Genomic DNA, 57,671 nt, shown 5'->3' with positions numbered 1-57,671 from the left:
AGCGCGATGCGCTGGCGCTGGCCACCGGAGAACATGTGCGGGTAGCGCTGATAATGCTCAGGGCGCAGGCCCACTTGCTTCATCATCGCCTGCACTTTCTCGCGGCGCTCAGCGGCCGACAGGTTGGTGTTGATCAGCAACGGCTCGGCCAGTTGATCGCCGACTTTCTGGCGGGGATTCAACGAGGCATAGGGGCTCTGGAACACCATCTGCACGTCTTTGCGCAACTGCTTGCGCTGGGCCTTGTCGGCGCCGGCCACTTCTTGCCCGGCGATTTTCAACGAGCCCGACGAGGGCTCTTCAATCAGCGTCAGGGCGCGGGCCAGGGTGGACTTGCCACAGCCCGACTCGCCCACCACGGCGAGGGTCTTGCCGGCTTCCAGCTCAAAAGACACGCCATTAAGGGCACGCACGGTGGCATGGCCTTTGAACAGGCCACGGGACACTTCGTAGTGACGGGTGAGGTCGCGGGCGGTAAGTACGACGGCCATTACGCCACCTCCTGGTTCAGCGGGTAGAAGCAGCGGGCAAGGCTGTGGCTTTTCGGATCAAGGCCCGGGCGCTGGGCGCGGCAGGAGTCCTGCACGTACGGGCAGCGCGGCGACAGCAGGCAACCCTGTGGGCGGTCATAGCGACCCGGCACGATGCCCGGCAGGGTGGCCAGGCGCGTAGCACCCAGGCTGTGCTCGGGAATCGCCTTGAGCAGCGCTTCGCTATACGGGTGTGCCGGAATGTCGAACAACTGCGGCACCTGGCCGACTTCCACGGCTTGGCCGGCGTACATCACGCACACGCGCTGGGCGGTCTCAGCCACTACCGCGAGGTCGTGGGTGATCAGCACCAGGCCCATGTTCTGCTCTTTTTGCAGGGCCAGCAGCAGTTCCATGATCTGCGCCTGGATGGTCACGTCCAGTGCAGTGGTCGGTTCATCGGCGATCAGCAGTTTGGGCTCGCCGGCAATTGCCATGGCGATGGCCACACGCTGGCTCATACCGCCGGACAGTTGATGCGGGTAGGCGTCCATACGGCTTGCGGCGCCTGGGATCTCGACCTTTTCCAGCAGCTCGATGGCGCGTTTGCGTGCTTGTTTGCCGGACATTTTCAAATGCAGGCGCAGCACTTCTTCGATCTGGAAACCCACGGTGTAGCTGGGGTTCAACGCGGTCATCGGGTCCTGGAACACCATCGCCAGGTCTTTGCCGACGATCTGGCGGCGCTGGCGGTTGCTCAACTTGAGCATGTCCTTGCCGTCGAAGTTCAGGGCGTCGGCGGTGACGATGCCAGGGTGCTCGATCAGGCCCATCAGCGCCATCATGGTCACGGATTTACCCGAACCCGACTCGCCAACGATCGCCAGTACTTCGCCTTTGTCGACCGAAATGTCGAGGCCATCGACTACCGGCACGGCGGTCTTGTCGCCGAAGCGTACGTTGAGATTCTTGATTTCTAACAGTGACATGGGAATCTCCTCAGGCGGCGTTCTTGAGTTTCGGGTCCAGCGCGTCGCGCAGGCCGTCACCCATCAAGTTGATTGCCAGCACGCTGAGCAAAATGGTCAAGCCAGGCAGGCTCACCACCCACCAGGCGCGTTCGATGTAGTCACGGGCCGAGGCCAGCATGGTGCCCCACTCAGGGGTTGGCGGTTGTACGCCAAGGCCAAGGAAGCCCAGGGCCGCGGCATCGAGAATCGCCGAGGAAAAGCTCAAGGTCGCTTGTACGATCAGCGGTGCCATGCAGTTAGGCAGCACGGTGATGAACATCAGGCGTGGCAGGCCGGCGCCAGCGAGGCGGGCGGCAGTCACGTAGTCGCGGTTCAGTTCGCCCATTACGGCCGCGCGGGTCAGACGCACGTAGGACGGCAGCGACACGATGGCGATGGCGATCACGGTGTTGATCAGGCCAGGGCCGAGGATGGCGACAATCGCCACGGCCAGCAGCAGCGACGGCAGGGCCAGCATGATATCCATCAAGCGCATGATGGTCGGGCCGAGCAAGCGCGGGAAGAACCCGGCGAACAGGCCCAGCAGGATGCCCGGGATCAGCGACATCACCACCGACGACAAGCCGATCAGCAACGACAGGCGCGAACCCTGGATCAGGCGCGAGAGCAAGTCACGGCCCAGTTCGTCGGTGCCCAGCAGGAACTGCATCTGCCCACCTTCCAGCCACGCCGGCGGGGTCAGCAGGAAGTCGCGGTATTGCTCGCTGGGGTTATGCGGGGCAACCCACGGAGCGAAGATCGCGCAGAACACGATCAGCAACATGAACAGCAGGCCGGCAACCGCGCCTTTGTTCTTGGAGAAGGCTTGCCAGAATTCTTTGTACGGGGACGGGTACAGCAGGCTCTGATCGACTGCTGACACTTGAGTAGGTGTGGTCATGGTCATGATCTCAGCGCTGGTGACGGATGCGTGGGTTGGCGAAGCCGTAGAGGATATCCACCACGAAGTTCACCAGGATCACCAGGCAGGCGATCAGCAGAATGCCGTTTTGCACCACTGGGTAGTCCCGCGCGCCAATGGCTTCGATCAGCCATTTGCCGATGCCGGGCCACGAGAAGATGGTTTCGGTCAGTACCGCACCGGCCAGCAGTGTGCCGACTTGCAAGCCGACCACGGTGAGTACCGGGATCAGCGCGTTGCGCAGGCCGTGCACGAACACCACGCGAGCCGGCGATAGGCCCTTCGCCTTGGCGGTACGGATGTAGTCCTCACGCAGCACTTCGAGCATCGACGAACGGGTCATGCGCGCGATCACTGCCAGCGGGATGGTGCCGAGCACGATGGCCGGCAGGATCAGGTGGTGCAACGCATCCCAGAACGCGTCCGGCTCGTCGGCCAGCAGGGTGTCGATCAGCATGAAGCCGGTGCGCGGCTCGATGTCGTAGAGCAGGTCGATACGCCCGGAAACCGGGGTCCAGCCCAGGCTCACCGAGAAGAACATGATCAGGATCAGGCCCCACCAGAAGATCGGCATCGAATACCCCGCCAGGGAGATGCCCATCACCCCATGGTCGAACAGGGACCCTCGCTTGAGTGCCGCGATCACCCCGGCCAACAGGCCCAGGATACCGGCGAACAACAGCGCGGCCATGGACAGTTCCAGGGTCGCGGGGAAGAGGGCGGTGAACTCGGTCCACACGCTGGTGCGGGTGCGCAGCGATTCGCCAAGGTCGCCCTGGGCGAGCTTGCCGACATAGTCCAGGTATTGCGCATACAGCGGCTTGTTAAGGCCAAGGCGCTCCATTGCCTGTGCGTGCATTTCGGGGTCAACCCGTCGCTCGCCCATCATGACTTCTACGGGGTCGCCTGGAATCATGCGAATCAACGCAAAGGTCAGCAACGTGATGCCGAAGAACGTGGGGATCAATAACCCCAGTCGGCGGGCAATAAAACTAAACATCTTGGTGTGTACCTCAATCAGCCGGTTAGGCAGGTCCGGCACCGTCAGTGTCGACGGTGCCGAGCGTTTTTCTTATTTACTTCACCTGGGTGGTGGCGAAGTTATTTGTACCCAGAGGGCTTTGGGTGAAGCCTTCTACGTTCTTGCGCATGGCGGTGAACAGTTTCGGGTAAGCCATTGGAAGCCATGGCTGGTCCTTCTCGAAGACATCTTGTGCTTGTTCATAGAGCGCAGCCCGTAAGGCCGGTTCCTTTTCCGCACGAGCCTTGTCGATCAAGTCCTGAAACTCTTTGTTACACCAGCGTGCGTAGTTTTCGCCGTTTTTCGCCGCATCGCAACTCAGGTTCGGAGTGAGGAAGTTATCCGGGTCGCCGTTGTCACCGACCCAGCCCGCCGAAACCATGTCGTGCTCGCCGTTTTTAGCGCGTTTGAGCATTTCGCCCCATTCCATGACTTTGATATTGACCTTCAGGCCAACCTGCGCCAGATCCGCCTGCATACGCTGGGCGCCGAGCATTGGATTGGGGTTGGTTGGGCCGCCGCCGTTGCGGGTGAACAGGGTGAATTCTGTGCCTTCCGGTACGCCGGCTTCCTTGAGCAGGGCGCGGGCCTTGTCCAGGTCACGGGGTGGGTTCTTCAGTTTTTCGCTGAAACCCAGCAAGGTCGGTGGGTAGGGGCCGGTGCCGACTACCGCGTTGCCTTTGCCGAACAGGGCTTCGGTGTAACCTGCCTTGTCGAACGCGATGTTAATCGCATGGCGTACCCGGGCATCGCTCATGTATTTGCGCGTGGTGTTCAATGCGGTGTAGCTGGTGGTCATCGCAGCCAGTTCATCGACTTTCAGGTTCGGATCTTTCTTGATGCTTGGGATGTCATCCGGCTTGGGGAACAACGCGATCTGACATTCGTTGGCCTTGAGCTTTTGCAGGCGCACGTTGTTATCGGTGGTGATCGCCAGAATCAGCGGGTCGACCGCCGGTTTGCCGCGGAAGTAGTCCGGGTTGGCCTTGAAGCGCGCCTGGGCATCTTTCTGGTAGCGATTGAAGACGAATGGGCCAGTGCCGATAGGCTTGGCGTTGAGGTCTTCAGTTTTACCGGACTTGAGCAACTGGTCGGCGTATTCCTTCGAGTGGATTGAAGAGAATGCCATGCCCAGATCGGCCAGGAACGGAGCTTCTGGGCGGGTCAGGGTAAAGACGACGGTGTGATCATCGGTCTTCTCTACGCTCTTGAGCAGTTCCTTGAAACCCATGCTTTCGAAATACGGGTAACCCACGAGAGATTTGTTATGCCACGGGTGATTCGGGTCCAGCTGGCGCTGGAAGCTCCAAAGCACATCATCGGCGTTCAGGTTGCGCGTGGGTTTGAAATAGTCGGTGGTGTGAAACTTGATGTCGTCACGCAGGTGGAACGTATAGGTCAGGCCATCGGCGCTGATTTCCGGCAGGTCTTTGGCCAGGGCAGGCACCACTTCTGTGGTGCCGGGCTTGAAGTCCACCAGGCGGTTGAACATGGTTTCAGCGGCGGCGTCAGCGGTCACGGCAGTGGTGTACAGGACCGGGTCGAAACCTTCCGGGCTGGCTTCGGTGCAGACCACCAGCGGTTTGGCCGAAACGCCGATCGCCACGCTCAACAGCGCAGCGGCCATGGCGGCTTGGAGTGGGAGCATTTTCATTCAGAGCCCTCTGCAATCGATGGAACCAGAAAAGCGTAGGCGGCGGGCTCGTCCTGAGCTCGCCGCCTGCCTGGCACTAATTAAAGGATGTTGAACGGGATGGTGGTAACCAGACGGAACTCTTTGATGCTGCCGTCGGACTGGAACTCGCTGCCACGGTGCTCAACATAGGTTGCACGCACGGTGGTGGCTTTGAGTGGGCCGCTCTGCAGCGCGTAAGAGGCGCCTACACCGTATTCCTGGTGCTTCTCGCCGTCCTGGGACTGGATGCCGTCATAGGCAAACTTGGCCCGGCCATTGTTGCCGGTGTAGTGGGTACCGTCGATGCCCCAGCCGCGTGCCGAGTAGGCGTTGAACTTAAGGCCAGGTACGCCGTATTCAGCCATGTTGATGGCATAGGCGATCTGGAAGGATTTCTCGTTCGGGCCGTTGAAGTCAGACGTCAGGGAGTTGGCCAGGTAGATACCGTTGGTTTCGTGCAGGTAGTCGAAGTACTCGTTACCGTTCACTTGCTGGTAGCCGAAGGTCAGGCTGTGTGCCTGGTGAGTCAGGCCCAGGGAGAGGGAGAAGGTATCGTTGTCGATTTCCCCCATCTCTTTTTTGCCTTCATCGACAGTCTTGTAGTAGTTGAAACCGGTAGTGAGGCCCAACTGCTGAGCGTCGCCCAGCTCGTGGGTAGCGCCGAAGTAGTACTGGTTCCAGAAGTCCTTCACGTTGGCGGCGAAGAAGCTGGTCTTCAGGCTTTTCAGCGGCTGGTAGTTCACACCCAGGGTCGACACTTTGTCGGTTTCTGCGCCGTTGCCGTATTCGCTGCGGAATTTCGACAGGCTCTGCTCGCTACGTGGCGAAACGCGGTCGAACACGCCACCCTGGAACGACAGGTTGCTGAACTCTTCGCTGTTAAAGCTCACACCCTGGAAGCTGGAAGGCAGGGCACGGTTGCCGATGGTGTCGACGATGCCGCTGCTGAAGTTCTGGCGACCGGCGGTCAGTGTGGTGTTGGACACACGGAATTGCACGTTGGCCAGGCCCAGTTTGCTCCACTGGTCGACGGCGTCACCGTTGGAGTCGGCCAGGGTACGGTTGGAGCCGCCTTTGATATCACGCTTGCTGCGGTCCAGTACCAGGGCGTTGTACACCGCCACTTCAGTCTTGACCCCAACGGTGCCCTGGGTGAAGCCCGAGCTGGCGTTGAGGATGGTGCCTTGCACCCAGTTGGTACGGTTGCGGTCGGTCAGGGTCTGGCCGTGTTTCTGGTACGAGAAGGTGCCCCCACGGTATTTGCTTTCATGGGAGTACCAGTTACGCGTGGTGCCGCCCAGGCTGAAATCTTCGATAAAGCCTTTGGCCTCGCTTTGGGCGCTGGTGCCGGCCAGGGTGGTAGGAACGAAGTCCTGGCTTTGCGTTTCAGCGTAGGCGGTGGCCGTGATGCTGCTGATGGCCAAGGCCAGAAGCGCTTTGCTGCTCAGTTTCATGGGTGAAGCTCCTTTGGTTCTCTTTTTTAATGCCGGTCTTTTTGGGTGATCCGGCTATTGGGTGTGGAACTCGTTCAAGCTATTGCAAACGTTTGGCGTAGGAAATTTCCCAACAAAAGTCGCACGTTTGCCGGGGAGCCGATTTCGCTCCCCGCCATCCGGTTATTGTCTTATGGGTTGATGCTGACGCCCGAGAACACGTTGCGGCCGAAGGGGCTTACCTTGAAGCCTTCGACTTTGGCGCTTAACGGCTGGTTGACCGTCGAGTGGGCGATAGGCGTGATCGGCACCTGCTGCTTAAGCAGTTGCTGCGCCTGTTTGTACAGAACAGTCCTTTGTTCGCGGTCGGTCACGACCTTGGCTTGCTTGATCAGCTTGTCGTACGCCGGGTCGCACCACATGGAGTAGTTGTTCCCGCCGATGGCGTCGCAGCTGTAGAGGGTGCCGAGCCAGTTGTCCGGGTCACCATTGTCGCCGGTCCAGCCGATCAGGCTGACATCGTGCTCACCGTTTTTGGTGCGCTTGATGTACTCGCCCCACTCATAGCTGACGATCTTGACCTTGAGGCCGATCTTGGCCCAGTCGTTTTGCAGCATCTCGGCCATCAGCTTGGCGTTGGGGTTGTACGGGCGCTGTACCGGCATGGCCCACAGAGTGATCTCGGTGCCTTCCTTGACACCGGCGGCCTTGAGCAACTCCTTGGCTTTTTCCGGGTTGTAGGCGGCATCCTTGATGCTGTCGTCGTAAGACCACTGCGTCGGCGGCATGGCGTTGACCGCCAGTTGCCCGGCGCCCTGGTACACGGCGTTGAGAATGCTCTGCTTGTTCACCGCCATGTCCAGCGCCTGGCGTACTTCAAGCTGATCGAACGGCTTGTGGCGCACGTTGTAGGAGATATAGCCGAGGTTGAAGCCCGGCTTGGTCAGCAGCTGCAGGTTCGGGTCGGCCTTGAGGGCTTCGACATCGGCGGGGCGTGGATGCAGGGTCACCTGGCATTCGCCGGCCTTGAGTTTTTGCACGCGTACCGAGGCGTCGGTGTTGATGGCGAAGATCAGTTGGTCCAGCTTGACGCGGCTCGGGTCCCAGTACTGTTTGTTGCCCACGTAGCGGATCTGCGAATCTTTCTGGTAACGCTGGAACACGAACGGGCCAGTGCCGATCGGCTTCTGGTTGATGTCGCTGGGCCGGCCTTGCTTGAGCAACTGCTCGGCGTATTCGGCCGAAAGGATCGCGGCAAAGCTCATGGCGATGTTCTGCACGAACGCAGCGTCCACCGTGTTCAGGGTCATCACCACGGTGTAGGGGCCTGTTTTCTCGACCTTGGCGATGTTCTTGTTCAGGCTCATCCCGTTGAAGTACGGAAACTCGGTAGGGTAGGCCTTGCGAAACGGGTGGTCGGGGTCAAGCATGCGGTTGAAGGTGAACAGCACGTCGTCGGCGTTGAAGTCCCGCGTCGGCTTGAATTCCTTGTTGCTGTGGAATTTCACCCCTTCACGCAGGTGGAAGGTGTAGGTCAGGCCATCCGGGGAGATATCCCACTTGGTTGCCAGCCCAGGGACGACGTCGGTGGCGCCTTTTTCGAACTCCACCAAACGGTTATACAAAGGCTCCGCCGCATCGTTGTCGGTGGCGGTGGTGTATTGCGCAGTGTCAAACCCTGCCGGGCTGCCTTCGGAGCAGAACACCAGGCTCTTCTTTTCGGCGGCTTGGCCCATCGTGGCCACGGCCAGCAGGCTGGTGGCAAACAGAGCGGATACAACGGTTGTATGGCGCATGACGTTCCCGGTCCTTGTTTGTAGTTATCAACAGCGAGCCTTCCTGCTGGCGTGCAGCCAGGCAGACCTCACTGATCCCACACACAGCAAGTGCCCTTCACCAGAATGATGCCGCTGCTGTCCTACGACCTTATGGGGCGCTGACCTTGCAGTAAATGCGTCAATTCTGACTGACCTTGTAGGCAACGGAGGCACGGGTCGCAGTTCATTGCTGTAGGACGGCAACGCTTGCAAACGTAGTCTGTTTCCTAAGGTCCAGGCGGATGGAATAACGGCGACGTTATGAAACGTCGCCGTTATTGATCCTTACTTGCCGCTGACGCTAACGCCGTAGAAGGAGTTCAAGCCAAACGGGCTGATCTTGAAGTCCTGTACGGTATTACGCATGGGTTGATACACCGTCGAGTGCGCGATAGGTGTCATCGGGACTGCATCTTTGAGGATATGTTGCGCCTGCTTATACAGCTCGGTGCGTTTGGCGACATCCGATGTGGCCTTGGCTTCTTTCACGATGCCGTCGAATTTCTTGTCGCACCACTTGGAGAAGTTGTTGCCCGACAGCGAGTCGCAGCCGAACAGCACGTTCAGCCAGTTGTCCGGGTCACCATTGTCGCCGCTCCAGCCAATGATCATGGCCTGGTTCTCGCCGCCCTTGGAGCGCTTGATGTACTCGCCCCACTCGTAGCTGACGATGTTGACCTTCAGGCCGATCTGTTTCCAGTCGTTCTGCAGCATCTCGGCCATCAACTTGGCGTTGGGGTTGTAGGGGCGCTGAACCGGCATGGCCCACAGGGTGATCTCGGTGCCTTCCTTGACGCCAGCGGCCTTGAGCAGCTCTTTGGCTTTGGCAGGATCGTACTTGGCATCCTTGATGGTGGTGTCATAGGACCACTGGGTCGGCGGCATGGCGTTGACTGCCAGCTGGCCGGCACCCTGGTACACGGAGTCGATGATCTGCTGCTTGTTCACCGACATGTCCAGGGCTTCACGGACGCGCAGGTCAGCCAGCGGGTTCGCGGCGGTCTGGCCCTTGAGTACTGGCATGACGTTATAGGCGATGTAGCCCAGGTTGAAACCGGCCTGGTGCGGCAGTTTCAGGTCCTTGTCCTCACCCAGCGCCTTGAGGTCGGCCGGACGTGGGAACAGGGTGATCTGGCATTCGTTTTTCTTGAGCTTCTGGATACGCACCGACGGGTCAGTGGTGATAGCGAAGATCAGGTTGTCGATCTTCACGTCTTCAGGTTTCCAGTAGTCCTTGTTGCCGGTGTAGCGAATGTTCGAATCTTTCTGGTAGCTCTTGAACACGAACGGGCCAGTGCCGACCGGCTTCTGGTTGATGTCGGCAGGCTTGCCTTCCTTCAACAGCTGCGCAGCGTATTCGGCGGACTGGATCGAGGCGAAGCTCATGGCCAGGTTCTGGATGAACGCGGCGTCCACGGTGCCAAGGGTGAACTTGACAGTGTGGTCATCGACTTTTTCGATGTTCTTGATGTTGGTGTCCATCCCCATGTCCGTGAAGTACGGGAACTCGGTGGGGTAGGCCTTACGGAATGGATCGTCTTTATTGATCATCCGGTTGAAGGTGAACAGTACGTCGTCAGCCGAGAATTCACGAGTAGGCTTGAAGTACGGGGTGGTGTGGAACTTGACGCCTTCGCGAAGGTGGAAGGTGTACGTCAGGCCATCCGGGGAAACGTCCCAGCTGGTGGCAAGGCCAGGAACGACGGCAGTGCCGCCACGTTCGAACTGGCTCAGGCGGTTGAACATGGTTTCGGCCGAGGCATCGAAGTCTGTTCCGGTGGTGTACTGGCCTGGATCAAAACCGGCCGGGCTCCCTTCGGAGCAGAACACCAGGTTAGTTGCCGCAAGGGCTACGGGGGCTGCGGCCATAAGGCCAGCGCTCACTAATAACGGAAGGACTGCGTGTTTAAGCATGTTGGCCTCATGATTTGTTGTCATTTTTGGTGGTGAGGGCGACCTCGTGAGTCGGCCTGCGGATACTTATGCAGGCGCCATACCCAATGCAAGATGCAGAGCGGTTGCAAAGGGAAAACTGTGGTACGAACGTACAGGAATGTCGCAATTATGAAAGTTTCGACACAAAAGTGCTTGTTTGGAGGGTTTTTTCGGTGCAAATGGCGCACCAAAAAAGCCCAGCCGAGGCGTCTAGCGCACTCGGTTGGGGCGCGGCTGTTACTTATCTAGACCCACACCGTAGAACGGCGTTAGCCCAAACGGGCTGATCTTGAAGTCCTGCACTTGCTTGCGCATAGGCTGGAAAACCGTCGAGTTCGCAATAGGCGTTATAGGTACTTGTTCCTTAAGGATTTTCTGTGCCTGTTGATACCACTTGATGCGCTGCTCACGGTCACTGCTGACCTTGGCCTGCTGCACCAGCTTGTCGTAGGCCGGGTTACACCATTTGGCGTAGTTGCTGCCCTTGACCGCGGCACAACTGTAGAGCACGCCCAGCCAGTTATCGGGGTCGCCGTTGTCGCCGGTCCAGCCATAAATCATTGCATCGTGCTCGCCATTTTTGGCGCGCTTGATGTATTCGCCCCACTCATAGCTGACGATGTTGGCCTTGATGCCGACCTTGGCCCAATCCTGTTGAATCATTTGTGCGGACATCCGCGCATTCGGGTTCGAGGCGCGTTGTACGGTCATTGCCCACAGGTTGATGGTGGTACCTGGTGCAACCCCTGCTTCTTTTAGTAGCAACCGTGCCTTGGTCGGGTCGTAGGGGGCGTCCTGGATGTTCGGGTCATAAGACCACTGCGCGGGAGGCAGTGCGTTCTGCGCCAATTGCCCGGCGCCCTGGTACACGGCCTTGATGATCGCGGGCTTGTCGATGGCCATGTCCAGGGCCTGGCGCACCTTGAGCTGGTCCAGCGGCGGGTGAGTCACGTTATAGGCCAAAAAGCCCAGGTTGAAGCCTGCTTGTTGCAACACGCGCAGGTTGGGGTCTTGCTTCATCACCTCGATATCGGCGGGGCGCGGGTAACCGCTGACCTGGCATTCGCCGGCCTTGAGTTTTTGCAGGCGTGCGGCGGCGTCCGGGGTGATGGCGAACACCAGGTTGTCGAGCTTCACGTCCTCGGGTTTCCAATACTGTTTATTGGCCACGTAGCGGATCTGCGAGTCCTTCTGATAGCGCTTGAACACAAACGGCCCGGTACCGACCGGTTGTTGGTTGATCTGTTCGGCCTTGCCCTCTTTCAGCAGTTGGGCGGCGTATTCGGCCGATTGCACCGAGGCGAAACTCATGGCCAGGTTTTGCACGAACGAAGCATCGACCGTGTTCAGGTTGAACCGCACGCTGTGCTCGTCGAGTTTTTCGACGCTCTTGATCGTGGTGTTCAAGCCCATGTCGGTGAAGTAGGGCGACTCGGATGGGTAGGCCTTGCGAAACGGGCTCTGGGCATCGAGCAGGCGATTAAAAGTGAACAGCACGTCATCGGCGTTGAAATCGCGGGTCGGGGTGAAGAAGTCGGTGGTGTGGAACTTGACGCCTTCACGCAGGTGAAAGGTGTACGTCAGGCCATCCTTCGAAACATCCCAGCTCGTCGCCAGACCAGGCTCCACCTCGGTGCCACCGCGCTTGAACTGGGTCAGGCGGTTGAACACGGTTTCGGCGGAGGCATCGAAATCGGTGCCACTGGTGTACTGGCTGGGGTCGAAGCCGGCGGGGCTGGCTTCGGAGCAGTAGACCAGGGTCGTGGCGGCCTGGGCCATCGGCATAAAGGCCACAAGGCTTGCGGCGAGGAGTAGTGGCTTGACGGCGATTCTTTGCATAAAGACCCCTGAAATGGCGGGCATATTAAAGCTGCCCAAACGAAAACGGCGGTCACCGAGGTTACCGCCGTTCAGCTGGCTTAGGTAGGAGATACGTTTATGCGGGGGGAGACTTCTATCCGGATGGGAGCCGATTTGTCGATTGTAACGGGCTGGCCATCTATTTCATTACTTTCACGAAGGGTGAACGTTCGAGTGGCTGTTATGTTCACGTCATCGGCGAGGGTGGACTCACCTCTAACCGCATATTTCAGGTGCCATTGGGTGGTTATGGTGACCTCTGTTTCATTTTTTAAAGGGTTGTAGTCGATGACGTACCGCCTTTTGCCAACGTTGCTGCTAAAGCCGGGCTTCACTCGGGGAGGCTGCAATTCAAACCACACAGGAGCGGACGAGCCTTGATGAGCAACCTCTGAAATTGCCGCTCGCATGTCAGGATCGGGCACGATGTGCTCAAATTTATCGATCCCGTCCCTTATAAGCCCCTCACGAATCGGCTCTTCTAAGTTATTGGGGATAGTCATTCCTGCTATCTGCCGAGATATGTCGATTTCAACGTTCTCCAGGCCAGGGCGCCTTATTGTGTAAGGGTCTCGGTTGATGTCTTTGATAAATTGTTCGGAGTAATTGCTGGTACCGAACGGGGATGAGGAGGCTCTTTCCGATGCGGATACCGTGAAATCCCCGCTGTCGGCTGTCCAAGAAAAGACAGGGCGATTCTTTAAAACACCGTTCTCCTCCTCGACGCTGATGCCATATTTATAGTTCGCTTGCTCTTCAACGTTGAAATACTTGTCGAATATGTCAGCGCCTTTCATTTTGGTACCGTCTAACTCAATAAAATTATCCGATACCTGTGCAGGGGTTTTTATATCGTTACTGAGTGTCGGGGACTCAGTTCGCGGCCACGGCCACTGCCACTTCACCCCGCCATCGCCCGGCGCACGGGCCCACTCTCCATCACGCCCGGGTGTGATGATCATCAGTCCCGCGCCGTTATCAGGGTTGATGACTCTGGCAAACACATCGCCGGTGCGGTAACGCCCCGATATCTCAAATACCTTGCTCGCCCCCGTCTCATCGGTAAGGCGCACGAATTGGCGCAGTGCTCCCTGGCTGTCGGATATTCGGTAGACACCCAGCGCGTCGCGGGGCGCGTCCTTTATCAACTGTTCACCCTCGGGGACAGCATAGGGCGCCATCGGCAGTAGGGGGCGGGATTTTGGCGCCGGAGCCCCCGCGTCGTTGACCACCTGAGTACCATTGGATGGCCCGGGTTTCGGTTCTTCAATTTCGGTGACTTGTGGTTGAACAAGCGGGTTTCTCACCGGCAGTTCTTTCTTCGGCGGCAGTGCAAAAGGATCTTCAGGGACGGTACTCGCCCCGATGGAAAATAATGTGTTCAGCACACCATCGAGTGCTCGGGAGGCCCCGTTGTCGCGTTCCGCCTCGGTGTCTCCGGACGCGGATTGTTCGAACCCCAGCCCCAGTTCGGTCAGCCCGGCAATTACTGCGGCACCGGTGACCGGTGCTGCGATGGGAGCAAGCTTGGCCAGTAACCCCGCGGCCACGGTAATGTCATTGAGCCATGTGTCCCGCGTCACTTCGCTGTTGGATTTGACGACAACGTCGGTATCACTCGTCATGCGTTGTTTGGCAGCGGTTGCCAGGGTGGAAAACACGTCCCCCTCGATCTTTGACTGACTGCTTTTATTCAGCGGTGTTTTCAGAGCGTCGGCGGCCATTTTCTTGAAGAGGGCGTCCAGGCCATCTCGCGTGTCGCCAATACCTGTAAAGCTCCCGCCCGGTACGAACCCGCTTGCCAGTTGTATGAGAACGCCAGGCTTACGGTTCTGACGATCAGCCAACGAGAAGTGCGCGAGCAGCGACTGGCTTTTTTTCGGGTCCTTGGTCTGGTCAATCACCCATTGATTGAGCTTGTCCAAGGAGTCGAAGCGCAGAAATGCCGGTTTGGCTCCAGGTAGGTAAAGCACTTGCCGGCCAGCGTCGTCGTTGCTGAATCGAAGAATGTCGCTGGATATAAAACCGTGGATATCAAGGGCATGCACTTGGGGGGTGCTGTTTACTGGCGCTTTAGCCTGCAGCTGTTCAAGGCTCAGGGGGGTGTTTTCGTCGAGTGGAATATTGTTTGCCGCCGCCATTACCAGGCTGTAGTCGCCACGGGTGAACTGATGTTCGGGGGCTTGTAACGCTCGCTCAGCAGATGACCCGGCTTCGGCGCTCTTCAGTTGTTCTCGGGCCTGGGAAACAAACTCGCCCTTGATTACCGTCTGGTAGTCATCGGTATGCGCGCTCCAGAACGCGTCGAATTTCTGGGTCATCTGGGTCTGAAAGTCGGTTTTCCAGCTTTCATGCATCACTTGGGACGGCTTGAGGTCGATTTGATTGTGTTTTCCGTAGCCGCCGTTTTCGCTTTGCCCGGCAGGCTGGGTATACAAACCCGCGTCGAGGTCGAGGTTGCCAGGCACCCAGTCGTGCTCGGAGAAGTTTTTCAGCAGGGCGTCGGGCAAGCGCAGCGAAGACCAGGGCTCCTGGAATGTGTGTTCCCAGCCGGTCGCCGTGTCCGCGCTTTCGCCGCCTTTGAAGCGATTCAAGTAGACGGTGTCGGAGTCGATAGGTTTGCCCGTGAGTTTGAGCAGCAGGTCATCCGCCCACTTCTTGGCTTCTGCCCGCGTATTGGGCAGGTTGTTGGCGACCTCAACCGCCAGGCGCTTGTAAGCCAAGGCCTGTGGTGCGGTGCTGTAGTACCTGGCGGCGTTGTGTTGTTGCACTAGCAGCGCCTGTGCCGAGCGGCTGCTGGCAGGGCGCAGGTGGTCATCGGCGGGGATAGGGTCGAAGGTGTCTTTATGTTCCAGGTGCCTGATTTGCGCACGGGCCTGTGTCAGTGTTTGCGGCAGGGAAACGCCTTCAAAGTTGGCCACCACTTTTGCGCTGACCTGTATGGAGTCCTCGCTCAGCCTCACACGCAAATCACCGTTATTGCCAGGGGCGATAACTTTTGCGGCGTCCAGCAATGGCCCTGAAATTTGCCCCCAGCCTGAGGTATCCGACAGTTGAAAGGTTTTGGTTTTACCCTCGACCTCGGCCGACAAGGTACCGGTAGAGGGGTTGATTGAAAGCAGGGTGTCTGGAGCGAAGTGTCGTTCGCGCAGCCAGCTCTGGACAACGGTGTTTTCCAAAAGCCTGCGATACAGCCCAAGCCATTGACCCAGGGTACTTTGGGGCGGGACGGTTATAAGCCCGGCATTGCCGTGTAACACCTTGCGCTGTGCGGCCTCGAGGTAGGCCTTGAGCAGTGCTGTTTCGTCGGGTTGGACGGGATTGGCTGTTGGCGGGACTGCGGGTGGCGTCTGCGCTTGAGTGCTCGGTGTCGGATGCAGTGATGCAGAGGGTATTGGATTGATTGATAGGGACATGAATTCGGCTCTCATTGTGTGAATAAATGCCAGCACAGCCCTCCCTGGTAGCTATGGCAGTAATGAGTCGTGAAAGCCGGGCACTTGATTCCTGCCAGATATGCTGCTGGATATGACGTGGCGCCAACGCAAAAAAAAGGCGCACGCCCCGTGGGGCTGCGCCTCTGTCCTGTCTAAAAAAGTTACTGTAAAACTTCGATCACGCCGTCGGCACTCATAGTGACCTGGCTGGTGCCGGCTTCCACTTCAGGCGTCGGCGCTGAATCGGCCATGGCGGCTTTCATCATCATGCCGCCATTGCGGGCGTAGGGCATCGGGTAGCCATTGGTGTTGAAGTTCAGGTTGACGATCTTGTAGCCCTTGCCGCCGAGTGCATCGGTAGCCAGTTGCGCGCGCGCCTTGAACGCCGCCACCGCGTCTTTGAGCAGCGCATCTTCGCTGGCCTTGCGGGTGGCGTCGGCGATGGCGAAGTCCATGCTGTCCATTTTCAAGGTGTTCAACAACTCGCCGGTGAGTTTGGACAGCGCCGGGAAGTCCGCGCTTTCCAGGCGCAGCTCGGCGCGTTCACGCCAGCCGGTGATCTTCTGGTTCTTGCTGTCGTAGATCGGGTAGCTGTTGCGGCTGCCCTGGCGCAAGGTCACGCCTTTGACTTCGCGCGCCTGGCCCAGGGCCTGGTTCAGGGTGGTGGTAATTTCGGCGGCGAGCTTGGCCGGGTCGGCGTTTTGCGATTCGGTGTAAAGGGTGACGATCATCTTGTCGCGGGCCACTTCCTGGCTGGCTTCGGCGCGCAGGGAGATCTGGTTGTAATGCAATGCATCGGCGGCCATGGCCGGCAAGCTGGCCAGGGCGCTGGCGCTGAGGGTAATGATGGCTGCACTGCGAATGAAACGAGACATGGAAGCTCCTTGAGATAGTCGTGCTCGGTAAGACTGTAGACGTTGGCACTGGGTTCTTCGGGTTTACACATTACCTACAAGTTATGCGGGCGCCGACGAACGGTCATTTGCCCGGCCTGCGTCAAAGAGCCACACGCGCCGTGCCAGCCGGTCTGCTTCGTTTATACTCGTGCCGATCCGCCTGCAGCGCTCAACGGGAGAGCTCATGCTCGCCGCCGTAAAACTGACTTCCGCCACTCGCCAGAACCTCTGGCGCCTGACGTTCATTCGCACCCTGGTATTGGCCGCACAGGCCGGTTCCGTCGGGCTTGCCTATTGGTTCGACCTGCTGCCGCTGCCCTGGCTGCAACTGGCTGTGACCCTGGGGTTTTCCACCGTATTGTGTGTGTTCACCGCCATTCGATTGCGTACCACCTGGCCTGTGACCGAGCTGGAGTACGCCCTGCAACTGGCCTGTGACCTGTTTATCCACAGCGTGTTGCTGTACTTCTCCGGTGGTTCTACCAACCCCTTCGTCTCGTATTACCTGGTGCCTTTGACCATCGCCGCCGTGACCCTGCCGTGGCGCTATTCGGTGGTGCTGTCGGGCATCGCGCTGACGCTGTACACCTTGCTGTTGGCGCAGTTCTACCCCTTGCAGACATTCCCCATCGCCCGGGAAAACCTGCAGATCTACGGGATGTGGTTGAGCTTCGCCCTGTCGGCGGCAGTCATTACCTTCTTTGCCGCGCGCATGGCCGAAGAACTGCGCCGCCAGGAAGAACTGCGCGCCATTCGCCGGGAAGAGGGCCTGCGTGACCAGCAGTTGCTGGCCGTTGCCACCCAGGCTGCCGGCGCCGCCCATGAGTTGGGCACGCCGCTGGCGACCATGAGCGTGCTGCTCAAGGAAATGACCCAGGACCATCACGACCCGGCCCTGCAGGACGATTTGAGCGTGCTGCAGGAGCAGGTCAAACAGTGCAAGCTGACGCTCCAGCAACTGGTGCGCGCCGCCGAAGCCAATCGCCGTCTGGCGGTCGAAATGCAAGACGTCACCCAGTGGCTCGATGAGGCGCTCAACCGCTGGCACCTGATGCGTCCCGAAGCCAGTTACCGTTTCAACCTGCTGGGCCAAGGCAGCGTACCGCGCATGGCGCCACCGCCAGACCTGACCCAGGCGCTGCTCAACTTGTTGAACAATGCAGCCGACGCCTGCCCTGAAGGCCTCGGTGTGCAGTTGGACTGGGACGCCGAAAACGTCACCATCAGCATTCGTGACCATGGCGCGGGCGTGCCGTTGGCCATTGCCGAGCAGATCGGCAAACCCTTCTTTACCACCAAGGGCAAAGGCTTCGGTCTGGGCCTGTTTTTGAGCAAGGCCAGCGTGACCCGCGCGGGCGGCTCAGTGAAGCTCTATAGTCATGAGGAAGGTGGCACGCTCACCGAGCTGCGCCTGCCCCGTGTCGCACGAGGAGATATCGATGAGTGACGAGATCCAAGTCGAAGGCGAAGAACTGCCGCACCTGTTGCTGGTAGATGACGACGCGACCTTTACCCGCGTGATGGCACGCGCCATGAGCCGGCGCGGTTTTCGCGTCAGCACCGCAGGCTCTGCCGAAGAGGGCCTGACCATCGCCCAGGCCGACCTGCCGGACTACGCCGCCCTGGACCTGAAAATGGACGGCGACTCGGGCCTGGTGCTGCTGCCCAAGCTGCTGGAACTTGACCCGGAAATGCGCGTGGTGATCCTCACCGGTTACTCCAGCATCGCCACCGCCGTCGAGGCGATCAAACGCGGCGCCTGCAATTACCTGTGCAAGCCGGCGGATGCCGACGACGTGCTGGCTGCCTTGCTGTCCGAGCATGCCGACCTCGACACCCTGGTGCCGGAAAACCCGATGTCGGTAGACCGCCTGCAGTGGGAACACATCCAGCGTGTGTTGACCGAACACGAAGGCAATATCTCCGCCACCGCCCGCGCCCTGGGCATGCACCGCCGCACGCTGCAACGCAAGCTGCAGAAGCGCCCGGTACGACGCTGAACGGCGACTGAACAACCCGCTTCAGGCTGCACGGACGCACGAACCGATCACCTATGATCGGTTCAAACGCCTGTCATTCTTTTCCTACCGAGCCTGAACGATGAATCAGAACGCTGAATACCGCGCGGTCAACGACGCGGTGCGTGGGCAATTCTTCCGCCGAACCTGGGCGATGATCACACCCTATTGGCGCAGTGAAGAGAAGGGCAGGGCCTGGCTGCTTCTAGCCGCAGTGATTGGCCTGTCGCTGTTCAGCGTGGCGATCTCCGTGTGGATCAACCACTGGTACAAGGACTTCTACAACGCCCTGGAGAAGAAGGACACCGCGGCCTTCTGGCAACTGATCGGCTATTTCGGCGGGATCGCGGCGGTGGCGATACTCGGTGCGGTGTACCGCCTTTACCTGACCCAGATGCTGACGATCCGCTGGCGCGCCTGGCTCACCGAAAAACACTTCAGCCGGTGGCTCGCCCACAAGAATTACTACCAGCTGGAGCAGGGCGGCTACACCGACAACCCGGACCAGCGGATCTCCGAAGACCTCAACAACTTCACCTCCGGCACCTTGAGCCTGGGCCTCGGCTTGCTGCGTAACGTGGTCAGCCTGGTGTCATTCTCGATCATCCTGTGGGGCGTCTCGGGCAGCATCGAGGTGTTCGGCGTCACCATCCCCGGCTATATGTTCTGGTGTGCGTTGCTGTACGCCGCCGTGGGCAGTTGGCTGACGCACCTGATCGGCCGGCGCTTGATTGGCCTGAGCAACCAGCAACAACGCTTTGAGGCGGACCTGCGTTTTTCCATGGTGCGGGTGCGTGAGAATGCCGAAAGTATCGCCTTGTACAACGGCGAGCCGAATGAAAGGCAACGCCTGAGTTCGCGCTTCGGCAAGGTCTGGCAGAACTTCTGGGACATCATGAAAGTGTCCAAGCGCCTGACCTTTTTCACCGCCGGCTACAGCCAGATCGCAATCATCTTCCCGTTTATCGTCGCCGCGCCGCGCTACTTCACCGGCAAGATCGAGCTGGGCGAGCTGATGCAAATCAACTCGGCGTTCGGCAACGTACAAGAGAACTTCAGCTGGTTTATCAACGCCTATTCGGAGCTGGCGACCTGGCGCGCCACCAGCGACCGTCTGCTGAGTTTCCAGCAAGCCATGAGCGACAACGAGCAGCGCACGCCGGCGATCGACGTGCGCCCTGAAGGCGAGCGCCTGGTGATCCAAGACCTGGGCATGGACCTGGCCGACGGCCGCCATTTGCTCACCGACGCCGACATGACCGTGGAGCCTGGCCAGCGCGTCATGCTCAGCGGGCGTTCCGGCAGCGGCAAGAGCACGTTGCTGCGGGCGATGGGGCATCTGTGGCCCGCCGGGCATGGCAGCATCCGGCTGCCGGCGACGCGCTACCTGTTCCTGCCGCAAAAGCCTTACTTGCCGATTGGTACGCTCAAGGCTGTGTTGAGTTATCCACAGGACGACAGCGTCTATGCGTCAGAACGTTATGCACAGGTGCTGGAAACCTGTCGCCTGCCCCATCTGGTCAGCCGTTTGGATGAAGCCAACCACTGGCAACGCATGCTCTCGCCCGGCGAGCAACAGCGCCTGGCCTTTGCCCGTGCGTTGTTGTTTGCGCCGCAATGGCTGTACATGGATGAAGCCACTTCGGCGATGGATGAAGAAGACGAGGCAACCCTGTACCAGGCGTTGATTGATGAACTGCCGGGACTGAGCATCGTCAGCGTTGGCCACCGCAGCAGCCTCAAGCGTTTCCACGGGCGGCATGTGCGCATTGACGGTGGGCGGTTGCAGGAACAACAACCCACTTGAGTGCCTGCTCGCTCAATGTGGGAGCCGGGCTTGCCCGCGATGGCGGAGTGTCTGAGGCAGGTGTGTCAACGGGCACACCGCTATCGCAGCATAGGTATCTACACAACTTTGGTGAGACGCTGGACCTGTGGCGAGGGAGCTTGCTCCCGTGACGACTGGATAGCCGACCCTGTTCTAACTGACGCACCGAGAGTTAAATGTGGGAGCTGGGTTGCCTGCGATGGCGGCCTGGCAGTCAACACAGTTGGACCGGGTACATATCCGTTATTTAGGTAACGGCCACCTAGGGTTCCGCCCTGACGGCGGCTCACTTTCGAAAAGCGCGAAAGTAAGCAAAGCGCTCTTGCCCCACCACTCGGCACCTCGCCTAGGCTCGGTGTGCCCGTAATCCGCCAGTGATTTGGGGGGCCGCCGCCACGCGCCATCCATGGCGCGGGGCGGCTAAACCGGCATCCCTGCCGGTTTACCCCCCAAATCCCTGTCGAATTCCGGCCAGCGTGGTTTGACGGGGCGCCTAAGATCAAAAGCAGATCAAGATCAAGAGCGGCTCGCTTCGCATCGTGGTTACCGTCGGCTGCTACAGGCTACAAAGTTGTGTAGATACCTATGGCCATCGCAGGCAAGCCAGCTCCACAGGGGGCGGGGTTGTCTGGTGGTTCAGGCACCCAACAAAAAAGCCCGGCTGATCATCGATCAGCCGGGCTTTTTTATTGCTCGAAGAAGACTTACTTCTTCAAGCCGTAATGCTCATCCAACATGCCTGGGGCGTTCGGCGTTTTTGGCGCGTAGTCCCGTGGTGGCTCCTGGTTTTCCCGTGGCGGGGTCAGGCGTTCCCGTGGGGGTTGCGGTGCATCGGAATGCAGCGCGGCCAGCAGGCGCTGGCGGGTGATGTCGTCGAGGGCCAGGCGGTTAGCGCCATCGGCGAGATGATCCTGTACTTCCTGGTAGCTCTGGGTGAGCTTCTTGACCAGGGTCGCGGTGCTGTTGAAGTGGGTAACAACCTCGTTCTGATAACTGTCAAAACGTTCCTGAATGTCATCCAACTGACGCTGCGTGCGGTTAGGCGCGGCATTCGGCAGCAGGCGGGCAACCAGGAAACCAATGGCGACACCGGCAACCAGGGCAAGAGTCGGCAACAACCAAACTAAGAGCGAGTGTTCCACGAGTCCTTCCTCTATAAACGGCTTTGCTTTACGTTAACGGCTCAAACCTGCGCTGTATACCGCGATTAAGCTCGCAATGATGCCATGCACAGACTTTTAGCTAGACGAGTCGACCCCTTGAGAGGTCACGGAGTTCATCCTTGCTCATGCGTGAAACCCCCGTTTTGATCGATGGCCCGGTGGGCCAATTGGAAGCCTTGTACCTGGATCACCCCGAACCACGTGGCCTGGCGCTGGTTTGCCACCCTAACCCGGTGCAGGGCGGGACCATGCTCAATAAAGTCGTCTCGACCTTGCAACGCACCGCCCGCGACGCGGGTTTGATTACTTTGCGTTTCAATTACCGGGGCGTCGGTGCCAGTGCCGGTACTCACGATATGGCCAGCGGTGAAGTCGACGATGCTGAAGCGGCCGCCACCTGGCTGCGGGAAAAACACCCGGACCTGCCGATCACCTTGCTGGGTTTTTCCTTCGGCGGTTACGTGGCTGCCAGTCTCGGCGGGCGTTTGGAAGCCAAGGGCGAGAAGCTCGCACACCTGTTCATGGTGGCTGCGGCGGTGATGCGCCTGGGCGAGTCGGACGTGCTGCCCCAAGGCTGCCCGTTGACCCTGATCCAACCGGAAAGCGACGAAGTGGTCGATCCGCAAGTGGTCTACGCCTGGTCCGCCGCCCTGAAACGCCCCCATGAGTTGCTGAAAGTGGCAGAATGCGGACACTTTTTTCACGGCAAGCTGACCGATCTCAAGGATCTGGTGCTGCCACGCCTTTCGAATTGATGACAAGCGATCACCCATGACGACCCGTACCCGTATCCTCACCGGCATCACCACCACCGGCACGCCGCACCTGGGCAACTACGCCGGTGCGATTCGCCCGGCGATCCTCGCCAGCGAAGACGCGAATGCCGACTCCTTCTACTTCCTGGCCGACTACCACGCCCTGATCAAATGCGATGACCCGCAGCGCATCCAGCGCTCGCGTATGGAAATCGCCGCGACCTGGCTGGCCGGTGGCCTGGATGTGAACCGGGTAACGTTCTACCGCCAGTCGGACATCCCGGAAATCCCGGAGCTGACCTGGCTGCTCACCTGTGTTGCCGCCAAGGGCCTGCTCAACCGCGCCCATGCCTACAAGGCCTCGGTGGACAAGAACGTCGAAAACGGTGAAGACCCGGATGCGGGCATCAGCATGGGCCTGTACAGCTACCCGGTGCTGATGGCGGCGGACATCCTGATGTTCAACGCGCACAAGGTGCCGGTGGGCCGCGACCAGATCCAGCACGTGGAAATGGCCCGCGACATCGGCCAGCGCTTCAACCACCTGTTCGGCAACGGTAAAGAATTCTTCACCATGCCCGAGGCGCTGATCGAAGAAAGCGTGGCTACTTTGCCAGGCCTGGATGGTCGCAAGATGTCCAAGAGCTACGACAACACCATCCCGTTGTTCACCAGCGCCAAGGACATGAAGGACGCGATCTCGCGGATCGTCACCGACTCCCGTGCCCCAGGCGAAGCCAAGGACCCGGACAATTCGCACCTGTTCACCCTGTACCAGGCGTTCGCGACCAAGGCCCAGGACGCCGAATTCCGTGGCCAGTTGTTAGAAGGCCTGGGCTGGGGCGAGGCGAAGAACCGTCTGTTCCAACTGCTCGACGGCCAGCTCGGCGAAGCGCGCGAGCGTTACCACCAACTGATGTCGCGCCCATCGGACATGGAAGACCTGCTGCAGGTCGGCGCCAAGAAGGCCCGCGCTGTGGCGGCACCGTTCTTGGCCGAGCTGCGTGAAGCGGTGGGCCTGCGTTCGTTCGTCAACCAGGCGGCGGCGCCGGTCGCCACCAAGAAGAAAGCGGCAAAGGCTGCGCGGTTTGTGAGCTTCCGTGAAGCTGACGGCAGCTTCCGCTTCCGCCTGCTGGCCGCTGATGGTGAGCAACTGCTGCTGTCGCGCAACTTTGCCGATGGCAAAGCAGCCGGCGCGGTGACCAAGCAACTGCAAAGTGGTGATGCGCTGGACGTGCGCGCCGAGGCTTTGAGCTTCAGCGTGTGGCTGGACGGCGCCGCAGTCGCTGACAGCGCCGAGTACGCCGACCAAGCTTCGCGTGACGCGGCCATCGAAGCCTTGCGCGCTGCGTTAGCCCCAATCGAGGATTAACCCGACCAAGGGTTGATTGCCATTATCCAGGGCCGTCGTTACAGTGTCGGCCCGTTTTTGTTGCCTTGCTAACGAAATTATGACGCCCCTAGAACGATATCAAGCTGATCTGAAACGCCCCGAGTTCTTCCACGACGCGGCCCAGGAAAATGCCGTGCGTCATTTGCAGCGCCTGTACGAGGACCTCGTGGCGGCGTCGCAAAGCAAGCCAGGGATGTTCAGCAAGCTGTTTGGCAAGAAAGACCACACGCCGGTCAAGGGCCTGTATTTCTGGGGCGGCGTGGGCCGGGGCAAGACTTACCTGGTAGACACCTTCTTTGAAGCGCTGCCGTTCAAGGAAAAGGTACGTACGCACTTCCACCGCTTCATGAAGCGTGTGCACGAAGAGATGAAGACCCTGCCGGGCGAGAAAAACCCGCTGACCATCATTGCCAAGCGTTTCTCCCAAGAGGCCCGGGTAATCTGCTTCGATGAATTCTTCGTTTCCGACATCACCGACGCCATGATCCTCGGCACGCTGATGGAAGAGCTGTTCAAGAACGGTGTGACCCTGGTGGCCACGTCGAACATCGTGCCCGATGGCCTGTACAAAGACGGCCTGCAACGTGCGCGCTTCCTGCCGGCCATTGCGCTGATCAAGCAGAACACCGATATCGTCAACGTCGACAGCGGCGTCGACTACCGCCTGCGTCACCTGGAGCAAGCCGAGCTGTTCCACTTCCCGCTCAACGAAGCTGCGCACGAAAGCCTGAAGAAAAGCTTCCGTGCGCTGACACCGGAATGCACCCAGGCGGTGGAAAACGACAAGCTGATGATCGAGAACCGCGAGATCATCGCGCTGCGCACCTGCGATGACGTGGCCTGGTTCGATTTTCGCCAACTGTGCGATGGGCCGCGTAGCCAGAACGACTACATCGAGCTGGGCAAGATCTTCCACGCCGTGATCTTGAGTGGTGTGGAACAGATGGGCGTGACCACCGACGATATCGCGCGGCGGTTTATCAATATGGTCGATGAGTTCTACGACCGTAACGTCAAGCTGATCATCTCGGCGGAAGTCGAACTCAAGGACCTCTATACGGGTGGTCGCTTGAACTTCGAATTCCAGCGCACCCTGAGTCGCCTGCTGGAAATGCAGTCCCACGAGTTCTTGTCGCGCGGGCACAAGCCTTAAGCACGCTATAAATCAAATGTGGGAGCGGGCTTGCTCGCGAATGAGATCTGTCAGTTGATGAATAAGTCGACTGACAGTCCGCATTCGCGAGCAAGCCCGCTCCCACATTTTTTTCCGCGTTCAACCAGGGTCAGGCGGCTTGCTGGAATTGCTGCCTGTACTGGTTGGGCGACAACTCCGTGTGCTGCCTGAACAACCGCGCAAAGAAACTCGCATCGTCGTAACCCACCTCATAACTGATGGTCTTGATGCTCTTGCGGCTGCCCGAGAGCAGGCCCTTGGCGGTCTCGATACGCAGGCGTTGCAGGTAATGCAGCGGCTTGTCACCGGTGGCGGTCTGGAAGCGGCGCATGAAGTTGCGGATGCTCATGCCGTGTTCCCGGGCGACGTCTTCAAAGCGGAACTTGTCGGCAAAGTGCTCTTCAAGCCAATGCTGGATCTGCAGGATGATCACGTCCTGATGCAGCTTCTGCCCGCCAAAGCCGATACGCCCCGGTGAATAGTTGCGCTGCACCTCATAAAGAATGTCGCGGGCCACCGCCTGGGCGATGTTGGCGCCGCAGAAGCGTTCGATCAGGTAGATATAAAGGTCGCAGGCCGAGGTGGTGCCGCCGGCGCAGTACAGGTTGTCGGCGTCCGTGAGGTGCTTGTCCTGATTGAGCTGCACCTTGGGGAAGCGCTCGCTGAAGGCATTGAAGAAGCGCCAGTAGGTGGTCGCCTCCTTGCCATCGAGCAGCCCGGCTTCGGCCAGCCAGAACACCCCGGTGGCCTCGCCGCACAGCACAGCCCCTCGGGCGTGTTGTTCGCGCAGCCACGGCAGCACCTGGGGGTAGCGGGTGCACAACACATCGAAGTCGTCCCAGAAGGCCGGCAGCACGATGATGTCGGCGTCTTCGAGGCCGCCGTCCACCGGCATGATCACATCGCTGAAGCTGCGCACGGACTGGCCGTCGGGGCTGACCAGGCGCGTTTCGAACCCTGGGGTCAGGCCCAGGCCTTGCTGTTTGCCATGGCGCAGGCTGGCGAGATGGAAGAAATCCTTGGCTTGCATGAGGGTGGAAGCGAATACCCGATCAATGGCCAAAATGCTGACGCGCCGCAACGGCGTGGAGATTTGGTTAGACATAATTTCATTTATTCTTATAGGGGAAAGTGGTCACCAGACGGCTGGATCGTCTTATTTTTTGTCGCATGTGTCCAGTGTCCCGTGACGCCTTCGGGGCATAGGCTCTGTGGGCTCGTCTTTGTCCGACAATCCACACAGGTGACCCATGATCCCCAGAACCTTGTTCAGCTCGGAGCACGAACTCTTCCGTGAGAGCGTGCGCACCTTCCTCGAAAAACACGCCGTGCCCTTTCATGGGCAGTGGGAAAAGCAGGGCTATATCGACCGTAACCTGTGGAACCAGGCGGGGGAGGCGGGCATGTTGTGTTCCCACCTGCCAGAGGAATACGGCGGCCTGGGCGCGGATTTTCTCTACAGCGCTGTGGTGATCGAAGAGGTCAGCCGCCTGGGTTTGACCGGCATCGGCTTTTCCCTGCATTCGGATATCGTCGCGCCGTACATCCTGCATTACGGCAGTGAAGCGCTGAAGCACAAGTACCTGCCCAAGTTGATCTCCGGGGAGATGGTCACGGCCATTGCCATGACCGAGCCGGGCGCTGGTTCCGACCTGCAGGGCGTCAAGACCACAGCGGTTTTGGACGGTGATGAGTACGTGATCAACGGCTCCAAGACCTTTATCACCAACGGCTACCTGGCCGATCTGGTGATCGTCGTCGCCAAGACCGACCCCAAGGCCGGTGCCAAGGGTACCAGCCTGTTCCTGGTGGAAGCCGATACGCCGGGCTTCGACAAGGGTAAGCGCCTGGAGAAAGTCGGCATGAAGGCCCAGGACACCTCGGAGCTGTTCTTCCAGGACGTGCGCGTGCCCAAGCAAAACCTGCTGGGCCAGGCGGGCATGGGCTTTGCCTATCTGATGCAGGAGCTGCCACAAGAACGCCTGACCGTGGCGATTGGTGCGCTGTCCTCAGCCGAAGCGGCGTTGCAGTGGACCCTTGAGTACACCCGTGAGCGCAAGGCGTTCGGCAAGGCGATTGCCGATTTCCAGAACACCCGCTTCAAGCTGGCGGAGATGGCCACCGAGATTCAGATCGGTCGTGTTTTTGTGGACAAGTGCATGGCTATGCACTTGGAAGGCAAGCTGGACGTGCCTACCGCAGCGATGGCCAAGTATTGGGCCACCGACCTGCAATGCAAGGTGCTCGATGAGTGCGTGCAGTTGCATGGCGGTTACGGCTTCATGTGGGAATACCCGATTGCCCGGGCCTGGGCGGATGCGCGGGTGCAGCGCATTTATGCGGGGACCAATGAGATCATGAAGGAGATCATTGCGCGCGCGCTTTGATGGATCGTTCCCACGCTCCGCGTGGGAACGCCTCATGTGACGCTCCGCGTCACGACTCTGAGAGCGGACGCAGAGCGTCCAAGGCGGCATTCCCACGCAGAGCGTGGGAACGATCAGTGCGCGACAATCAAGGCGCCGGATTCGGATGATCCTTCTGAATCGCCTCAATCCCTTCCAACACTTCTTTGGACAATTTCAGGTCGGCACTGGCGATGTTGCTGTCCAGTTGTTCCAGTGAAGTGGCCCCAATAATATTGCTGGTCACAAACGGCTGCTGCGTCACAAACGCCAGCGCCATCTGCGCCGGGTCCAGGCCATGTTCCCGCGCCAGTGCCACATAGCGGCTGCACGCGGCTTCCGACTGCGGGTTGAAGTAACGGCTGAAGCGGCTGTATTCAGTCAGGCGCGCCTTGGCCGGGCGAGCGCCATTCTCGTACTTGCCACTGAGCATGCCGAACGCCAAAGGCGAATAGGCCAGCAAGCCGCACTGTTCACGTATGGCAACCTCCGCCAGGCCTACTTCAAAGCTGCGGTTGAGCAGGTTGTAGGGGTTCTGGATCGACACTGCACGGGGCCACCCGCGGGCTTCGGCCAGGGCGAGGAATTTCATGGCGCCCCACGGCGTTTCGTTGGACAGGCCAATGTGGCGGATCTTGCCGGCCTTCACCTGTTCATCCAGGGCTTCGAGCGTTTCCTCAAGTGGGGTGAGGTCGTCTTCGTCCTTGTGCTTGTAGCTCAACTGGCCGAAGAAGTTGGTGCTGCGCTCCGGCCAATGCAGTTGGTAGAGGTCGATCCAGTCGGTCTGCAGGCGCTGGAGGCTGGCGTCGAGGGCTGCGCCGATGTGCTTGCGGTTGTGGCGCAGGTGGCCGTCACGGATATAGTCGATGGTGTTGCCGGGGCCGGCGATCTTGCTGGCAAGCACCCAGTCGGCGCGGTCGCCACGGCTTTTGAAGTAGTTGCCGATGTAGCGTTCGGTGGTGGCGTAGGTGTCGGCCTTGGGCGGCACCGGGTACATTTCTGCGGTGTCGAGGAAGTTGATCCCTGCGGCCTTGGCCCGTTCGATCTGCGCGAAGGCCTCTGCCTCGCTGTTCTGCTCGCCCCAGGTCATGGTGCCCAACGCGATCGCGCTGACATTCAGATCGGTGCGGCCCAGCTGTCGGTAATCCATCGGGTACTCCTTCGGGGAAAACAATCATAAAAGCAGGTTGAATTTTTTTTCGCAATCTGCATAATTGCCCACCTCTTTCTGCAGTGGAAGTGATGCGCCGCCTGCCGAAGAATCTTGCCGTTGAACGGACGCGCCGACCCGAGCCCCCGATAGCGTCTGTATCCGGCTGCCTTTGACCTTGTCAAAGTACGCACTATTCAGTAAGATCCGCCGTCTAAATTTACAGGCGGCCCCTGAGGCTATTAAAGAATGACAACTTTTACTGCAAAACCGGAAACAGTTCAGCGCGACTGGTTTGTCGTCGACGCCGCTGGTCAGACCCTGGGTCGTCTGGCCACTGAAGTCGCCAGCCGTCTGCGTGGCAAGCACAAGCCTGAATACACCCCGCACGTTGATACCGGCGACTACATCGTCATCATCAACGCTGAGCAGGTTCGTGTAACCGGCAACAAAGCAAGCGACAAAATGTACTACCGTCACTCCGGTTTCCCAGGCGGTATCAAGTCTTCCAACTTCGAAGGCCTGATTGCCAAGAAGCCTGAAGCCCCGATCGAAATCGCGGTCAAAGGCATGCTGCCTAAGGGCCCACTGGGTCGCGATATGTTTCGCAAGCTGAAAGTCTATGCGGGCGCTGTACACCCTCATGCTGCTCAGCAGCCCCAAGAACTGAAGTTTTAACGGAATAGTTCATTATGTCGGCGACTCAAAATTACGGCACTGGCCGTCGCAAAACCGCAACCGCACGCGTTTTCCTGCGTCCGGGCACTGGTAACATCTCGATCAACAACCGCTCCCTGGACAACTTCTTCGGTCGCGAAACTGCCCGCATGGTAGTTCGTCAGCCGCTGGAATTGACCGAGACCGTTGAAAAGTTCGACATCTACGTCACCGTTATCGGTGGCGGTGTAAGTGGTCAAGCTGGCGCAATCCGCCACGGTATCACTCGCGCTCTGATGCAGTACGACGAAACCCTGCGTGGCGCTCTGCGCAAAGCTGGCTTCGTGACTCGCGATGCTCGTGAAGTTGAACGTAAGAAAGTCGGTCTGCGTAAAGCGCGTAAGCGTCCGCAGTACTCGAAGCGTTAATTCGCTTTACGTTCCACAAAAACGCCCAGCCTCCTTACGGAGCTGGGCGTTTTTTATTGCCTGCGATTTATGCACATTTTTCGCCGTGACAACTTGCCACATCCGTAGACCCCCTATACTACAAGGCCTGGAGGCGGAGCTCCGGGCAATTCCCTTGTCATACGTGGGGCTTTTCATTACCATCCGTCAAAATTTTTATAAGTAAAGATTCAACACTTAGTAGACGCCTGATTTAACAGGCCAAAAAGCTGATGGGAGAGGACTGAATGAGCAATGACGGCGTGAATGCAGGCCGGCGTCGCTTCTTGGTAGCAGCCACATCCGTGGTGGGTGCTGCAGGAGCGGTGGGGGCTGCGGTCCCGTTCGTGGGGTCATGGTTTCCCAGTGCCAAGGCGAAAGCCGCAGGTGCACCGGTGAAGGTGAATGTCAGCAAGATCGAGCCAGGCCAGCAGATGATTGCTGAGTGGCGCGGCCAGCCGGTTTTCATTGTTCGTCGTACCGAGGAAATCCTGGGGAATCTGAAGAAGATCGAAGGCCAGTTATCTGACCCGACATCCGAAAAGTCCGACCAGCCCGCCTACGCCAAGAACGAAGCGCGTTCGATCAAGCCAGAGATTCTGCTGCTGGTTGGTCTGTGTACCCACCTGGGTTGCTCACCTACCTTCCGCCCGGAAGTGGCGCCTGTCGACTTGGGCAAAGACTGGGTCGGCGGTTATTTCTGCCCGTGCCACGGTTCCCACTATGACCTCGCTGGCCGCGTCTACAAGTCCCAGCCCGCGCCCTTGAACCTGCCGGTTCCTCCTCACAATTACGAATCTGACGACATCATTGTCATTGGCCTCGACAAGGAGAACGCGTGATGAGCAAGTTCATGGATTGGGTGGATGCGCGCTTCCCCGCCACTAAAATGTGGGAAGACCATCTCAGCAAATATTACGCGCCGAAAAACTTCAACTTCTTCTACTTCTTCGGCTCCCTGGCCCTGTTGGTGCTGGTCAACCAGATCGTCACTGGCGTGTGGTTGACGATGAGCTACACGCCGTCGGCGGAAGAAGCGTTTGCTTCTGTCGAATACATCATGCGTGACGTCGAGTACGGCTCGATCCTGCGCCTGCTGCACTCCACCGGCGCATCCGCGTTCTTTATCGTCGTATACCTGCACATGTTCCGCGGCCTGCTCTACGGCTCGTACCAGAAGCCCCGTGAGCTGGTGTGGGTCTTCGGCATGTTGATCTACCTGGCACTGATGGCTGAAGCCTTCATGGGCTACCTGCTGCCTTGGGGCCAGATGTCGTACTGGGGCGCCCAGGTGATCATCTCGCTGTTCGGCGCGATCCCGGTGATCGGCAACGACCTCACCCAGTGGATTCGTGGTGACTACCTGATCTCCGGTATCACCCTGAACCGCTTCTTCGCCTTGCACGTGGTGGCCTTGCCGATCGTGATCCTGGGCCTGGTGGTACTGCACATCCTGGCGCTGCACGAAGTGGGTTCCAACAACCCGGATGGCGTGGACATCAAGAAGCACAAGGACGAGAACGGCATCCCGCTGGATGGCATTCCGTTCCACCCGTACTACACCGTGAAAGACATTGTCGGCGTGGTCGTGTTCCTGTTCGTGTTCTGCTCGATCGTGTTCTTTTTCCCGGAGATGGGCGGTTATTTCCTGGAGAAGCCTAACTTCGAACAGGCCAACGCCTTCAAGACACCTGAGCACATTGCCCCGGTCTGGTACTTCACGCCGTTCTACGCGATTTTGCGCGCAATTCCCGACAAACTCATGGGCGTGATCGCCATGGGCGCGGCCATCGCGGTGTTGTTCGTGCTGCCGTGGCTCGACCGTAGCCCGGTCAAGTCGATGCGCTACAAAGGCTGGCTGAGCAAGATCTGGCTGTGGGTGTTCTGCATTTCGTTCGTGATCCTGGGTGTACTGGGTGTATTGGCACCTACCCCTGAGCGGACGTTGCTGTCGCAGGTCTGCACCTTCCTGTACTTCGCCTACTTTATTCTGATGCCGTTCTATACCCGGCTCGAGAAGACCAAACCGGTTCCGGAAAGGGTGACTGGCTGATGAAAAAATTAATCGTTGCATTCGTGCTTGCGGCGCTGCCGCTACTGTCCTTCGCTGCCGAGCATGGCGCGGAGCTGGAAAAAGTCGATATCGATGTGTCTGACAAAGCCGCCATGCAGGATGGGCTGCGTACATTCACCAACTACTGCATGGGGTGCCACAGCGCCAAGTTCCAACGCTACGAGCGCGTTGCCGATGACCTGGGCATTCCCCATGAAGTGATGCTCAGCCACGCGGTGTTCACCGGCGCCAAGATCGGCGACCACATGAACATCGGCATGCAGCCGGCCGACGCCAAGACCTGGTTCGGCGCCGCACCGCCCGACCTCACCCTGGTGGCCCGTGTACGCGGTACCGACTGGCTCTACGGTTACCTCAAGTCCTTCTACGAAGACCCTGCGCGCCCCTATGGCGTGAACAACAAAGTCTTCCCGAACGTCGGCATGCCAAACGTTCTGGTCGGCCTGCAGGGGCGCCAGGTGGTAGGATGCAAGCAGGTTCAGGTCGTTGAAAACGGCAAGAAGCAATATGATCCGCTGACCGGCACGCCGCTGACTCATGAAGCGTGCGATCAACTGACCATCGTGCCCAAGACCGGTACGCTGAACGAAGAGCAGTTCGACGAGAAGGTCAAGAACCTGGTGACCTTCCTGGCCTACTCGGCCAACCCGGTCAAACTGCAGCATCAGCGCATCGGTACCTACGTCTTGCTGTACCTGGCTTTCTTCTTCGTATTCGCTTATTTGCTCAAGCGTGAATACTGGAAGGATGTGCATTGATCCAACCGTAAGCAATTGCTGTTAATCTTGCGCGCCCAGCGGCATCTCTGAACACGTAGCGCCGGTTTGAACCGGTCGTTACAGGGATGCTTTCTGGGCGCGCTCGTTTTTGAGCTTTCGATAATTTCAACAAGCGAGGAGGACCGCCATGGGCGTGACCAATCGGTTGGCCTGTTACTCCGACCCCGCCGACCACTATTCCCACCGAGTACGCATCGTGCTCGCAGAGAAGGGTGTCAGCGCCGAGATCATCAGTGTGGAGGCGGGCCGTCAGCCGCCGAAGCTGATCGAAGTGAACCCTTACGGCAGCTTGCCCACCCTGGTCGATCGTGACCTGGCGTTGTGGGAGTCGACCGTGGTGATGGAATACTTGGATGAGCGTTACCCTCATCCGCCTTTGCTGCCGGTGTACCCGGTGGCGCGTGCCAACAGCCGCCTGCTGATCCATCGGATCCAGCGTGACTGGTGCGGGTTGGTGGATGTGATCCTGGATTCGCGTTCCAAAGAAGCCGCTCGTGTGCAGGCGCGCAAGGAATTGCGCGAGAGCCTGACCGGCGTTTCGCCGTTGTTCGCCGATAAACCTTTTTTCCTCAGTGAGGAACAAAGCTTGGTGGATTGCTGCCTATTACCCATACTCTGGCGCTTGCCGATTCTGGGCATTGAACTGCCACGGCCGGCCAAGCCGTTGCTTGATTACATGGAGCGCCAGTTTGCGCGTGAGGCTTTCCAGGCAAGTCTGTCTGGTGCCGAACGCGATATGCGCTAAGGCTTAAGGAGCCGTTGATGAACTCCAGTCGACCTTACCTGGTCCGCGCGCTCTATGAGTGGATTGTGGACAACGATTGCACCCCGCACATGCTGGTCAATTCCGAATTTCCTGCGGTTCAGGTACCCCAGGGTTTTGCCAGTGACGGGCAAATTGTGCTGAACGTATCGCCCAGTGCCGTGCGCCACCTGCACATGGACAACGAAGCGGTGAGCTTCGAAGGGCGTTTCGGCGGTGTGCCCCATACGCTGTTCGTGCCCATCGGTGCCATCCTCGGGATCTACGCCCGGGAAAATGGCCAGGGCATGGTGTTCGATCTGGAGTCGCCTTTAGAGGATGACGAAACGATCGAAGGCGAAGACGGTGATGATGTACCGCCACCGGATGCCGAGCCGCCGCGCCCTAGCGGTCGGCCAAGCTTGAAAGTGGTGAAGTAAGCGGATTTCGCTTACAGACCCATCTAGAAAATGCCTCGACATCTGTCGGGGCATTTTTTTTGCGTGAAGGATATGGATGAAAGTCGCGCCAGAACGGTGATCGTACAACCACCATGGGCTATGATGCGGTCTTTAGTTCGTCGAGAAAGATGGTTCATCATGGAAAACGCCAGCGCCGCCCCACGTCTTCCCCGCAAGCGCCGCAGCCTTGCCCAGGAATTGGTCACGGTGTTGTCCGAGCAGATCCGCGATGGCCAGCTCAAACGCGGCGACAAGTTGCCCACCGAGTCGGCGATCATGGACGCCCATGGCGTCAGCCGTACCGTGGTGCGTGAAGCCATCTCGCGGTTGCAGGCGGCAGGGCAGGTCGAGACTCGCCACGGTATCGGCACCTTCGTGCTGGACACGCCAAGCCCCAGCGGTTTTCGCATAGACCCGGCCACCGTGGTGACCTTGCGTGATGTGCTGGCGATTCTGGAGCTGCGTATCAGCCTGGAAGTGGAGTCTGCGGGCCTTGCGGCCTTGCGTCGCAGCGATGAGCAGTTGGCGGCCATGCGTGCGGCCCTCGATGCCTTGAATGAAAGTGCGGCCCACGCTGGCGATGCGGTGGCGTCGGATTTTGCCTTTCATCTGGAAATTGCACTGTCTACCGGTAACCGCTACTTCACCGACATCATGACCCACCTGGGCACCAGTATCATTCCGCGTACTCGCCTGAATTCGGCCCGTTTGGCCCATGATGATCAACAGCATTACATGAGCCGCTTGAGCCGCGAACACGAAGAAATCTATGAGGCGATTGCCCGCCAGGATTCGGATGCGGCACGCGCGGCCATGCGCCTGCATTTGACCAACAGCCGTGAGCGGCTGCGCCATGCCCATGAAGAGGCAGAGGCACAGCGCGGCTGATCGTTCCCACGCTCCGCGTGGTAACGCCTCTATGGACGCTCCGCGTCCCGATGCGCGTGGATTTTCAAGCCCTACGCAGGGTGACGCGGAGCGTCACAGGCTGTATTCCCACGCAGAGCGTGGGAACGATCATGCCAGCCGTTAGTTGGCGGGTTGATTGGGCTTGTAGTCCTTAAGCAGCAAGTACGTACTCCACCCCCACCAATCATTGGTCCAGTGCTTGTCGTTCAAATCGTTGACGTCCTTGCGCCGCAGTACCTTGTCCCCCTCCATCTTGAACAGCGGCGAGAAGTTATTTGCCGGGTTTTGCGCGGCGTTCAGGTCGGGCACATACAGCGGTGCCTTGAACTCGGCCGGGGAGGGTGCGATGCCGCTGATGAAGGTTTCGAAGATCTCATCGGCCGAGGCCTGTACGGCCCCTTTGACCTGCACGCGATTGTCGGCGTCGATGTTGTCGAAGTAGCGTTTGTCGCCGTAGGCATGCCACTGAGCGCCCATGGCATTGCGCACCTTGAGCCCGAATTTACTGTCTTCATCGTGCATGAAGCGGCTGATCAGCGAGCCGAGTTCTCCTGGCGTCACCACTGCCGCCAGTTGTTTGCGCGGTACCCGCAGGTGGCCGGCGGAAAACAGGTCGGTCAAAAAGTGATCGGCAAAGCTGTTCATGGCGTAGGCCAATTCCAGGGCCTGGTCGGTGCCGGTCTGGTGGGCCACCACTGCTTGTTGCAGTGCTGCCGTATGGCCGGCCATGTAGGCGGACAAGGCCCACTCACCGAAGTGGTCGGCGTTGTCCGCTGCCAGCTTCAGGTAGCGGCCCAGCGGCACGAGTGCCGAAACAGCGCTGCCGCCGCCGGTGATGCGGTTCCACTCCTCGGACAACGTATCACCCAGGGCGTCGTAGGCTTCGTGCGGCTGTTTGCCTTTCTTGATCGCCTGGTTGACGGCGTTGATCTCCTTTTGCATCACCGCCAGGATCTTCTGCGCTTCTTGCCGTGAAGCGGGCAACACGGCCAGGGAGTTGAAGGCCGCGGTGAAGCGTTGCACGCGCTCGGCCGGGGAGCTGCCATCGCTGATCGGTTGGCCGGGGATGCCATAGAAGTCGCCGCCCAGGGCGATCACCTGGCCATAGGTCAGCGCGAGCCCGTTGGGCAGGTGCAGTTCGACTTGGCGCGCAGGGATGGCCGGGGCGTCCTTGCTGAAGCGAAGCAGGGTGTCATCGCCGATGGCGGTGTGTTCACCGCCTTCGAAGCGCAGGGTTGGCGGAGTTTTTTCGGGTGCTGCGAGTTCAAGACCTGACATGTTAGCTCCTTGCTATGTCGTGGGAGTCTTCCTTAATAACTGTATGTATATACAGTTATCTGGATCATAGGTGAGAAATTTCCTACGTCAAGAGCCGCGTCTTAAGCCTTCGCCGGATTACACCGGATGAATTGCAGTTGACGAATTTATTTATAGTTGTACGATGACGTACGACATCATCAAAACCAACAACAACCTTTCGTAAGAAAGTCTTCGCCCAGGGTGTTCGAATAATGAATCCACAAGAACTGAAGTCCATCCTCTCCCACGGTCTGCTGTCTTTCCCGGTGACCGATTTCAACGCCCAGGGTGATTTCCACCAGGCGGGTTACATCAAGCGCCTGGAATGGCTGGCCCCTTATGGCGCCAGCGCCTTGTTCGCCGCGGGTGGCACAGGTGAGTTTTTCTCCCTGGCGGCCAGCGAATATTCCCAGGTGGTGAAAACCGCTGTGGATACCTGCGCGTCCAGCGTGCCGATCCTGGCCGGTGTGGGCGGTGCCACCCGCCAAGCCATCGAGTACGCTCAAGAGGCCGAACGCCTCGGCGCCAAAGGGTTGCTGCTGCTGCCGCACTACCTCACCGAAGCCAGCCAGGACGGGGTTGCCGCCCACGTTGAAGCGGTGTGCAAGTCGGTCAAGATCGGCGTGGTGGTGTACAACCGCAATGTCTGCCGCCTGACCGCACCATTGCTGGAGCAACTGGCCGAGCGCTGCCCTAACCTGATCGGCTACAAGGATGGCCTGGGCGATATCGAGTTGATGGTGTCGATCCGCCGTCGCCTGGGCGACCGTTTCAGCTACCTGGGTGGTTTGCCGACTGCTGAGGTTTACGCCGCGGCCTACAAGGCCCTGGGCGTGCCGGTGTACTCCTCGGCGGTGTTCAACTTCATCCCCAAGACGGCGATGGATTTCTACCACGCCATTGCCCGCGAAGATCACGCCACCGTCGGCAAGATCATCGACGACTTCTTCCTGCCGTACCTGGATATCCGTAACCGCAAGGCCGGTTACGCGGTGAGCATCGTCAAGGCCGGTGCGAAAATCGTCGGTTATGACGCCGGCCCTGTGCGTACGCCACTGACCGACCTGCTGCCGGAAGAGTACGAAGCCCTCGCTGCGCTGATCGACAAGCAAGGCGCGCAATAAATTATCCACAAGGCCGCTGAGCAATCAGCGGCCTTTTGCGTCAGGAGAAGATTCGTGTCCCAAGCAAAGCGTTTTGAGAACTACATCAATGGCGAATGGGTAACCGGCGCCGACTACTGCACCAACATCAACCCGTCGGATGTGTCCGACGCCATTGGCGAATATGCCAAAGCGGACGTGGCCCAAGTCAACGCGGCCATCGACGCTGCCCGCGCCGCGTTCCCGGCGTGGTCCACCTCCGGTATCCAGGCGCGTCACGATGCGCTGGATAAAGTCGGCAGCGAGATTCTCGCCCGTCGCGAAGAACTCGGCACCCTGTTGGCCCGCGAAGAGGGCAAGACCCTGCCCGAAGCCATTGGCGAAGTGACCCGCGCCGGCAATATCTTCAAATTCTTCGCCGGTGAGTGCCTGCGCCTGTCGGGCGATTACGTGCCTTCTGTGCGCCCGGGCGTCAACGTTGAAGTAACCCGCGAAGCCCTCGGTGTGGTGGGCCTGATTACCCCGTGGAACTTCCCGATTGCCATCCCCGCGTGGAAAATCGCCCCGGCGCTGGCCTACGGCAACTGCGTGGTGATCAAGCCTGCCGAACTGGTGCCGGGCTGTGCCTGGGCCTTGGCGGAAATCATCTCCCGCGCCGGCTTCCCCGCCGGTGTGTTCAACCTGGTGATGGGCAGTGGCCGTGTGGTCGGCGACGTGCTGGTCAACAGCCCGAAAGTCGATGGCATCAGTTTCACCGGGTCTGTGGGCGTTGGGCGTCAGATTGCCGTCAGCTGTGTCTCGCGCCAGGCCAAGGTGCAGTTGGAAATGGGTGGCAAGAACCCGCAGATCATTCTCGACGATGCCGACCTCAAACAGGCTGTCGAGCTGTCGGTACAGAGTGCGTTTTACTCCACCGGCCAGCGTTGCACCGCGTCGAGCCGCTTGATTGTCACTGCGGGAATTCACGACCAGTTTGTCGCGGCCATGGCCGAGCGCATGAAGTCGATCAAGGTCGGCCACGCGTTGAATAGCGGCACCGACATTGGCCCGGTGGTGTCCCAGGCCCAGTTGGATCAGGACATGAAATACATCGACATCGGCCAGAGCGAAGGCGCCCGGCTGGTGAGCGGCGGCGGCCTGGTCACCTGCGACACCGAAGGCTATTACCTGGCGCCCACACTGTTTGCCGACAGTGAAGCGGCGATGCGCATCAGCCGTGAAGAGATCTTCGGCCCGGTGGCCAACGTGGTGCGCGTGGCGGACTACGAGGCGGCGCTGGCCATGGCCAACGACACCGAGTTCGGCTTGTCGGCGGGCATCGCCACCACCTCGCTCAAGTATGCCAACCACTTCAAGCGCCACTCCCAGGCTGGGATGGTGATGGTCAACCTGCCGACGGCGGGGGTGGATTACCACGTTCCATTTGGTGGCCGTAAGGGTTCATCCTACGGTTCGCGTGAGCAAGGTCGCTATGCGCAAGAGTTCTACACCGTGGTGAAAACCAGCTACATCGGTTCGTAACACGCAGCACCCTGTGGCACCGGCTTTATGTGGGAGCTGGCTTGCCTGCGATAGCATCACCTCGGTCTCGCTGACACACCGAGGTGCCTGCATCGCGGGCAAGCCCGGCTCCCACAGGAAAACAAAAAATCATTACCCGCAAAAAAAATAATTAGTGGGAGTACTTCTACATGCAAGCGACCAAGCCGACCCACGTCCGCTATTTGATCCTGCTCATGCTGTTCCTGGTGACCACGATCAACTACGCCGACCGGGCCACCATCGCTATCGCCGGCTCCAGCCTGCAAAAAGACCTCGGCATCGACGCGGTCACCCTCGGTTATATCTTCTCTGCATTCGGTTGGGCCTACGTGGCCGGGCAAATTCCCGGTGGCTGGCTGCTCGATCGTTTCGGCTCGAAAAAAGTCTATGCCTTGAGCATCTTCACCTGGTCGCTGTTCACCGTGCTGCAAGGCTATGTCGGTGAGTTTGGCGTCTCCACTGCAGTAGTCGCGCTGTTTATGCTGCGCTTCATGGTGGGCTTGGCCGAGGCGCCGTCGTTTCCGGGAAATGCCCGTATTGTTGCGGCGTGGTTTCCTACGGCTGAACGCGGCACTGCGTCGGCGATCTTCAACTCGGCCCAGTACTTCGCCACCGTGCTGTTCGCGCCGTTGATGGGCTGGATCGTCTATCGCTTCGGCTGGCAGCACGTGTTTATCGTGATGGGCGTGATCGGCATTGTGTTCTCGCTGATCTGGCTGAAAGTTATCCACAGCCCGCGCCAGCATCCGATGATCAACGAGGCCGAGTTCAATCACATCGCCGCCAATGGCGCGATGGTCGATATGGACCAGGACAAGGGCAAGGGTAAGAAAACCGACGGGCCGAAGTGGGATTACATCCGCCAGCTTCTGACCAACCGCATGATGCTCGGCGTCTACCTGGGCCAGTACTGCATCAATGGCATCACCTACTTCTTCCTGACCTGGTTTCCGGTGTACCTGGTGCAGGAGCGGGGCATGACCATCCTCAAGGCTGGTTTCATTGCTTCGTTACCGGCGATCTGCGGCTTTATCGGCGGGGTGCTGGGCGGGGTGATTTCCGACTACCTGCTGCGCAAAGGCCATTCGCTGACCTTCGCGCGCAAGGCGCCGATCATCGGTGGCCTGCTGATTTCCAGCAGCATCGTGGCCTGCAATTACGTGGATATCGAATGGATGGTGGTGGGCTTCATGGCCTTGGCCTTCTTCGGCAAAGGCGTTGGCGCACTGGGTTGGGCGGTGGTGTCCGACACCTCGCCAAAACAAATCGCCGGGCTCAGTGGCGGCTTGTTCAACACCTTCGGTAACCTGGCGTCGATCACCACGCCGATTGTGATTGGCTACATCATCAGCACCACCGGCTCGTTCAAATGGGCGCTGGTGTTTGTTGGCGCCAACGCGCTGGTGGCGGTGTTCAGTTACCTGGTGATTGTCGGCCCGATCAAGCGCGTGGTGCTCAAGGAGCCGCCTACCCAGGGCCCTGAGTTGACCAACCTTTCTCAAGCGCATTCCTGAGGTTCGTGTGATGCAGTTGATTGAACATGCCGACTCGCCGCGCTCGATCCGTTTGCACGAGCGCGACAATGTGGTGATCGTGGTGAACGATCAAGGGGTACCCGCCGGTACCGAGTTTCCCGACGGCCTGGTCACCGTGGATTTCATCCCGCAGAGCCACAAGGTGACGCTGGAAGACATCCCCGAGGGCGGCCAGATTATTCGCTACGGCCAGACCATCGGTTATGCCCTGGCACCGATTCCGCGCGGCAGTTGGGTGCAGGAGGACCAGTTGCGCATGCCCACCGCACCACCGCTGGACAGCTTGCCGCTGTCCACCGAGGTGCCTGAAACCCAGGCACCCCTGGAGGGGTTTACCTTCGAGGGCTATCGCAACGCGGACGGCACCGTGGGCACGCGCAATATCCTCGGCATTACCACCACCGTGCAATGCGTTACCGGCGTGCTGGACCATGCGGTCAAGCGCATCAAGGACGAGTTGCTGCCCAACTACCCGCATGTCGATGACGTGGTGGCGCTGACCCACAGCTACGGCTGCGGCGTGGCGATTACGGCGACGGATGCCTACATCCCCATCCGCACGGTGCGCAACCTGGCGCGTAACCCCAACCTGGGCGGCGAAGCCTTGGTGATCAGCCTGGGCTGCGAAAAGCTCCAGGCCGGCCAGGTGATGCACGACAACGACAGCTCCGTGGACCTGAGCGAGCCATGGTTGTATCGCCTGCAGGATTCCAGCCACGGCTTTACCGAAATGATCGAGCAGATCATGGCCCTGGCCGAGGTGCGCTTGAAGAAACTCGACCAGCGCCGCCGCGAAACCGTGCCGGCCTCCGAGCTGATCCTGGGCATGCAGTGCGGCGGCAGCGATGCGTTTTCCGGCATCACCGCCAACCCGGCGCTGGGCTATGCCTCGGACCTGTTGCTGCGCGCCGGCGCGACGGTGATGTTTTCCGAAGTGACGGAAGTGCGCGATGCGATTTACCTGCTGACTTCACGCGCGCAAAACGAAGACGTTGCCCGTGAGTTGGTCAGGGAAATGGACTGGTACGACCGTTACCTGGCCAAGGGCGAGGCGGACCGAAGCGCCAATACCACGCCGGGTAACAAGAAGGGCGGGCTGTCGAACATTGTCGAAAAATCCTTGGGCTCCATCGTCAAATCCGGCAGCAGTGCGATCAATGGAGTACTTGGCCCTGGCGAGCGCTTCAAGGAAAAGGGCCTGATCTTCTGCGCCACACCGGCCAGTGATTTTGTCTGCGGCACCTTGCAACTGGCGGCGGGGATGAACCTGCACGTGTTCACCACCGGGCGCGGCACGCCTTACGGGCTGGCGATGGCGCCGGTGGTGAAGGTTTCGACCCGCACCGAGCTGGCCCAGCGTTGGCCGGACCTGATCGATATCGACGCCGGGCGCATTGCCACGGGGCGCGCGAGTATCGAGGAGCTGGGCTGGGAGCTGTTCCACTTCTATCTGGATGTGGCCAGCGGCAAGAAGCAGACCTGGGCGGAGCGGCACAAGCTGCATAACGACATCACGCTGTTCAACCCGGCGCCCATTACCTGAGACTCGGCGCTAACCCTGTAGGAGCGAGCTTGCTCGCGAAAAACGCCAACGATAACGCGTGTTAACTGAATGAACGCGGCGCCTGGGAGTTTCTCGCGAGCAAGCTCGCTCCTACATTTGAAGTGCGTTGCCCACACGAACCCGCTCGTACTGGCTTATCATTAGCCAACTAACGACGCCCACCAAGGTTCTCCCCGGCATGCTGGCAATCTTCCTCACCACCCTCACCATCACCGCGCCGGTGTTCGCCATGCTGTTCCTGGGCGTGTTTCTAAAGCGCATCAACTGGATCAACGACAATTTTATCCACACCGCATCGTCCCTGGTGTTCAACGTGGCCATGCCGGCGCTGCTGTTCCTGGGCATTCTGCATGCCGACCTGCACTCGGCGCTCAAGCCGGGGCTACTCATCTACTTTTGCGTCGCCACCCTGGTGAGCTTTGCCATGGCCTGGGGCTGGGCGATCTTTCGTTGCAAACGCGAAGACCGAGGCATCTACGCCCAGGGCGCGTTTCGTGGCAACAACGGGGTCATCGGCCTGGCGCTGGCAGCCAGTATGTACGGCGACTACGGCATCTCCCTGGGCGCGATCCTCGCCGCGCTGGTGATCCTCTTTTACAACACGCTGTCGACCATCGTGCTGGCGGTGTATAGCCCGGTGATCAAGTCCGACCCGTGGAGCATCTTCAAAAGCGTAATGGCCAACCCGCTGATTATCAGCGTGATCGTCGCCACGCCGTTCGCGTACTTCCAGATCGGCGTGCCCGGTTGGCTTGAGAAATCCTTGCAGTACCTGTCCGACACCACGCTGCCGTTGGCATTGATTTGCATCGGTGGCACCTTGTCCATGGCCGCGCTGCGCAAGAGCGGCAACATGGCCTTGAGCGCAAGCCTGATGAAGATGATCTGGCTGCCGGTGATTGCCACCCTGGGCGCGTGGTTGCTGGGGTTCCGAGGGCCGGAGTTGGGGATTCTGTTCTTGTATTTCGGCGCACCGACTGCGGCCGCGAGCTTTGTGATGGCTCGGGCGGCGGAAGGGAATCATGAGTTGGCGGCGGCGATTATCGTGATCACCACGCTGATGGCGGCTGTGACCACGAATATCGGGATTTTTGTGTTGCAAGCGGGTGGCTGGATCTAAGTTTTGCGCGGTCTTCAGGGCCATTCGCGAGCAAGCCCGCTCCCACATTCGACCGCATTCTCATGCTGAAACTCGGACAAATGTGGGAGCGGGCTTGCTCGCGAAGGCGATCGGGCAGTCACTGCTGATCGGCTTGATACGCCTCAATCACTTCCTGCGCCGCCCGAAACGCATCAATCGCCGCCGGCACCCCGGCATACACCGCGCAATGCAGCAGCGCTTCGCGAATCTCCTCGACCGTACAGCCATTATTCAGCGCACCGCGCACATGGCCCTTGAGTTCCTGCGGGCACTTGAGAGCGGTGAGGGCGGCGAGGGTGATCAGGCTGCGGGTCTTGAGTGGCAAACCTTCGCGGTTCCAGACGCTGCCCCACGCGTGCTCATTGACGAAGTCCTGCAGCGGTTGGGTGAACGCTGTGGCATTGCCCAGGGCGCGGTCGACGAATACATCGCCCATGACCTGGCGACGCACTTCAATCCCGGGCTTTTTCTGATCGGTCATTGCGATTCCCTCTTGTGTTGGCGGTGCCAGGCGCGCAGTGAGGTGAACAACAGCAGAGCGCCTAACGCCGGCAGGACGTAATACAGCATCAATTGTTCAAGCTTGTTGGCCAGCGGCATGCCAGTGGTGAAGGCCATGACATGCAGGCCGTAGGCCAGGTACAGCCCCAGCAACACCAGCCCTTCGATGCGCGTTACCCGGTAACCGGTATAAAACACCGGCAGGCACAGGATGATGGCGCCGAGCATCACCGGTAAATCGAAGTCCAGGGCATTGGGCGAGACCGACAGCGGCGTCGGCGCCACCAGGGCGGTAAAGCCCAGCACGCCGAGCAGGTTGAACAGGTTGCTGCCGATCACGTTGCCCACGGCAATCTCCCGTTCGCCACGCAAGGCGGCGATCAGCGACGTGGCCAGGCACGGCAGCGAGGTGCCGACGCCGATCAACGTGAGGCCGATGACGCGCTCCGACAGGCCCAGGTCGCCCGCCACGTCCACCGCTGCGCCGAGCAACAAATGCCCGGCCAGCACCAGCACCAGCAAGCCGCCGAGCATCAGCAGCACACTGCTCAGCCATGGCGCTTTGGCAACGGTGTCGAGGGTGCGCGGGCGGCGGGAGTGGCGTGTCTGGTAATGCAATACGCCCAGGTAGGCCACCAGTGCCACCAGCAGCACGGCGCCATCGAAGGGCGTCAGCATTTCATTGGCGGCCAGGATAAACACCAGCAGGCCGGCGACGATCATCACCGGGATATCCACGCGCACCAGCTGCCGCGAGACCCGCAGCGGAATGATCAGTGCGGACAAGCCCAGGGTCACGAGGATATTGAAGATGCTGCTGCCAATGACGCTGCCTACGGCAATGTCCGTGTTGCCAGCCAGCGTGGCCTGCAGGCTCACGGTCATCTGTGGCGCACTGCTGCCGAAGGCGACGATACTCAAGCCGATGATCAGTGGCCGCACCTTGAGGCTCGCCGCCAGGCGCACCGCGGCGCGTACCAGGATTTCAGCGCCGACGATCAGCAAGATCAGGCCGCCCACCAGTTCGAGCAGGCTCCAGGGCGATAGGGCGTTCAATCCGAAAATGCTCAAGGCTGCCTCGATCAGTTGTTCAGGGCTTGCACGCGAACCCGCGCGGTGCCGCTGCTCAGCATGCGCAGTTGCTCGGCAGCCTTGCGTGAAAGGTCGATCAGGCGCCCACGGGTATGCGGGCCGCGATCATTGATACGCACCACGACAGAACGGTTGTTGTCGAGGTTGGTCACCTTGACCTGGGTGCCGAAGGGCAGGCGCCGATGGGCGGCGGTCAAGGCGTTCTGGTTGAAAGGTTCACCGCTGGCAGTTCTCTTGCCATGGTGCTTGGCGCCGTAATAGGACGCGGTGCCGGTTTCGTCGTAGCCGTTGGGGTCGATGAGGCCGCTGGCGCAACCGGCCAGCAGGGAGGACAGGGCCAGGAGGCCGAGTAGACGCTTCATTTCAGATATGCCCCGGTAGCAAATGTGGGAGCGGGCTTGCTCGCGAATGCGGTAGAACATTCAACATATATGTTGGCTGTCAGTCCGCTTTCGCGAGCAAGCCCGCTCCCACAGGAGTTAGAGCCAGAATTTGGATTCTGCTCCAACCATTTCACTGCAATCAGCCTTCGAGCTTGCTTTTGAGCAGTTCGTTCACCTGTTGCGGGTTGGCTTTGCCCTTGGAGGCTTTCATCGCCTGGCCGACAAAGAAGCCGAACATCTTGCCGCGCTTGGCTTCGTCTGCCGCGCGGTATTGCTCGACCTGCTCGGCATTGGCCGCGAGCATTTCATCGAGTACGGCCGAGATGGCGCCGCTGTCGGTGACTTGCTTGAGGCCACGCTTTTCGATGATCTCGTCGGCATTGCCTTCACCGGCGGCCATCGCTTCGAACACGGTCTTGGCAATTTTGCCGGAGATGGTGTTGTCCTTGATGCGCAGCAGCATGCCACCCAGCTGCTCGGCGGTGACCGGCGCTTCGTCGATTTCCAGGCCCTGTTTGTTCAACAGGCTGCCCAGCTCGACCATCACCCAGTTAGCCGCCAGCTTGGCGTCGCCGGCAATGCTCACGACTTTTTCGAAGTAGTTGGCTTGTTCACGGCTGGAGGCCAGAACGCTGGCATCGTAGACGGAAAGGCCGAACTGCTCCTGGAAGCGCTCGCGTTTTTGCTGCGGCAATTCCGGCAGGGTTGCGCGGATATCAGTGAGGAATGAATCCTCCAGCACCACCGGCAACAGGTCCGGGTCGGGGAAGTAACGGTAGTCGTTGGCTTCCTCTTTACTGCGCATGGCGCGGGTTTCGTCTTTGTTCGGGTCGTACAGGCGCGTTTGCTGGATCACCTTGCCGCCGTCTTCGATCAGCTCGATCTGGCGACGCACTTCGCTGTTGATCGCCTTCTCGATGAAGCGGAACGAGTTGACGTTCTTGATCTCGCAGCGGGTGCCGAACTCGACCTGGCCCTTGGGGCGGATCGACACGTTGCAGTCGCAACGCAGCGAGCCTTCGGCCATGTTGCCGTCGCAGATGCCCAGGTAGCGCACCAGCGCGTGGATGGTCTTGACGTAGGCCACGGCTTCCTTGGCACTGCGCATGTCCGGCTCGGACACGATTTCCAGCAGCGGCGTGCCGGCACGGTTCAGGTCGATACCGGTGGCGCCCGGGAATTCTTCGTGCAGGCTTTTGCCGGCGTCTTCTTCCAAGTGCGCGCGGGTCACGCCGACGCGCTTGATGGTGCCGTCTTCCAGGGGAATGTCCAGGTGGCCCTTGCCGACAATCGGCAGTTCCATCTGGCTGATCTGGTAGCCCTTGGGCAGGTCCGGGTAGAAGTAGTTCTTGCGCGCAAACACGTTGTGCTGGCCGATCTCGGCGTCAATCGCCAGGCCGAACATCACCGCCATGCGCACCGCTTCCTGGTTCAGCACCGGCAGCACGCCGGGCATGCCCAGGTCTACCAGGCTGGCCTGGGTATTGGGCTCAGAGCCGAACGTGGTGGCGCTACCGGAGAAAATCTTCGATTGGGTGGCGAGCTGGGTATGAATCTCCAGCCCGATCACAACTTCCCATTGCATAGTGTTCTCCTCAGAAGCCGGTAGGGGTGCGGGTGTGCCAGTCGGTGTTCAACTGGTACTGGTGCGCCACATTGAGCAGGCGGCCTTCCTGGAAATACGGGGCGAGCAATTGCACGCCCACCGGCAGGCCATCGACGAAACCTGCGGGCATGGACAACCCCGGCAAGCCCGCGAGGTTGGCGGTGATGGTGTAGAGGTCTTCCAGGTACTCGGCGATCGGGTCGCCGGTCTTGGCGCCGATCTTCCAGGCCAGGTTCGGCGCGGTCGGGCCGAGGATCACATCGACTTCTTCAAAGGCGGCCATGAAGTCGTTCTTGATCAGGCGACGGATTTTCTGCGCCTTGAGGTAGTACGCGTCGTAGTAGCCGGCCGACAGGGCGTAGGCGCCGACCATGATACGGCGCTGCACTTCACTGCCGAAGCCTTCGCCACGGGAGCGTTTGTACAGGTCGGTGAGGTCTTTCGGGTTTTCGCAGCGATAGCCGAAGCGCACGCCGTCGAAACGCGACAGGTTGGAAGACGCCTCTGCTGGCGCGATCACGTAGTAGGCGGGAATCGCGTGCTGGTTGTTCGGCAGGCTGATTTCCTTGATCACGGCACCGAGCTTTTCCAGCTCTTTGATGCTGTTTTGCACCAGCTCGGCGATACGCGGGTCGAGGCCGGCGCTGAAATATTCCTTCGGCACGCCGATGCGCAGGCCCTTGATCGAGGTATTCAGGCTGGCGCTATAGTCCGGCACGGGCTCGTCGATGCTGGTGGAGTCCTGTTTATCAAAACCTGCCATGCCTTGTAACAATATTGCGCAGTCTTCAGCGGTGCGTGCCAACGGGCCGCCCTGATCCAGGCTGGACGCATAGGCGATCATGCCCCAGCGGGAAACGCGACCGTAGGTCGGCTTCAGGCCGGTGAGGTTGGTGAAGGCCGCTGGCTGGCGGATCGAACCGCCGGTGTCGGTGGCGGTAGCGGCGGGCAGGAAGCGCGCGGCCACGGCCGCAGCCGAACCACCGGAGGAACCACCCGGTACGTGTTCCAGGTTCCACGGGTTTTTCACCGCGCCGTAGTAGCTCGACTCGTTGGCCGACCCCATGGCGAATTCGTCCATGTTGGTCTTGCCCAGGGTCACGGCCCCGGCAGCGGCCAGCTTGGCGACCACAGTGGCGTCGTAGGGCGCCTTGAAGTTGTCGAGCATCTTCGAGCCGCAGCTGGTGCGAATGCCCTGGGTGCAGAACAGGTCCTTGTGGGCGATCGGTGCGCCGAGCAGCGCGCCGTTCTCACCGTTTGCGCGACGGGCGTCGGCGGCCTTGGCCTGGCTCAGGGCCAGCTCCTCGGTGAGGCTGATGAAGCTGTTGACCTTCGGATCGAGCGCGGCGATACGCGCCAGCAAGGTCTGGGTCAGCTCTTCGCTGGAAAACGATTTGTCGGCGAGACCGCGGGCGATCTCGGCCAGAGTCATGTGATGCATGAAAGGCTCTTTCCCTTTAGTCGATGACTTTCGGAACCAGGTACAGGCCGTTTTCGACCGCTGGCGCGATGGACTGGTAGGCCTCGCGATTATTGCGTTCGGTCACGACGTCTGCGCGCAGGCGCTGGCTGGCTTCCAGTGGGTGAGCCAGGGGCTCGATGCCGTCGGTATTCACGGCTTGCATTTGGTCGACCAGCCCGAGAATGCTGTTCAGGGCTGCGGTGGTCTGTGGAAGATCGGCATCATTAAGGCCAAGCGAGGCCAAATGTGCGATTTTTTCCACGTCGGAGCGTTCAAGCGCCATGGGATTCTCCAGTGGAAAACAGAACGGAGGGCGTCCGTGTGTTAGATTGTCGGAACACTACCGCATTTCTACGGTCATAAGGCCGCGATTGTGGGGGTTGGTGCACAGAAAGTCGGCCAATTTAGCACATTGGCGCCTTGCCCAAAATCCCTGTCGTTGTTAGAGTTTGCCGCACTTTTTTACCCACGCGTTGCCTAGGGTCCTTTCCCCATGTTCAAGAAACTGCGTGGCATGTTTTCCAGCGATCTCTCCATTGACCTGGGCACTGCCAACACCCTTATTTACGTGCGCGAGCGCGGTATCGTTCTGAATGAGCCATCAGTTGTGGCCATTCGGACCCATGGTAATCAGAAAAGTGTCGTTGCCGTTGGCACCGAGGCCAAGCGCATGCTCGGCCGTACACCAGGCAATATTGCTGCCATTCGTCCGATGAAGGATGGCGTGATCGCCGATTTCAGCGTCTGCGAAAAGATGCTGCAGTACTTCATCAACAAAGTTCACGAAAACAGTTTCCTGCAGCCCAGCCCTCGCGTGCTGATCTGCGTTCCGTGCAAGTCCACCCAGGTTGAGCGTCGTGCCATCCGTGAATCGGCCCTTGGCGCCGGTGCCCGTGAAGTCTTCCTGATCGAAGAGCCGATGGCCGCTGCGATCGGTGCCGGCCTGCCGGTTGAAGAAGCACGCGGTTCGATGGTGGTGGATATCGGTGGTGGTACGACCGAAATCGCCCTGATTTCCCTGAACGGTGTGGTGTATGCCGAATCCGTACGCGTGGGTGGCGACCGCTTCGACGAAGCGATCATTACGTATGTGCGTCGTAACTACGGCAGCCTGATTGGCGAATCCACCGCCGAGCGCATCAAGCAGGAAATCGGCACCGCTTACCCAGGCGGCGAAGTGCGCGAAGTCGATGTGCGCGGTCGCAACCTGGCCGAAGGCGTTCCACGTGCCTTCACCCTGAACTCCAATGAAGTGCTGGAGGCTCTGCAAGAGTCCCTGGCCACCATCGTTCAGGCCGTGAAAAGCGCCCTGGAGCAATCGCCGCCGGAGCTGGCTTCCGATATCGCCGAGCGTGGCCTGGTACTGACCGGTGGTGGCGCCTTGCTGCGCGACCTCGACAAGTTGCTGGCCCAGGAAACCGGCCTGCCGGTGATCGTCGCCGAAGACCCGCTGACCTGTGTTGCCCGTGGCGGTGGTCGTGCGCTGGAAATGATGGATAAACACACCATGGACCTGCTCTCCAGCGAATAAGATTGCCTGGATGGTTCATGCTTGGTCGGCAGGCAGCACTTTGCAGTGCTGCCTGTTGGCGTTTATCTTCTTCAATCTGCATCCAGGCCGGTTTGATGCCGTATGAATAAAGAGAACATTTGCCTGGGAGGAGCGGCTTATTAAACCGCTTTTCGCCAAAGGCCCCTCATTGGGTGTGCGCTTATTGGTGCTGACCGTGCTTTCGGTCGCGCTGATGGTGGTCGATGCCCGCTTTGCACTGCTCAAGCCGGTGCGTAGCCAGATGTCGCTGGTGTTGATGCAGACCTACTGGATCACCGACCTGCCGCAACGTCTATTCCAGGGTGTGTCCAGCCAATTTGGCAGCCGCACCGAACTGGTCGCCGAGAACGAAAAACTCAAGACTGAAAACCTGCTGTTGCAGGGGCGCATGCAAAAGCTGGCGGCCCTCACCGAGCAGAACGTTCGGCTGCGCGAGTTGCTCAATTCTTCCGCACTGGTCAACGAAAAGGTCGAAGTGGCCGAGCTTATCGGCATGGACCCCAACCCCTTTACCCACCGCATCATCATCAACAAGGGTGAGCGCGACGGTGTGGTGCTTGGCCAGCCGGTGCTCGATGCCCGTGGCCTGATGGGCCAGGTGGTGGAGTTGATGCCCTACACCTCGCGGGTGCTGTTGCTGACGGATACAACCCATAGCATTCCGGTACAGGTCAACCGTAACGGCCTGCGCGCCATTGCCAGCGGCACCGGCAACCCGGAACGCCTGGAGCTGCGCCATGTGGCCGACACCGCCGACATCAAGGAAGGCGACCTGTTGGTCAGCTCTGGCTTGGGCCAGCGCTTCCCGGCGGGTTATCCGGTGGCGACGGTCAAAGAGGTGATCCACGATTCCGGCCAGCCGTTCGCTATCGTTCGGGCGGTACCGACTGCCGCGCTGAACCGCAGCCGTTACCTGCTGCTGGTGTTCAGCGACAACCGTACCCCGGAAGAGCGCGCCAACGACGCCGCCCAGGCTCAGGAAGCGGAAGACCAGCAGAATGGCACCGCGCCCATCGTGCCGGCCACGGTGCCAAAACCGGCTTTCGTCGGTCCGCCTGCACCCGCGGCGACACCTGCACCAGCACCGGTGGCAACGCCCGCTCAACCGGCAGCGCACACGGCGCGCCCGGCTAAGCCGGCTGTAGCTAAACCGCCGACCGCGACCCCTGCCGCCGCTCCGACCACCACACGGCAGAGGGAGCAATAATGGCCGGTACTCATTCACGCAATGGCTGGATCGTCTGGCTGACCTTCGCCATCGGCTTGCTGCTCAGTGTTTCGCCGCTGCCGCAGTTCATGGAAATCCTGCGCCCGCTCTGGCTGGCCTTGTTGCTGGCGTTCTGGTCATTGAACCTGCCGCACAAGGTGGGCATGGTCACAGCGATGTGCCTGGGGTTGGCCGAAGATGTGCTGTATGGCACCTTGCTGGGCCAGAACGCGTTGATCCTCACCCTGATAACCTTCCTGGTGCTGTCGCTGCAGCAGCGCTTGCGCATGTTCCCGATGTGGCAGCAGTGCCTGGTGATCCTGGTGATCTTCGGCCTGGCGCAGTTGGTGCAACTGTGGCTCAGCGCGTTGACTGGCAACCGCCAGCCGACCCTGGCGCTGGTCTTGCCGGCGCTGGTCAGTGCCTTGTTATGGCCCTGGATCAGCTTTGGCCTGCGTGGGCTGCGTCGTCGCTATAAAATCAATTGAATGGATTGCGAGGCTCTGCCTGGTTATCGAACCCCACAGGGAGAGGCTGCAATGAATTCGCTTTATCTGGCCTCGGGCTCCCCGCGGCGACGTGAACTGCTGGCCCAGATCGGTGTGCCCTTCACCCTGGTCAGCGCCGCTATTGATGAAACGCCTCTTAACAACGAACCTGCCGTTGCCTATGTCGAGCGCCTTGCGCGGGGCAAGGCGACGGCAGGTTTTGTTGCGCTTGGCCACACCTCAAACACCTGCGTACTAGGGGCTGACACGGCGGTGATCGTGGATGGGCGGATCCTGGGCAAACCGGTGGATCAGGCCGATGCGCTGGCCATGCTGATGGCCCTTTCCGGCCGCGAGCATGAAGTGCTTACCGCCATTGCCCTGACCGACGGCCAGCAATGTGAAACCCGATGTGTCAGCAGCCGTGTACGTTTCCGCGAGGTTTCTGTGCAGGAGGCTACCACCTACTGGCACAGTGGCGAACCGCAGGACAAGGCTGGCGGCTATGCTATCCAAGGGCTGGGTTCGGTGTTTGTGGCCGGGCTTAATGGCAGTTATTCCGCCGTGGTGGGCCTGCCAGTCTGCGAAACCGCGCAACTGCTCGCCCAATTCGGCATACCCTGTTGGCAAAACCTTAACGTGTGCTGAACGCCGTATTCCAGCGCCAAGCCTTAAGCGACCGGTCACTATTGTGAAAACGCCTGAACGAGACCCAGCCATGAGTGAAGAGATTCTGATCAATATCACGCCGATGGAATCGCGCGTGGCGGTGGTAGAGAACGGTGTTCTGCAAGAAGTGCATGTCGAGCGCACCCAAAAACGCGGGATCGTCGGCAATATCTACAAAGGCAAAGTGGTGCGCGTATTGCCGGGCATGCAGGCGGCCTTCGTCGACATCGGCCTGGACCGTGCAGCGTTTATCCATGCCTCGGAAATTTCCCTGCGCGAAGGCCCTGCGGTAGAAAGCATCAGCGCTCTGGTGCACGAGGGCCAGAGCCTGGTGGTGCAAGTCACCAAGGACCCTATCGGTTCCAAGGGCGCCCGCTTGACCACCCAGCTGTCGATTCCCTCGCGTTACCTGGTGTACATGCCGCGCACCGCCCATGTGGGCATTTCCCTGAAGATCGAAGACGAAGCCGAGCGTGAGCGCCTGAAGAAGGTGGTCAGCGACTGTGTCGCCGCCGAGGGCATCAAGGAGGCGGGCGGGTTTATCCTGCGCACCGCCGCAGAGGGCGCTGGCGCGGATGAAATTCTCATGGATATTCGCTACCTGCGGCGCCTGTGGGACCAGATCGATGCACAGATCAAAACCATCGGCGCGCCCAGCGTCATCTATGAAGACCTCGGCCTGGCGCTGCGCACGCTACGCGACCTGGTCAGCCCGAAGATCGAGAAAATTCGCATCGACTCGCGGGAAACATTCCAGCGCACCACGCAATTTGTCGCCGAGTTGATGCCAGAAATCGCTGATCGCCTGGAACACTACCCTGGCGAGCGGCCGATCTTCGACCTGTATGGCGTCGAAGACGAAATCCAGAAAGCCCTGGAACGTAAGGTGCCACTCAAGTCCGGCGGCTATCTGGTGGTGGACCCGGCAGAAGCCATGACCACCATCGACGTCAACACCGGTGCATTCGTGGGCCATCGCAACCTTGAAGAGACCATCTTCAAGACCAATCTCGAAGCGGCCACGGCCATCGCCCGTCAACTGCGCCTGCGCAACCTGGGCGGCATCATCATCATCGACTTCATCGACATGGAAGATGAAGAGCACCAGCGCCAGGTGCTGCGCACGCTTGAGAAGCAACTGGAGCGCGATCACGCCAAGACCAACATCATCGGCATCACCGAGTTGGGCCTGGTGCAGATGACCCGCAAGCGCACGCGCGAAAGCCTCGAGCAGGTGCTGTGCGAGCCGTGCAGCAGCTGCCAGGGCCGCGGCAAACTGAAGACTCCGGAAACGGTTTGCTACGAGATTTTCCGCGAGATCCTGCGCGAGGCGCGCGCCTACCAGGCCGAAGGTTATAGAGTACTTGCCAATCAGAAGGTGGTGGATCGCCTGCTGGACGAAGAGTCCGGTAACGTCGCCGAACTGGAGAGTTTTATCGGTCGCACCATTCGCTTCCAGGTCGAAACCATGTATTCACAGGAACAATACGACGTGGTGTTGCTCTGATCCCCAGCTGTGCACTTTCTTCGAGACCGGCAGACCTTGATCTGCCGTCCGCTAACTGTTTTTTGAGGGTCGCCTGACATGGAGCGTCTGATACGCTTTTTTGCCGCTTTGACCCGTTGGGGCCTGGGCCTGTGCGCGTTGCTGCTGGTATTGGCAGCGGTGTACGTGAGCCTGGGGCGCGAACTCACCCCGCTGGTGGCCGAATACCGCGCCGAAGTCGAAGCCAAGGCCCAGGCTGCGCTGGAGACGCCGCTGCATATCGGTAGCCTTGAGGGCCGCTGGAGCGGGTTTGCCCCGGTATTGCTGGCCCACGACGTCATGGTCGGCGAGGGTAGCAGTGCCTTGCGCCTGGACCAGGTGGAAGTGGTGCCGGACATTTGGGCTAGCCTGTTGGCCCGCGAAGTGCGCATCGCTCATCTGCAGGTGAGTGGCCTGCAACTGAGTGTCAAGGAAGACCAGGACGGCCGCTGGACGCTGCAAGGCTTGCCGGTGCAGGACGACCAGCCGTTGGACCCGCAACAACTGCTGACGCGCATGCAGATGGTCAAGCGCGTGTCGGTGCTGGACAGCCAGGTGACCCTGCAACCCTTCGACCAGGCGCCGGTGACCGTGACCTATGTGGGCCTGAGCCTGCATACCGGCATGAGCCAGCAGCGCCTGGACGCTCGCTTGACATTGCCCGACGGCCAACCGTTGGCGGTCAGCCTGCGTAGCCGCATTCGCGCCAGCCAGTGGCAAGACGCTGAGGTCGATGCCTACCTGAGCCTGCCGCAAAGCGACTGGGCCAAATGGATTCCCGCCAGGCTGACCCAGCAATGGAAGCTGACGCAATTGAAGGCCGGCGGCGAGTTTTGGCTCAGTTGGGCCAAAGGCACGGTGCAAAGCGCGGCGGTACGCCTCAATTCGCCCCAAGTGAAGGGCAGCTACGCCGACCGTAAGCCGGTACACCTCGAAAACCTGGCCCTGACCGCCTACCTGCAGCGCAGTGACACTGGTCTCAAGGTACTGTTTGATTCCCTGGCGATGAACATCGGCGAAACCCGCTGGGAATCGCGCCTGCAATTGCAGCAAAGCCTGGCCACCGACAAGGAACAGGAAGTGTGGAAGTTGCAGGCCGACCGTCTCGACCTGACTCCCATTACGCCGCTGCTCAACGCCTTGGCACCGCTGCCGGACGGTTTCGCCAAGGCCGTCGAACACCTCAAAGCCACCGGGCTGTTACGCAATGTGCTGGTGGACTTCCGGCCGCAAGACACCACCGACCGCAAACTCAGTTTTGCCGCCAACCTGGAGCGTGTCGGCTTCGATGCGTACTTCGGCGCGCCGGCCGCACGCAATGTGTCCGGCAGTATCAGTGGCGACCTGGGCCAGGGCGAGTTGCGCATGGACAGCAAGGACTTCTCCTTGCATCTGTATCCGATCTTCGCCAAGCCGTGGCAATACATCCAGGCCAATGCGCGCCTGACCTGGAAGCTGGACAAGCAAGGCTTCACCTTGATCGCCCCGTATATCAAGGTACTGGGCGAGGAAGGCAAGGTGGCGGCGGACTTCCTGATTCGCCTGCATTTCGACCACAGCCAGGAAGACTACATGGACCTGCGGGTCGGCATGGTCGATGGTGATGGCCGTTTCACCCCCAAGTATCTACCGGCCGTGTTGAGCCCGGCGCTGGATGAATGGCTGCGCACGGCGATCCTCAAGGGCGCGGTGGACGAAGGCTTTTTCCAGTACCAGGGTTCGCTCAGCCACAATGCGCTGCCGGCGTCGCGCAATATCAGCCTGTTCTTCAAGGTGCATGATGCCGAACTGGCCTTCCAGCCCGGCTGGCCTCATGTGAACAAGGTCAATGGGGAAGTGTTCGTCGAGGAGAGCGGTGTACGCATTCTGGCGAGCAAGGGCCAGTTGCTCGACACCCAGGTCAAGGATGTCTACGTCAATATCCCCCACGCCCCAGCGGGCGGGGACAGTCATCTGCTGCTCACGGGTGGGTTCTCCGGCGGTTTGGGCGACGGCCTGAAGATCCTTCAAGAAGCCCCGATCGGCACGGCGTCTACGTTCGCTGGCTGGAAAGGCGAGGGCGACCTGCAAGGTAGCCTGGACTTGGACGTACCGCTGGCCAAAGGCACTGAGCCCAAGATCGTGGTGGACTTCAAGACCGACAAGGCGCGCCTGCAATTGGCGGAGCCGCCTTTGGAACTGACCCAGCTCAAGGGTGATTTTCGCTTCGACAGCGCCAAGGGCCTGAGCGGGCAGAAGATCTCGGCCCAGGCGTTCGACCGTCCCATCACGGCGCAGATTTTTGCCGAAGGTAAGCCGGGCAATATCAGCACTCGCGTGACCGCCAATGGCCAGGTCACCGTCAAGCGCCTCACGGACTGGTTGAAAGTCAGCCAGCCGCTGCCGGTCTCCGGCGATATCCCGTACCAATTGCAAGTGATCCTCGACGGCGCAGACAGCCAGTTGATGGTCAATTCCAACCTCAAGGGTGTCGCGGTGGACCTGCCGGCGCCGTTTGGCATGCCGGCCAGCCAGGGCCGTGACAGCACCTTTCGCATGACTTTGCAGGGTGCTGAGCGCCGTTACTGGTTTGATTACGGCGAGTTGGCGAATTTCACTTTTGCCGCGCCGCCGGACAACTTCAATGATGGCCGCGGCGAACTGTTCCTTGGCGATGGTGATGCGGTGCTGCCCGGTGCCAAGGGCCTGCGCATTCGTGGCGTGCTGTCGGAGCTGGATATCGACCCCTGGAAGAAACTTGTGGATCGCTACGCGGGCAATGATCCCGGTGGCAATGCCAAGCAACTGCTCAGTGGCGCTGATTTCAAAGTAGGCAAACTGACCGGGTTTGGTACCCAGTTTGACCAGGTCAGCTTGCAGCTTGATCGCAAACCAGCGGCCTGGGGCCTGCAACTCGATAGCCAGCAAGCCAAGGGCACGGTGAACCTGCCGGACGCCAAAGGCGCGCCGATTGCGGTCAACCTCAAGTACGTGAAATTGCCTGCGCCAGACCCAACCGCGCAGGCGGACGAAAACGCGCCGGACCCGCTGGCCGATATCGACCCAAAAAGCATTCCGGCCCTGGATATTGCCGTCGACCAATTGTTCCAGGGTTCGGACCTGATCGGGGCCTGGTCGCTGAGGATCCGCCCGACCGCCAAGGGCCTGGCCTTCAATAACCTCGACCTTGGCCTCAAGGGCATGCTGCTCAAGGGCGCCGGGGGTTGGGAAGGTGCGCCAGGCGCCAGCAGCAGTTGGTACAAGGGCCGCCTCGATGGCCGCAACATTGCCGATGTGCTCAAAGGGTGGGGTTTTGCGCCTACGGTGACCAGCGAAGACTTCCACCTGGACGTGGATGGCCGCTGGCCGGGTTCGCCGGCCTGGGTCGGGCCCAAGCGGTTTTCCGGCAGCCTGGATGCCGCGTTCCGTAAAGGTCAGTTCGTCGAAGTGGAGGGCGGGGCCCAGGCATTGCGCGTGTTTGGCCTGCTTAACTTCAACTCCATTGGCCGGCGTTTGCGTTTGGACTTTTCCGACTTGTTCGGCAAGGGCTTGAGCTACGACCGGGTCAAAGGCTTGTTGGCCGCCAGTAATGGCGTGTTCGTGACCCGCGAACCCATCACCATGACCGGGCCTTCCACCAATCTTGAGCTTAACGGCACCCTGGATCTGGTTGCCGATCGCGTCGACGCCAAGTTGCTGGTCACGTTGCCTGTAACCAACAACCTGCCGATTGCGGCGCTGATTGTCGGCGCGCCGGCCATTGGTGGTGCGCTGTTTTTGATCGACAAGCTGATCGGTGACCGGGTTTCGCGCTTTGCCAGTGTGCAATACAAGGTGCAAGGCCCTTGGAAGGATCCGAAAATCACCTTCGACAAGCCATTTGAAAAGCCAAACTGAGAGGCTGTGGAGTAGCATGGCCCCATGCTTTGTATGGAGTGTCGGCCCATGTCCTTTGCGGTAATTCAAATGGTCAGCCAGAGTGACGTGCTGGCCAATCTCGCCCAGGCGCGTCGCCTGCTGGAGCAGGCGGCGGCCGGTGGCGCGAAACTCGCGGTGCTGCCGGAGAATTTCGCGGCCATGGGGCGCCGTGACGTGGCCGACATTGGTCGCGCCGAGGCGTTGGGCCAAGGCCCTGTGCTGCCCTGGTTGAAACAGGCCGCCCGCGACCTCACCTTATGGATAGTGGCCGGCACATTGCCGTTGCCGCCCAAGGACCAGCCCCACGCCAAACCCAATGCTTGCTCGCTGCTGATCAACGATCAGGGTGAAATCGTCGCTCGCTACGACAAACTCCATCTGTTTGATGTGGACGTAGCGGACGCTCGCGGTCGTTATCGCGAATCTGACGACTATGCTTTCGGTAGCCAGGTGGTGGTGGCGGATACGCCGGTGGGCCGTGTGGGGTTGACGGTGTGTTACGACCTGCGTTTCCCGGAGCTGTACAGCGAGTTGCGCGCGGCGGGGGCTGAACTGATTACCGCGCCTTCGGCTTTCACGGCGGTGACTGGGGCTGCGCACTGGGATGTGCTTATTCGTGCGCGGGCCATTGAAACCCAGTGCTACCTGCTGGCAGCCGCCCAGGGCGGTGTGCAC

General features: G+C 59.9%; 48 protein-coding genes (2 of these 48 only partly in view). 27 read left to right on the top strand and 21 right to left on the bottom strand.

The window, feature by feature from the left end; genetic code table 11:
* The 11 genes from CRN80_RS03565 to CRN80_RS03515 form a co-directional block, all read right to left on the bottom strand.
* Positions 1–491, bottom strand: partial view of a peptide ABC transporter ATP-binding protein gene (locus tag CRN80_RS03565; RefSeq protein ID WP_003188483.1) — the 5' portion only. The gene continues 481 nt to the left of window position 1, outside the view; only the first 491 of its 972 coding nucleotides appear in the window; the start codon lies at positions 489–491; its stop codon lies off the left edge, out of view.
* Complete coding sequence (locus CRN80_RS03560; RefSeq protein ID WP_034126279.1) at positions 491–1,459, bottom strand: ABC transporter ATP-binding protein; 969 nt, start codon at positions 1,457–1,459, stop codon at positions 491–493. Before CRN80_RS03560 ends, CRN80_RS03565 begins: the two co-directional genes overlap by 1 nt.
* A 10-nt stretch (positions 1,460–1,469) precedes the next feature.
* Positions 1,470–2,381 carry an ABC transporter permease subunit gene (locus CRN80_RS03555; RefSeq protein ID WP_003188486.1) on the bottom strand — a complete coding sequence of 304 codons (912 nt, stop codon included), beginning with the start codon at positions 2,379–2,381 and terminating at the stop codon, positions 1,470–1,472.
* Positions 2,382–2,391: 10 nt separating this feature from the next.
* Entirely contained in the window at positions 2,392–3,402 is a 1,011-nt protein-coding gene (locus CRN80_RS03550) for an ABC transporter permease subunit (RefSeq protein ID WP_003171721.1), read from the bottom strand.
* Between the two features lie 76 nt (positions 3,403–3,478).
* Positions 3,479–5,077: an ABC transporter substrate-binding protein gene (locus tag CRN80_RS03545; RefSeq protein ID WP_032893592.1), complete on the bottom strand. Its 1,599-nt coding sequence runs from the start codon at positions 5,075–5,077 to the stop codon at positions 3,479–3,481.
* Positions 5,078–5,157: 80 nt separating this feature from the next.
* A complete protein-coding gene (locus CRN80_RS03540; RefSeq protein ID WP_003188488.1) occupies positions 5,158–6,552 on the bottom strand; it encodes an OprD family outer membrane porin in 1,395 nt (464 codons plus the stop codon).
* 170 nt (positions 6,553–6,722) lie between these two features.
* Positions 6,723–8,267 (bottom strand): ABC transporter substrate-binding protein, encoded by a 1,545-nt coding sequence (locus tag CRN80_RS03535; RefSeq protein ID WP_370874668.1) that lies wholly within the window; start codon positions 8,265–8,267, stop codon positions 6,723–6,725.
* A gap of 366 nt (positions 8,268–8,633) precedes the next feature.
* Positions 8,634–10,262, bottom strand: a complete 1,629-nt coding sequence (locus CRN80_RS03530) for an ABC transporter substrate-binding protein (protein ID WP_003188490.1) — start codon at positions 10,260–10,262, stop codon at positions 8,634–8,636.
* A 258-nt stretch (positions 10,263–10,520) separates the two neighbouring features.
* A complete protein-coding gene (locus CRN80_RS03525) occupies positions 10,521–12,122 on the bottom strand; it encodes an ABC transporter substrate-binding protein (RefSeq protein ID WP_032893590.1) in 1,602 nt (533 codons plus the stop codon).
* A gap of 80 nt (positions 12,123–12,202) precedes the next feature.
* Positions 12,203–15,559, bottom strand: a complete 3,357-nt coding sequence (locus CRN80_RS03520) for a dermonecrotic toxin domain-containing protein (RefSeq protein WP_098949577.1) — start codon at positions 15,557–15,559, stop codon at positions 12,203–12,205.
* A 182-nt stretch (positions 15,560–15,741) separates the two neighbouring features.
* Positions 15,742–16,455 (bottom strand): SIMPL domain-containing protein, encoded by a 714-nt coding sequence (locus tag CRN80_RS03515; protein WP_032893587.1) that lies wholly within the window; start codon positions 16,453–16,455, stop codon positions 15,742–15,744.
* Positions 16,456–16,660: 205 nt separating this feature from the next.
* Here CRN80_RS03515 and CRN80_RS03510 point away from each other — a divergent pair, with 205 nt between their 5' ends.
* The 3 genes from CRN80_RS03510 to CRN80_RS03500 all read left to right on the top strand — a co-directional run bounded on the left by CRN80_RS03510 (position 16,661) and on the right by CRN80_RS03500 (position 20,301).
* Positions 16,661–17,923, top strand: a complete 1,263-nt coding sequence (locus CRN80_RS03510; protein WP_003188495.1) for an ATP-binding protein — start codon at positions 16,661–16,663, stop codon at positions 17,921–17,923.
* Positions 17,916–18,476, top strand: a complete 561-nt coding sequence (locus CRN80_RS03505; protein WP_003171731.1) for a response regulator transcription factor — start codon at positions 17,916–17,918, stop codon at positions 18,474–18,476. The genes CRN80_RS03510 and CRN80_RS03505 overlap by 8 nt, the downstream gene beginning before the upstream one ends.
* A 100-nt stretch (positions 18,477–18,576) precedes the next feature.
* A complete protein-coding gene (locus CRN80_RS03500) occupies positions 18,577–20,301 on the top strand; it encodes an ABC transporter ATP-binding protein/permease (protein ID WP_098949576.1) in 1,725 nt (574 codons plus the stop codon).
* A gap of 725 nt (positions 20,302–21,026) precedes the next feature.
* On the opposite strand, the gene CRN80_RS03490 is transcribed toward CRN80_RS03500, so the two are convergent.
* The gene (locus CRN80_RS03490) at positions 21,027–21,464 is read right to left on the bottom strand and encodes a YhcB family protein (RefSeq protein WP_032893585.1); all 438 of its coding nucleotides are present in this window, start codon (positions 21,462–21,464) and stop codon (positions 21,027–21,029) included.
* Between the two features lie 146 nt (positions 21,465–21,610).
* Here CRN80_RS03490 and CRN80_RS03485 point away from each other — a divergent pair, with 146 nt between their 5' ends.
* From CRN80_RS03485 to zapE, 3 genes are all read left to right on the top strand, one after another.
* Entirely contained in the window at positions 21,611–22,240 is a 630-nt protein-coding gene (locus tag CRN80_RS03485; RefSeq protein WP_032893584.1) for an alpha/beta hydrolase, read from the top strand.
* A 16-nt stretch (positions 22,241–22,256) separates the two neighbouring features.
* Positions 22,257–23,612, top strand: a complete 1,356-nt coding sequence (locus CRN80_RS03480) for a tryptophan--tRNA ligase (protein WP_098949575.1) — start codon at positions 22,257–22,259, stop codon at positions 23,610–23,612.
* A 79-nt stretch (positions 23,613–23,691) separates the two neighbouring features.
* Entirely contained in the window at positions 23,692–24,786 is a 1,095-nt protein-coding gene (zapE, locus tag CRN80_RS03475) for a cell division protein ZapE (protein WP_032893582.1), read from the top strand.
* A 130-nt stretch (positions 24,787–24,916) separates the two neighbouring features.
* On the opposite strand, the gene CRN80_RS03470 is transcribed toward zapE, so the two are convergent.
* Entirely contained in the window at positions 24,917–25,837 is a 921-nt protein-coding gene (locus CRN80_RS03470) for a GlxA family transcriptional regulator (RefSeq protein WP_169855855.1), read from the bottom strand.
* A gap of 220 nt (positions 25,838–26,057) precedes the next feature.
* On the opposite strand from CRN80_RS03470, the gene CRN80_RS03465 reads away from it, so the two are divergent.
* The gene (locus CRN80_RS03465) at positions 26,058–27,194 is read left to right on the top strand and encodes an acyl-CoA dehydrogenase family protein (protein WP_098949574.1); all 1,137 of its coding nucleotides are present in this window, start codon (positions 26,058–26,060) and stop codon (positions 27,192–27,194) included.
* Positions 27,195–27,321: 127 nt separating this feature from the next.
* On the opposite strand, the gene CRN80_RS03460 is transcribed toward CRN80_RS03465, so the two are convergent.
* Positions 27,322–28,362, bottom strand: coding sequence for an NADP(H)-dependent aldo-keto reductase (locus CRN80_RS03460; protein WP_098949573.1), 1,041 nt, complete (start codon positions 28,360–28,362; stop codon positions 27,322–27,324).
* A 249-nt stretch (positions 28,363–28,611) separates the two neighbouring features.
* Here CRN80_RS03460 and rplM point away from each other — a divergent pair, with 249 nt between their 5' ends.
* The 8 genes from rplM to CRN80_RS03420 all read left to right on the top strand — a co-directional run bounded on the left by rplM (position 28,612) and on the right by CRN80_RS03420 (position 34,409).
* Positions 28,612–29,040 carry a 50S ribosomal protein L13 gene (gene rplM, locus CRN80_RS03455; RefSeq protein ID WP_003188508.1) on the top strand — a complete coding sequence of 143 codons (429 nt, stop codon included), beginning with the start codon at positions 28,612–28,614 and terminating at the stop codon, positions 29,038–29,040.
* A 14-nt stretch (positions 29,041–29,054) separates the two neighbouring features.
* Positions 29,055–29,447: a 30S ribosomal protein S9 gene (gene rpsI, locus CRN80_RS03450; RefSeq protein ID WP_002555064.1), complete on the top strand. Its 393-nt coding sequence runs from the start codon at positions 29,055–29,057 to the stop codon at positions 29,445–29,447.
* A gap of 266 nt (positions 29,448–29,713) precedes the next feature.
* Positions 29,714–30,307 (top strand): ubiquinol-cytochrome c reductase iron-sulfur subunit, encoded by a 594-nt coding sequence (petA, locus tag CRN80_RS03445; protein WP_003188524.1) that lies wholly within the window; start codon positions 29,714–29,716, stop codon positions 30,305–30,307.
* On the top strand, positions 30,307–31,518 hold the full coding sequence (locus CRN80_RS03440) for a cytochrome bc complex cytochrome b subunit (protein WP_003188526.1): 1,212 nt from the start codon (positions 30,307–30,309) through the stop codon (positions 31,516–31,518). The genes petA and CRN80_RS03440 overlap by 1 nt, the downstream gene beginning before the upstream one ends.
* Positions 31,518–32,297 carry a cytochrome c1 gene (locus tag CRN80_RS03435; protein WP_098949572.1) on the top strand — a complete coding sequence of 260 codons (780 nt, stop codon included), beginning with the start codon at positions 31,518–31,520 and terminating at the stop codon, positions 32,295–32,297. The genes CRN80_RS03440 and CRN80_RS03435 overlap by 1 nt, the downstream gene beginning before the upstream one ends.
* Positions 32,298–32,445: 148 nt before the next feature.
* Positions 32,446–33,063 (top strand): glutathione S-transferase N-terminal domain-containing protein, encoded by a 618-nt coding sequence (locus CRN80_RS03430; protein WP_003188529.1) that lies wholly within the window; start codon positions 32,446–32,448, stop codon positions 33,061–33,063.
* Positions 33,064–33,080: 17 nt separating this feature from the next.
* Complete coding sequence (locus tag CRN80_RS03425) at positions 33,081–33,500, top strand: ClpXP protease specificity-enhancing factor (RefSeq protein WP_003188531.1); 420 nt, start codon at positions 33,081–33,083, stop codon at positions 33,498–33,500.
* 159 nt (positions 33,501–33,659) lie between these two features.
* Complete coding sequence (locus CRN80_RS03420; RefSeq protein WP_003188534.1) at positions 33,660–34,409, top strand: FadR/GntR family transcriptional regulator; 750 nt, start codon at positions 33,660–33,662, stop codon at positions 34,407–34,409.
* Between the two features lie 141 nt (positions 34,410–34,550).
* Here CRN80_RS03420 and CRN80_RS03415 read toward each other — a convergent pair whose 3' ends face one another.
* Positions 34,551–35,708, bottom strand: a complete 1,158-nt coding sequence (locus CRN80_RS03415) for a phospholipase (RefSeq protein WP_098949571.1) — start codon at positions 35,706–35,708, stop codon at positions 34,551–34,553.
* 233 nt (positions 35,709–35,941) lie between these two features.
* Between CRN80_RS03415 and kdgD the strand changes: the two genes are divergently transcribed.
* The 5 genes from kdgD (at position 35,942) to CRN80_RS03390 (ending at position 42,593) form a co-directional block, all read left to right on the top strand.
* A complete protein-coding gene (kdgD, locus tag CRN80_RS03410; RefSeq protein WP_032893575.1) occupies positions 35,942–36,853 on the top strand; it encodes a 5-dehydro-4-deoxyglucarate dehydratase in 912 nt (303 codons plus the stop codon).
* 54 nt (positions 36,854–36,907) lie between these two features.
* Positions 36,908–38,353 (top strand): aldehyde dehydrogenase family protein, encoded by a 1,446-nt coding sequence (locus CRN80_RS03405; protein ID WP_032893573.1) that lies wholly within the window; start codon positions 36,908–36,910, stop codon positions 38,351–38,353.
* A gap of 170 nt (positions 38,354–38,523) precedes the next feature.
* Positions 38,524–39,888, top strand: a complete 1,365-nt coding sequence (locus tag CRN80_RS03400) for an MFS transporter (protein ID WP_003188541.1) — start codon at positions 38,524–38,526, stop codon at positions 39,886–39,888.
* Between the two features lie 10 nt (positions 39,889–39,898).
* Positions 39,899–41,452, top strand: a complete 1,554-nt coding sequence (gene garD, locus CRN80_RS03395) for a galactarate dehydratase (RefSeq protein ID WP_003188543.1) — start codon at positions 39,899–39,901, stop codon at positions 41,450–41,452.
* 199 nt (positions 41,453–41,651) lie between these two features.
* Positions 41,652–42,593, top strand: a complete 942-nt coding sequence (locus tag CRN80_RS03390) for an AEC family transporter (RefSeq protein WP_032893571.1) — start codon at positions 41,652–41,654, stop codon at positions 42,591–42,593.
* A gap of 118 nt (positions 42,594–42,711) precedes the next feature.
* Here the strand turns inward: CRN80_RS03390 and CRN80_RS03385 are convergent, their stop codons facing one another.
* The 6 genes from CRN80_RS03385 to gatC form a co-directional block, all read right to left on the bottom strand.
* Positions 42,712–43,095 carry a carboxymuconolactone decarboxylase family protein gene (locus CRN80_RS03385; RefSeq protein ID WP_098949570.1) on the bottom strand — a complete coding sequence of 128 codons (384 nt, stop codon included), beginning with the start codon at positions 43,093–43,095 and terminating at the stop codon, positions 42,712–42,714.
* On the bottom strand, positions 43,092–44,147 hold the full coding sequence (locus tag CRN80_RS03380) for a calcium/sodium antiporter (protein WP_178081032.1): 1,056 nt from the start codon (positions 44,145–44,147) through the stop codon (positions 43,092–43,094). Before CRN80_RS03380 ends, CRN80_RS03385 begins: the two co-directional genes overlap by 4 nt.
* A gap of 50 nt (positions 44,148–44,197) precedes the next feature.
* Complete coding sequence (locus tag CRN80_RS03375; RefSeq protein WP_003188549.1) at positions 44,198–44,569, bottom strand: septal ring lytic transglycosylase RlpA family protein; 372 nt, start codon at positions 44,567–44,569, stop codon at positions 44,198–44,200.
* A 160-nt stretch (positions 44,570–44,729) separates the two neighbouring features.
* Positions 44,730–46,175, bottom strand: coding sequence for an Asp-tRNA(Asn)/Glu-tRNA(Gln) amidotransferase subunit GatB (gatB, locus tag CRN80_RS03370; RefSeq protein ID WP_098949568.1), 1,446 nt, complete (start codon positions 46,173–46,175; stop codon positions 44,730–44,732).
* 10 nt (positions 46,176–46,185) lie between these two features.
* Positions 46,186–47,637, bottom strand: a complete 1,452-nt coding sequence (gene gatA / locus CRN80_RS03365) for an Asp-tRNA(Asn)/Glu-tRNA(Gln) amidotransferase subunit GatA (RefSeq protein WP_014716920.1) — start codon at positions 47,635–47,637, stop codon at positions 46,186–46,188.
* Positions 47,638–47,653: 16 nt separating this feature from the next.
* Complete coding sequence (gatC, locus tag CRN80_RS03360) at positions 47,654–47,941, bottom strand: Asp-tRNA(Asn)/Glu-tRNA(Gln) amidotransferase subunit GatC (RefSeq protein WP_003188556.1); 288 nt, start codon at positions 47,939–47,941, stop codon at positions 47,654–47,656.
* Positions 47,942–48,151: 210 nt separating this feature from the next.
* Between gatC and mreB the strand changes: the two genes are divergently transcribed.
* From mreB to CRN80_RS03325, 7 genes are all read left to right on the top strand, one after another.
* The gene (gene mreB / locus CRN80_RS03355; RefSeq protein WP_002555108.1) at positions 48,152–49,189 is read left to right on the top strand and encodes a rod shape-determining protein MreB; all 1,038 of its coding nucleotides are present in this window, start codon (positions 48,152–48,154) and stop codon (positions 49,187–49,189) included.
* Between the two features lie 169 nt (positions 49,190–49,358).
* Positions 49,359–50,417, top strand: a complete 1,059-nt coding sequence (gene mreC / locus CRN80_RS03350; protein ID WP_032893567.1) for a rod shape-determining protein MreC — start codon at positions 49,359–49,361, stop codon at positions 50,415–50,417.
* Complete coding sequence (gene mreD, locus CRN80_RS03345) at positions 50,417–50,905, top strand: rod shape-determining protein MreD (RefSeq protein WP_003188558.1); 489 nt, start codon at positions 50,417–50,419, stop codon at positions 50,903–50,905. The genes mreC and mreD overlap by 1 nt, the downstream gene beginning before the upstream one ends.
* A gap of 51 nt (positions 50,906–50,956) precedes the next feature.
* Positions 50,957–51,553 (top strand): nucleoside triphosphate pyrophosphatase, encoded by a 597-nt coding sequence (locus CRN80_RS03340; protein WP_098949567.1) that lies wholly within the window; start codon positions 50,957–50,959, stop codon positions 51,551–51,553.
* Positions 51,554–51,623: 70 nt separating this feature from the next.
* Complete coding sequence (rng, locus tag CRN80_RS03335) at positions 51,624–53,081, top strand: ribonuclease G (RefSeq protein ID WP_003188562.1); 1,458 nt, start codon at positions 51,624–51,626, stop codon at positions 53,079–53,081.
* A 78-nt stretch (positions 53,082–53,159) separates the two neighbouring features.
* The gene (locus CRN80_RS03330; RefSeq protein WP_098949566.1) at positions 53,160–56,975 is read left to right on the top strand and encodes a YhdP family protein; all 3,816 of its coding nucleotides are present in this window, start codon (positions 53,160–53,162) and stop codon (positions 56,973–56,975) included.
* A 48-nt stretch (positions 56,976–57,023) separates the two neighbouring features.
* Positions 57,024–57,671, top strand: partial view of a carbon-nitrogen hydrolase family protein gene (locus CRN80_RS03325; protein WP_032893563.1) — the 5' portion only. The gene runs 201 nt beyond the window's last position; the window shows 648 of its 849 coding nt (coding positions 1–648); the start codon lies at positions 57,024–57,026; the stop codon falls past the right edge of the window.

It is taken from the genome of Pseudomonas sp. FDAARGOS_380, assembly GCF_002591235.1.
Classification (GTDB): Bacteria; Pseudomonadota; Gammaproteobacteria; order Pseudomonadales; family Pseudomonadaceae; genus Aquipseudomonas; species Aquipseudomonas salmasensis.
The sequence above is the reverse complement of the archived record's forward strand: the minus strand, read 5'-3'. Positions and strand labels throughout refer to the sequence as shown.

Excerpts from the sequence above, each read along its gene's own strand:
- CRN80_RS03560 (WP_034126279.1), bottom strand. The coding sequence starts at position 1,459 with ATGTCACTGTTAGAAATCAAGAATCTCAACGTACGCTTCGGCGACAAG.
- CRN80_RS03555 (WP_003188486.1), bottom strand. The coding sequence starts at position 2,381 with ATGACCACACCTACTCAAGTGTCAGCAGTCGATCAGAGCCTGCTGTAC.
- CRN80_RS03550 (WP_003171721.1), bottom strand. The coding sequence starts at position 3,402 with ATGTTTAGTTTTATTGCCCGCCGACTGGGGTTATTGATCCCCACGTTC.
- CRN80_RS03545 (WP_032893592.1), bottom strand. The coding sequence starts at position 5,077 with ATGAAAATGCTCCCACTCCAAGCCGCCATGGCCGCTGCGCTGTTGAGC.
- CRN80_RS03540 (WP_003188488.1), bottom strand. The coding sequence starts at position 6,552 with ATGAAACTGAGCAGCAAAGCGCTTCTGGCCTTGGCCATCAGCAGCATC.
- CRN80_RS03535 (WP_370874668.1), bottom strand. The coding sequence starts at position 8,267 with ATGGGCCAAGCCGCCGAAAAGAAGAGCCTGGTGTTCTGCTCCGAAGGC.
- CRN80_RS03530 (WP_003188490.1), bottom strand. The coding sequence starts at position 10,262 with ATGCTTAAACACGCAGTCCTTCCGTTATTAGTGAGCGCTGGCCTTATG.
- CRN80_RS03525 (WP_032893590.1), bottom strand. The coding sequence starts at position 12,122 with ATGCAAAGAATCGCCGTCAAGCCACTACTCCTCGCCGCAAGCCTTGTG.
- CRN80_RS03520 (WP_098949577.1), bottom strand. The coding sequence starts at position 15,559 with ATGTCCCTATCAATCAATCCAATACCCTCTGCATCACTGCATCCGACA.
- CRN80_RS03515 (WP_032893587.1), bottom strand. The coding sequence starts at position 16,455 with ATGTCTCGTTTCATTCGCAGTGCAGCCATCATTACCCTCAGCGCCAGC.
- CRN80_RS03510 (WP_003188495.1), top strand. The coding sequence starts at position 16,661 with ATGCTCGCCGCCGTAAAACTGACTTCCGCCACTCGCCAGAACCTCTGG.
- CRN80_RS03505 (WP_003171731.1), top strand. The coding sequence starts at position 17,916 with ATGAGTGACGAGATCCAAGTCGAAGGCGAAGAACTGCCGCACCTGTTG.
- CRN80_RS03500 (WP_098949576.1), top strand. The coding sequence starts at position 18,577 with ATGAATCAGAACGCTGAATACCGCGCGGTCAACGACGCGGTGCGTGGG.
- CRN80_RS03485 (WP_032893584.1), top strand. The coding sequence starts at position 21,611 with ATGCGTGAAACCCCCGTTTTGATCGATGGCCCGGTGGGCCAATTGGAA.
- CRN80_RS03480 (WP_098949575.1), top strand. The coding sequence starts at position 22,257 with ATGACGACCCGTACCCGTATCCTCACCGGCATCACCACCACCGGCACG.
- zapE (WP_032893582.1), top strand. The coding sequence starts at position 23,692 with ATGACGCCCCTAGAACGATATCAAGCTGATCTGAAACGCCCCGAGTTC.
- CRN80_RS03470 (WP_169855855.1), bottom strand. The coding sequence starts at position 25,837 with ATGCAAGCCAAGGATTTCTTCCATCTCGCCAGCCTGCGCCATGGCAAA.
- CRN80_RS03465 (WP_098949574.1), top strand. The coding sequence starts at position 26,058 with ATGATCCCCAGAACCTTGTTCAGCTCGGAGCACGAACTCTTCCGTGAG.
- CRN80_RS03460 (WP_098949573.1), bottom strand. The coding sequence starts at position 28,362 with ATGGATTACCGACAGCTGGGCCGCACCGATCTGAATGTCAGCGCGATC.
- rplM (WP_003188508.1), top strand. The coding sequence starts at position 28,612 with ATGACAACTTTTACTGCAAAACCGGAAACAGTTCAGCGCGACTGGTTT.
- rpsI (WP_002555064.1), top strand. The coding sequence starts at position 29,055 with ATGTCGGCGACTCAAAATTACGGCACTGGCCGTCGCAAAACCGCAACC.
- petA (WP_003188524.1), top strand. The coding sequence starts at position 29,714 with ATGAGCAATGACGGCGTGAATGCAGGCCGGCGTCGCTTCTTGGTAGCA.
- CRN80_RS03440 (WP_003188526.1), top strand. The coding sequence starts at position 30,307 with ATGAGCAAGTTCATGGATTGGGTGGATGCGCGCTTCCCCGCCACTAAA.
- CRN80_RS03435 (WP_098949572.1), top strand. The coding sequence starts at position 31,518 with ATGAAAAAATTAATCGTTGCATTCGTGCTTGCGGCGCTGCCGCTACTG.
- CRN80_RS03430 (WP_003188529.1), top strand. The coding sequence starts at position 32,446 with ATGGGCGTGACCAATCGGTTGGCCTGTTACTCCGACCCCGCCGACCAC.
- CRN80_RS03425 (WP_003188531.1), top strand. The coding sequence starts at position 33,081 with ATGAACTCCAGTCGACCTTACCTGGTCCGCGCGCTCTATGAGTGGATT.
- CRN80_RS03420 (WP_003188534.1), top strand. The coding sequence starts at position 33,660 with ATGGAAAACGCCAGCGCCGCCCCACGTCTTCCCCGCAAGCGCCGCAGC.
- CRN80_RS03415 (WP_098949571.1), bottom strand. The coding sequence starts at position 35,708 with ATGTCAGGTCTTGAACTCGCAGCACCCGAAAAAACTCCGCCAACCCTG.
- kdgD (WP_032893575.1), top strand. The coding sequence starts at position 35,942 with ATGAATCCACAAGAACTGAAGTCCATCCTCTCCCACGGTCTGCTGTCT.
- CRN80_RS03400 (WP_003188541.1), top strand. The coding sequence starts at position 38,524 with ATGCAAGCGACCAAGCCGACCCACGTCCGCTATTTGATCCTGCTCATG.
- garD (WP_003188543.1), top strand. The coding sequence starts at position 39,899 with ATGCAGTTGATTGAACATGCCGACTCGCCGCGCTCGATCCGTTTGCAC.
- CRN80_RS03390 (WP_032893571.1), top strand. The coding sequence starts at position 41,652 with ATGCTGGCAATCTTCCTCACCACCCTCACCATCACCGCGCCGGTGTTC.
- CRN80_RS03385 (WP_098949570.1), bottom strand. The coding sequence starts at position 43,095 with ATGACCGATCAGAAAAAGCCCGGGATTGAAGTGCGTCGCCAGGTCATG.
- CRN80_RS03375 (WP_003188549.1), bottom strand. The coding sequence starts at position 44,569 with ATGAAGCGTCTACTCGGCCTCCTGGCCCTGTCCTCCCTGCTGGCCGGT.
- gatB (WP_098949568.1), bottom strand. The coding sequence starts at position 46,175 with ATGCAATGGGAAGTTGTGATCGGGCTGGAGATTCATACCCAGCTCGCC.
- gatA (WP_014716920.1), bottom strand. The coding sequence starts at position 47,637 with ATGCATCACATGACTCTGGCCGAGATCGCCCGCGGTCTCGCCGACAAA.
- gatC (WP_003188556.1), bottom strand. The coding sequence starts at position 47,941 with ATGGCGCTTGAACGCTCCGACGTGGAAAAAATCGCACATTTGGCCTCG.
- mreB (WP_002555108.1), top strand. The coding sequence starts at position 48,152 with ATGTTCAAGAAACTGCGTGGCATGTTTTCCAGCGATCTCTCCATTGAC.
- mreD (WP_003188558.1), top strand. The coding sequence starts at position 50,417 with ATGGCCGGTACTCATTCACGCAATGGCTGGATCGTCTGGCTGACCTTC.
- CRN80_RS03340 (WP_098949567.1), top strand. The coding sequence starts at position 50,957 with ATGAATTCGCTTTATCTGGCCTCGGGCTCCCCGCGGCGACGTGAACTG.
- rng (WP_003188562.1), top strand. The coding sequence starts at position 51,624 with ATGAGTGAAGAGATTCTGATCAATATCACGCCGATGGAATCGCGCGTG.
- CRN80_RS03330 (WP_098949566.1), top strand. The coding sequence starts at position 53,160 with ATGGAGCGTCTGATACGCTTTTTTGCCGCTTTGACCCGTTGGGGCCTG.